Raw genomic sequence first — 46,270 nt, forward strand, 5'->3', positions numbered from 1 at the left:
CCTCGTACTGGACGTACTTGGGCTTTCGGCCGGTGCGGCGAGAGTGCGTGCCGGGCGTCGCGACGGGGCGAACGTTGCCTGCCGCGGCACTAGTCACCTGTGGTGCCCTCATCGACACCGAAGCGCAGGAGCCTAGTGCGCCGGTCCGACCGCGTGCCACGCGATTTCCCGCGCAACACGCCCCGATTGTCGGGAACGGAACGCTTGGTGCGAGAGTCTTCAAGAGGGGGCGCAGAACGCGTACGAGATGTTTGGGAACGAACGACGACGTACGGAAACGTACGGCGCGAAACAGGAGTCCGGGCAACACATGAGTGACGAGCCACAGCCGCAGCAGCCGACCGAGGGCTCAGCACCCGGAAAGCCGGAGGCGGGAGACGGGGGGAGCACCGCAGTGGGGAAGCGACCCAGGCGCACCGGCTGGCGCCGGCTGCTGCCCACCTGGCGGATGATGCTCGGCCTGTTCGTCCTCGGCGCCGCCGTGCTCGTCGGCCTGTTCTTCGTCGGCTACTCGATGGTCAAGATCCCGCCGGCCAACGCGCTCGCCACCAAGCAGTCAAACGTCTACCTCTACGCCGACGGCACCGAGATCGCCCGCGACGGCACCGTCAACCGCGAGAACGTCGACCTCTCGCAGATCTCCAAGGACGCCCAGCACGCCGTCCTGGCCGCCGAGGACCGCGACTTCTACACCGAGTCCGCGATCGACCCCAAGGCCATGCTGCGGGCCGGCTGGAACACCGCCACCGGCAAGGGCAAGCAGTCCGGCTCCACGATCACCCAGCAGTACGTGAAGAACTACTACCTCGCGCAGGAGCAGACCGTCACCCGCAAGGTGAAGGAGTTCTTCATCTCGATCAAGCTGGACCGCGAGACGTCCAAGGACGACATCCTCGAGGGCTACCTCAACACCAGCTACTTCGGCCGCAACGCCTACGGCATGCAGGCCGCCGCGAAGGCCTACTACGGCGTCGACGCCTCGAAGCTCACCGCCGCCCAGGGCGCCTACCTCGCCGCGCTGGTCAACGCGCCCAGCGAATACGACATCATCGCCCACCCCGAGAACAAGTCGGCCGCCGAGGCGCGCTGGAACTACGTCCTCGACGGCATGGTCACCAAGGGCTGGCTCAGCCAGGCCAAGCGCACCGGCATGAAGTTCCCGGCGGTCAAGGAGACCTCTGGCGCCGACACCGGCATGTCCGGGCAGCGCGGCTACCTCGTCACGGCGATCAAGGACTACCTGAAGAACAACAAGATCGTCACCTCGGACGAGCTGGAGGCGGGCGGCTACCGCATCACCACCACCCTGGAGAAGTCCAAGCAGGACGCCTTCGTGGACGCCGTCAACGACCAGCTCATGTCCAAGCTGGACCCGAAGAAGCGCAAGGTCGACGGCTATGTCCGCGCGGGCGGCGCCGCCGTCGACCCCAAGACCGGCAAGATCCTCGCCATGTACGGCGGCGTCGACTACATCAAGCAGTACACGAACAACGCCACCCGCCAGGACTTCCAGGTCGGCTCCACCTTCAAGCCGTTCGTCTTCACCTCGGCCGTCGAGAACGACTCCACCACCCAGGACGACCGCCAGATCACCCCGAACACGATCTACGACGGCACCAACAAGCGCCCCGTCCAGGGCTGGAGCGGCGGCGTCTACGACCCCGAGAACGAGGACTACGTCAACTACGGCGACATCAGCGTGCGCACCGCCACCGACAAGTCCGTGAACTCGGTGTACGCGCAGATGGCCGTCGACGTCGGCCCCGCGAAGGTCAAGCAGACCGCGATCGAGCTCGGCCTGCCGACCGACACCCCCGAGCTCCAGCCCTACCCCTCCATCGCCCTCGGCACGGCCAACGCCAGCGTCCTGGACATGGCGCAGGCGTACGCGACCCTCGCCAACCACGGCAAGCACGGCACGTACACCATGATCGAAAAGGTCACCAAGGACGGCTCCGACGTGCTGGAGCTGCCCGAGCAGAAGGCCTCCCAGGTCGTCAGCCGCGAGGCCGCCGACACCACCACGTCCATCCTGCGCAGCGTCGTCCAGCAGGGCACCGCCACCGAGGCCCTCGACGCCGGCCGCCCCGCCGCCGGCAAGACCGGCACCGCCGAGGAGGACCAGGCCGCCTGGTTCGCCGGCTACACCCCCGACCTCGCCACCGTCGTCGCGGTCATGGGCCAGGACCCGGAGACGGCCCACCACAAGTCCCTCAAGGGCGTCATGGGCCTGCCCCGCATCAACGGCGGCGGCGCACCCACCCAGATCTGGGCCCAGTTCACCAAGAACGCCCTGAAGGGCACCCCCGCCACCGAGTTCAACCTCCAGATCCAGGACGGCGGCGAGGAGTCCGTCTACCCCTCCAGCTCGGCCACCGCCGAGGCCAGCGCCGACCCGGACGACGGCGCCACGACCGGCACCGAGACCGCCCAGGGCCAGACGCAGGGCCAGGGCCAGCCCCCGGGCACGACGACCGGCACCGCCAACGCCGGCGCCACCGCGGGCAACACCAGCGCGGGCACCGCCACCGAGGGCAACACGACCAACGGCAACACCTCGACCGGCGCCTCGACCGGCACCACCGCGGGCAACACCAGCGCAGGCACCGCCACCGAGGGCAACACGACCGAAGGCAACGCCTCGACCGGCACCAGCGTCGGCGCCTCGGGAGGCACCCCGGGCGGCGACAACACGGGAACGACGACGGGCGCGAGCCCATAGCGTCCTCAGAGGGCGTGCCGGGTTGCCGGGTCAGTGCCCGCCGGTCGCCTTGAGCCCCACCACGGCGACCAGCAGCAGACACACGAAGAAGATCCGGGCGGCGGTCGCCGGCTCCCCCAGCACCACCATGCCGAGCACCGCCACCCCGGCCGCCCCGATCCCCACCCACACGCCATAGGCGGTGCCGATGGGGAGGGTCTTGGCGGTCCCGGCAGTTCCTGCCAGCGGCATCCCGGTACGGCGCGTCTCGTCGGGCTCCTTCGAATGCAGCAAAGAAACGACAAAAAAGGGCCGGTGACGACGGTCACCGGCCCTTACGACCACAGATCCACAGATCCGCAGATCCGCAGATCCGACAGATCTACAGATACAACCCGGTGGTGTCCTCGGACCCCTCGAACCGGTCCGCCGCCACCGCGTGCAGATCGCGCTCCCGCATCAGCACATACGCGACACCCCGCACCTCGACCTCCGCACGGTCCTCGGGGTCGTACAACACCCGATCCCCCGGCTCCACCGTCCGCACGTTCTGCCCCACCGCGACGACCGCCGCCCACGCCAGCCGACGACCGACGGCCGCGGTGGCGGGAATCAAAATGCCGCCACCGGAACGCCGCTCGCCCTCACCGGCCTCCTGCCGCACGAGCACACGGTCGTGCAGCATCCGGATGGGCAGCTTGTCGTGCTGGGAACTGGGATCGATTCTGTTGGCGCTCACAGCACTGAACCTACCTGCCCGAAGCGGAAACGTATGCGTGAGGTCAGCCCTTGCGGCGACGGGCGCCGAGCACAAGCAGTCCGACGACGCCGACGGCCACCAGCGCAACGGGCACGACGCGCTCCAGCCGCGGCGCGCCCTCCTCGTCCACGAACTGCGCCCGCACCTGACTCACCGCGCGGTTGACCTGGACATAGGCCTTCCCCAGGGTGTGATCGACGTTGGCGACGACCTTCGCCTTCGCATCCCCCACGATGGTCTTCGGATGCACCCGCACCCCGATCTCGTCCAGCGTCTCCGCCAGCACGTCTCGGCGGGCCCTGATGTCCGCCTCGATCTGCGCCGGGGTTCTGGTGTCCGACGTCTCCGCCACGGTCTCGGCCTCCGAAGGTCAGATACTGCGTTTTCCTGCTGCTCCGGACAGTCTGTCAGTTCTTCCGTGCGCCGCACTGTCAGGACCCCCGGTCAGGGCCTGTCCGGCGGATCAAGTCGGAGGAAAGCAGCGCCGACTCGTCAACGCGCGTGAGCGGGGTCTGGTGCGTTCAACTGCAAGGCGGAGGAGGGCGTCGACGCGATGGGGGTCCCCCCGCTCGAGCGAAGCCGAGAGTGGGGGAGTCGGCAACCGACGACAACGCCGCAGGTGGGCGTGCCAGACCCTGCGTCTCCGGCATGATCCGCCGGACAGGCCCTAGGCTGGAGAGATGAGCGAGCGACTCGAGCCTGGGGACGTGGCCCCCGCCTTCACCCTGTCCGACGCCGACGGCAACCAGGTGTCCCTGTCGGACCACAAGGGCCGCAAGGTCATCGTCTACTTCTACCCGGCCGCCCTGACCCCCGGCTGCACGAAGCAGGCCTGCGACTTCACGGACAACCTGGACCTCCTGGCCGGCGCCGGGTACGACGTCATCGGCATCTCCCCGGACACCCCCGAGAAACTGGGCAAGTTCCGCGAGAAGGAGTCCCTCAAGGTCACCCTCCTGGCCGACCCCGACAAGACCGCGCTGGACGCGTACGGCGCGTTCGGCGAGAAGAAGAACTACGGCAAGACGTACATGGGCGTCATCCGCTCCACGATCGTCGTGGACGAGGAGGGCAAGGTCGAGCGAGCCCTGTACAACGTCCGGGCGACGGGCCACGTAGCAAAGATCATCAAGGACCTCGGCATCTGAGGCCCCCCTTCTTCCCTTCTGCGGCCTGCGCCGGGGTGACCCCCGCCACAGGCCGCTCTCCCGTTCCGGGCGTGACTGTCCGATAAGCGGTTCGTTACTCCGTACGGGCCGCGAACGGGCGGCCGGGAAACGGAGGGGGTTTCGATGGGCGCGAGCACATACACACGGGAGCGGCTGGAGGAAGCGGCTCGGGGGGCTCGGACGTTGTCGGAGGCGCTGGGGAGGCTGGGGGTGGAGCCGGGGAGTTCGACGCGGCAGTACATCTTCAAGCGGATGAAGAAGCTCGGGGTGGATGTCGCACACTTCGAGCGGGAGGGGGTGAGGTGGACGCGGGATGTGCTTCAGGAGGCGGTCTCGGCGTCTACGAACATGTGCGAGGTGCTGCGGCATCTTGGACTTGAGGTGGTCGGCGGTCATCACACGCACATCAGCCGCCGGATCAAGGCGTACGGAATCGACGTCTCACATTTCCGCGTGCCAACGCAGCGGGGCAAGGTCTGGCGCCCCCGAACGCCGGAGGCTCTGCTTGTCGAGCAACCGGTCGACCAGGCGCGACGCATCCCGAGTGATCGGCTCAGGTGGGCACTGACGACCACCGGCATGGCGGAGCGCTGTGCCATGTGCGGCATGAACGCGGTCTGGCGGGGCCACCCGCTCCCCCTGGAGGTCGACCACATCGACGGCAACTGGCGTGACAACCGCATCGAGAACCTGCGGTTCCTGTGCCCCAACTGCCACTCCACGACGGACAGTTACCGGGGGCGCGGCAAGGGCAGGGCGACATGAGCAGCAGCGTGCAGTACACCCGGGAACGGCTGGCCGAGGCCGCCGCGCAGTGTTCCAGCATCGAGGAGGTCATCGTCTTCTTCGGCACCCGGCCGTACGGCCAACTTCGTCGCCATCTGTTCCGGCGCTTCGAGCACTTCGTCGATGTCTCGCACATGCCCCGTCAGAGGCGGGCTACAGCAGCGCCAGCGAGACCGACCGCTGACGAGTTGCGCCGAGCGGTCGAGGGAGCACCCTCCATCGCGGATGCGCTCCGCGCCCTGGGAGAGGAGCCCTACAACAGCAGGCTGCGTGCCGAGTTCCACTGCTGGGTAGCCGAGGACGGTCTCGACACCTCCCACTTCCTGGGGCAGGCGCATCAACGCGGCGGGCCGGGCACAACGCCGCTCCGCCGCGCTGGGGACATCCTGGTCCGACACGACGGCACACGGCGGACCAGGACGCACCTGCTCCGCCGGGCACTCCTGGAAGTGGGCGTGCCCGAGGCGTGCGCCGAGTGCGGCACCGCCCCCGAGTGGCTCGGCAATCCCATGACGCTGGAGGTCGATCACATCAACGGCGACTGGGGCGACGACCGGCGGGAGAACCTGCGGTTGTTGTGTCCTAACTGTCACGCCATCACCAGCACATGGTGCAGAGGGGGCAGACGACAGCGAGCCGTCCACAGCGCCCAGTAGAGTAGGCACGGCTGCGGGCCCGTATCCCAGCTGGCAAGAGGATGCCGGTTTAGATCCGGTATGTCGTGGGTTCGAGTCCCACCGGGCCCACAGGAGAGACAGGCCCCCGCACCTCCGTTTCAAAGGTGCGGGGGCCTGATCCGTGCGGCTCAGCCCAACAGCTCCCGCACCACCGGCACCAACCCCCGGAACGCCTTCCCCCGGTGGCTGATCGCGTTCTTCTCTTCCGCCGTCAGTTCCGCGCAGGTGCGCGTCTCGCCGGCCGGCTGGAGGATCGGGTCGTAGCCGAAGCCGTTGGTGCCGGTCGGGGTGTGGCGGAGGGTGCCGGTCAGGCGGCCCTCGACCACCCGTTCCGTGCCGTCCGGGAGAGCCAGGGCCGCCGCGCAGGCGAAGTGGGCGCCTCGGTGTTCCTCCGGGATGTCGGAGAGTTGGGCCAGGAGCAGGTCGAGGTTGGCCCTGTCGTCGCCGTGGGTGCCGGACCAGCGGGCCGAGAAGATGCCGGGGGCGCCGTTGAGGACGTCGACGCAGAGGCCCGAGTCGTCGGCGACGGCCGGGAGGCCGGTGGCCTGGGCCAGGGCGTGGGCCTTGAGGAGCGCGTTCTCGGCGAACGTCACTCCCGTTTCCTTGACGTCGGGGATCTCGGGGTAGGCGTCCGCGCCGACGAGGTCGTGGGGCAGCCTCTCGTCGGCGAGGATCGACCTGAGTTCGGTGATCTTTCCGGCGTTGCGGGTGGCGAGGATCAGGCGGGTCATGTCCCCCAGTATCCCCAGTCCGGTGTCCCCGGTCCGCCCAAGGGTTTTCTTACGGCGTGCAGACCTTCGTCAGTTCGCCCGCCGCGTCCGTGACCGGGCTGAGGTCGGGGGTGTTGTCGCCGTTCTCGACCGCCGTGCGGACGTTCGTGACGGCTTTCTGGAGGTCGTCGACCGCCTTGTTGACGTCGGTGTTGTCCGTCTTGTCGCCGATCTCGTCGAGGTTGTTCTCGATGGAGGTCAGCGACTCCTCCGTCTGCGTGGGGTCGTTCACGGCGTTCTCCACGGCCTGCTGGAGGTCGGTGACGCTGTCGGCGATGGCGTCGGCGGTCTGGACGCAGTCCAGGGCCTTGTTGACTGCGTCGCAGCCGGTCGTCGTCAGCCCCAGGGTCAGGGCGACGGCCGCCGTGGTGACGGCTATGACGGTACGACGACGCCGGTGTGGGCGTCGGCTCGCGGCCGTGGACATATGTGTGTTCCTCCCCGTCGGTGTACTGACCAAGACGCCCCGGCGGGCGGGCCGGTTGCCCGCGCCGCCGGGACGTCTTGGCGTTCCCTTTACTTTTCCAGGACCGTATCAAGTGCCGCGCGCTGCAGGACAGTCAGTTCCGCGCAGCCGGAAACGGCCAGGTCGAGGAGGGAGTTGAGCTCGTCGCGGGCGAACGGCTCGGCCTCGGCGGTGCCCTGGACCTCGACGAAGCGGCCGTCGCCGGTGCAGACGACGTTCATGTCGGTCTCGGCGCGGACGTCTTCCTCGTAGCAGAGGTCGAGGAGCGGGATGCCGCCGACGATGCCGACCGAGACCGCGCCCACCGTGCCGGTGAGGGGCTGGCGGCCGGCCTTGATCAGCTTCCGGCCCTGGGCCCAGGTGATCGCGTCGGCGAGGGCGACGTAGGCGCCGGTGATGGCGGCGGTGCGGGTGCCGCCGTCGGCCTGGAGGACGTCGCAGTCCAGGACGATGGTGTTCTCGCCGAGCGCCTTGTAGTCGATGACCGCGCGCAGGGAGCGGCCGATGAGGCGGGAGATCTCGTGGGTGCGGCCGCCGATCTTGCCGCGGACGGACTCGCGGTCGCCGCGGGTGTTGGTGGCGCGGGGGAGCATGGAGTACTCGGCGGTGACCCAGCCCTCGCCGCTGCCCTTGCGCCAGCGGGGGACGCCCTCGGTGACGGAGGCGGTGCAGAAGACCTTCGTGTCGCCGAAGGAGACGAGGACGGAGCCCTCGGCGTGCTTGCTCCAGCCGCGTTCGATGGTGACGGGGCGGAGCTGTTCGGGGGTGCGGCCGTCGATGCGTGACATGCGTCGAGCCTAGCCGCAGAGCCGGAGGAGGTGTCCGCACCGCCGGAAAGGGCCCCTTCCGCGGTGGAAAGGGGCCCTCAGGGGGTGAACCGTGGGGTTCACATCATGTCTTCGATCTCCGCTGCGATCGGGTCGGCGTCGGTGCCGATGACGACCTGGATGGCGGTGCCCATCTTGACGACGCCGTGGGCGCCGGCGGCCTTCAGGGCGGCTTCGTCGACCAGCGAGGGGTCGTTGACCTCGGTGCGCAGCCGGGTGATGCAGCCCTCGATCTCTTCGATGTTGTCGAGGCCGCCGAGTCCGGCGACGATCTTCTCAGCCTTGGTGGCCATTTCGGTCTCCTTACACGTGACGCACAGTTGGCCCAACTTCGCGAGCGATTGCGCTGTGTGTACCGAAGGATGACCTCACAGCAACCCAATCGTCCGTAGCTGGTCTACACCACCTGACAGGCGGTCGCCAAACGATGAGTGCCGGGAGCGCGGGGACCGGGGTCGGTCCCGCACGTCAGCGCTGGAACACCGCGTTCCAGGGGCTGCAGAAGATGGGCCGCAGTCTTCAGCTGCCGATCGCCGTGCTGCCGGCCGCGGGCATTCTCAACCGGCTGGGCCAGCCTGATGTGTTCGGGGACGACGGGCTTGGCTGGACGGACGTCGCGAGGGTGATGGCGGGTGCGGGTGCGGCGCTGCTCGACGGCTCCCTCGGGCTGCCGCTGCTGTTCTGCATCGGTGTGGCCATCGGCATGGCGAAGAAGTCGGACGGGTCGACGGCGCTGGCGGCGGTCGCGGGTTTCCTCGTCTACTACAACGTGCTGCGGCAGTTCCCGGAGGACTGTGCGCCGGGTTCGAAGCTGATCCCGAACATCGGGTGCCAGGCGACCGACAACACGGTGGGGGCCTTCGCGTACCAGAATCCGGGGGTCTTCGGCGGGATCGTGATGGGGTTGCTGACGGCCTACTTCTGGCAGCGCTATCACCGTACGAAGCTGGTGGACTGGCTGGGCTTCTTCAACGGGCGGCGGCTGGTCCCGATCATCATGGCGTTCGTGGCGATCGCGTTCGCCGCGCTGTGTCTGTGGGTGTGGCCGCCGATCGGCGACGCCCTGGAGAGTTTCAGCGACTGGCTGGACGGGCTGGACGCGTGGGGTGCGGGGATCTTCGGCCTCGCGAACCGGGCGTTGCTGGTGATCGGTCTGCACCAGTTCCTGAACGTGCCCATCTGGTTCCAGTTCGGCAGTTTCACGAAGCCGGACGGCACGGTGGTGCACGGTGACATCAACATGTTCCTGGCGGGCGATCCGGACGCGGGTCAGTTCACCTCGGGCTTCTTCCCGATCATGATGTTCGCGCTGCCGGCGGCGGCGCTGGCCATCACGCACTGCGCGCGGCCGGCGCGGCGCAAGGAGGTCGGCGGTCTGATGCTGTCGGTCGCGCTGACGTCGTTCGTCACGGGCATCACGGAGCCGATCGAGTACTCGTTCCTGTTCGTCGCGCCCCTGCTGTATGTGGTGCACGCGGTGCTGACGGGTGTGTCGATGGCGGTGACGTGGGGGTTGGGCGTGCATGACGGTTTCAGCTTCTCGGCCGGTCTGATCGACTACGTCATCAACTGGAATCTGGCGACGCGGCCGTGGGCGATGATCCCGATCGGGCTGTGTTTCGCCGTCGTCTACTACGCGGTCTTCCGTTTCGCGATCACGAAGTTCGATCTGAAGACGCCGGGGCGCGAGCCGGAGGAGGAGCGGGAGGACGTCACGAAAGCGTAGCCGAGCGGTAGCTCAACGTAGTTCGACGGTTGCGGGAACAGTGGGTTCCTTATGCCGCCTTCATCGTGCTACAACATGGTCTACACCACTGAGTGGTGTAGACCACCACCCGATGGAGGAAGTCTATGAGCACCGCCACCGCGCCCACGGCGGCCCCCGCGAAGAAGTGGGGATCCGGTCTTTTCCAGGGCCTGCAGAAGGTCGGCCGCAGCCTGCAGCTCCCGATCGCCGTGCTCCCGGCGGCGGGGCTGCTGCTCCGCTTCGGCCAGCAGGACATCCACGACAAGCTGAACCTGCCCGACAAGGTCACGGCGGTCTTCGCCACGGCCGGCGGTGCGATCTTCGACAACCTGCCGATGCTCTTCTGTATAGGCGTCGCCATCGGCTTCGCCAAGAAGTCGGACGGCTCCACCGCCCTGGCCGCACTGGTCGGCTTCCTGGTCTACGCAAACGTCCTCAAGGCGTTCCCGGTCAGCGAGGCGAAGGTCCAGGCGGGTGCGGACATAGCCGCGACCTACAACAACCCCGGGGTGCTCGGCGGCATCGTGATGGGTCTGCTCGGCGCCGTGATCTGGCAGCGGTACCACCGCACGAAGCTGGTCGACTGGCTCGGCTTCTTCAACGGCCGCCGGCTGGTGCCGATCATCATGGCCTTCGTCGGCACGATCATGGGCGTCTTCTTCGGGCTGGTCTGGGAGCCGATCGGTGAGGTCATCTCCGACTTCGGCGAGTGGATGACGGGTCTGGGCGCGTTCGGCGCGGGTCTGTTCGGCCTCATCAACCGCGCGCTGATCCCGGTCGGCATGCACCAGTTCGTGAACACCGTCTCCTGGTTCCAGCTCGGCGACTTCACGAACGCGGCCGGCGACGTCGTCCACGGCGACCTCAACCGCTTCTTCGCCGGTGACCCGACGGCCGGTCAGTTCATGTCCGGCTTCTTCCCGATCATGATGTTCGGCCTGCCGGCCGCCGCCCTGGCCATCGCGCACACCGCCCGTCCCGAGCGCCGCAAGGCCGTGCTGGGCATGATGATCTCGCTCGCGCTGACCTCGTTCGTCACCGGTGTGACCGAGCCCATCGAGTTCTCGTTCATGTTCATCGCCCCGCTGCTCTACGCGATCCACGCGGTGCTGACCGCCCTGTCCATGGCGATCACCTGGGCCCTCGGCGTGCACGCCGGATTCACGTTCTCCGCGGGCTTCATCGACTACGCGCTGAACTGGAACCTGGCGACCAAGCCCTGGCTGATCATCCCGATCGGTCTGGTCTTCGGCGCGGTCTACTACTTCGTCTTCCGCTTCGCCATCACCAGGTTCAACCTCGCAACCCCGGGCCGCGAGCCCGAGGACGAGCTCGAGGACATCACCAAGGCGTAGCCGCGAACAGGCAGACACGCACGCGAAGACCCCCGGAGCCCTGAACTGCTCCGGGGGTCTTCCGCGTGAGGTGCGCGTCAGATCTCGTACGTCTGCCGCGGCGCCGCCAGTGCCACCGGGCCGTCGAACACCGCGCGGGCGTCCGCCAGGTTGACCTGGGGGTCGGTCCACGGCGGGATGTGGGTCAGGACGAGTCTGCGCGCCCCCGCCCGGCTCGCCGTCTCGCCCGCCTCGCGGCCGTTGAGGTGCAGGTCGGGGATGTTCTCCTTGCCGTGCGTGAAGGCGGCCTCGCACAGGAACAGGTCGGTGTCGCGGGCGAGTTCGGCCAGGACCGGGCTCACTCCCGTGTCACCGGAGTACGTCAGGGACTTCCCGCCGTGTTCGACGCGGATGCCGTACGCCTCCACCGGGTGCGCGACGCGTTCGGTGTGCACGGTGAACGGCCCGATGTCGAAGGTGGACGGCTTGACCGTGTGGAAGTCGAAGACCTCGCTCATCGAGGAGGCCGACGGGGTGTCCGCGTAGGCCGTGGTCAGGCGGTGCTCCGTGCCCTCCGGTCCGTAGACCGGAATGGGGTCGCAGCGGCCGCCGTCGTGGCGGTAGTAGCGTGCGACGAAGTACGCGCACATGTCGATGCAGTGGTCGGCGTGCAGATGACTCAGGAAGATCGCGTCGAGGTCGTAGAGACCGCAGTGGCGCTGCAGCTCGCCCAGGGCGCCGTTGCCCATGTCGAGAAGCAGCCGGAAGCCGTCGGCCTCTACGAGGTAGCTCGAGCAGGCCGATTCCGCGGACGGGAACGACCCCGAGCAGCCGACGACGGTGAGCTTCATAAAGCAGAAACCTCCGCTGGCGGGACGAATGATCGTGAATGGGGCGACGGGGGTCGTGCGGTTCGTCGAGCGTAAGGCGCAAAACCCCGGGTCGCTCCTCCGCCAGGGGCTGTTGTGGGGGAACTCACCTGTGGTGTCACCGGTTCGGCTGGACCCGAGGCGCGTGGGCCCTGACAGAGGGCGCGCGGCGGTCGTCGTGCGCCGGTAGCGTCGTCCTATGGACACGTCCTGGTGGCTCGCGCTCGCGGCGGTGGTACTGCTCGCGCTGGTCGCCACGCTCGTCGACGGGTGGGGCCGGGGACGGCAGCGGCGGGGGCGTCGGACCCGGCCGCCGGGCCGGGCGACGGGACGGTCGACCCGGGGGCACGGGCTCGCCGGGAGGCCGCGGCCCGCGGAGATCTGGTGGGCGAACGTGCCGTTCGAGGACGGGCCGGGGAACAAGGACCGGCCGTGTCTGGTGCTGATGGTGCGCGGTGACCGGGTGACCGTCGCGAAGATCACCAGCAAGTACCGCGACGAGCGGGCCGGGGTGATCCCGCTGCCGCCCGGTGCGGTGGGCGACGCGCAGGGGCGGGCCGGTTTTCTGGAGACGGGCGAGCTGCGCGAGGTGCGGGTGTGGGACTTCCGGCGGCGGGTGGGGGTGGTGGACCCGGTCCTGTGGGACCAGGTCCGTCACCTGACCGGCTGAGGGCCCGGCCGTCTCACCGCCCGGCCGCCGCACCGGCCGACGGCTACGCCCAGAGCTGGCCCTGGAGGGTCTCGATCGCTTCCTCTGTCGTCGCCGCCGTGTAGACGCCCGTCGACAGGTACTTCCAGCCGCCGTCCGCGACGACGAACACGATGTCCGCGCTCTCGCCGGCCGCCAGCGCCTTCTTGCCGACGCCGATCGCCGCGTGCAGGGCCGCGCCCGTGGAGACGCCCGCGAAGATGCCCTCCTGCTGGAGGAGTTCCCGGGTGCGGGTCACGGCGTCCGCCGAGCCGACCGAGAAGCGGGTGGTGAGGACGGAGGCGTCGTACAGCTCGGGGACGAAGCCCTCGTCGAGGTTGCGCAGGCCGTAGACCAGGTCGTCGTAGCGCGGCTCGGCGGCGACGATCTTCACGTCCGGCTTGTTCTCGCGGAGGTAGCGGCCGACGCCCATGAGCGTGCCGGTGGTGCCGAGGCCCGCGACGAAGTGGGTGACGGAGGGGAGGTCGGCGAGGATCTCCGGGCCGGTCGTCGCGTAGTGGGCGCCCGCGTTGTCGGGGTTGCCGTACTGGTAGAGCATCACCCAGTCGGGGTGCTCGGCGGCGAGTTCCTTGGCGACGCGCACGGCGGTGTTGGAGCCGCCGGCGGCCGGGGAGGGGATGATCTCGGCGCCCCACATGCGGAGCAGGTCCCGGCGTTCCTGCGAGGTGTTCTCGGGCATCACGCACACCATGCGGTAGCCCTTGAGCTTGGCCGCCATGGCGAGGGAGATGCCGGTGTTGCCGCTGGTCGGCTCCAGGATGGTGCAGCCGGGGGTGAGGCGGCCGTCCTTCTCCGCCTGCTCGACCATGTGCAGGGCGGGGCGGTCCTTGACCGAGCCGGTGGGGTTGCGGTCCTCCAGCTTGGCCCAGATGCGGACGTCGGCGGACGGCGAGAGCCGCGGCAGGCGCACCAGAGGGGTGTTGCCCACCGCGGCCAACGGGGAGTCGTAACGCATGCCGCTGTCAGGCCATGCCGCCGGCGACGGCCGGCAGGATCGTCACGGTGTCGCCGTCGGTCAGCTTGGTGTCGATGCCGTCGACGAAGCGGACGTCCTCGTCGTTCAGGTACACGTTGACGAAGCGGCGCAGCTTGCCGTCGTCCACGATGCGGGCGTGGATTCCCGCATGCCGGGTCTCGAGGTCGGTGAACAGCGCGGCGAGGGTGTCACCGTTTCCCTCCACCGCCTTCTGACCGTCGGTGTACTGGCGGAGGATGGTCGGGATGCGGACCTCGATGGCCATGGCTGAGGACTCCTGTCGGAAGGTGTGGGCAGCGCGATACGTCATGTGAGACTCCCCCAGGCTCGCGGGCCCGGCGGCAGAGCAATGCGGGCGTCAACAGATGGCGCTGGCGAGCCTGCACAGGTCGACGTGCAGCCGCGCCACGAGCAGCGTGCCCGGCGTCTTCTCGCTCACGTCGTTCAGAACCATGGGCTCATCGTATCGATTCCCGGTCCGGCTGCCGGAGTGTGATCCCACATGATGGACGGATTACGGTCGGGGGCTGAGATCCCTAGGCGGAGGCGCGGCGCACCAGGCGGGTCGGGACGACCACCGAGGGCGGCTGCGGCGCCTCGTTCCGGACGAGCAGCCGGGCCAGCAGCCGGCCCATCTCCGGGACGTCCTGGTGGACGGTGGTCAGGGGCGGGTCGGTCGACTCGGCGATGGAGGCGAGATCGTCGAAGCCGACGACGGCGACGTCCTCGGGCACCCGGCGGCCGCGCTCGCGCAGGGTTTGGAGCGCGCCGGCCGCCATGAGGTCGGAGGCGGCGAAGACGGCGTCCAGGTCGGGGCGGCGGTCCAGCAGCGCGGCCATGGCGTCGGCTCCGCCCTGCCGGGTGTAGTCGGCCCGTTCGACGAGTTCGGCCGGGGCGTCCAGCAGGACGTCGTGGTAGCCGGCGAGCCGGTCGGCGGCGGAGTTCTCCTGGTCGTAGGGGCCGGCGACGGTCGCGATCCGCTGCCGTCCGAGCGCGACCAGATGCTGGACGGCCTGGCGGGCGCCGCCGCGGTTGTCGCCGTCGACGTAGGCGTGGCGGTGGACGGTGTCGCCGTCCCGGAGCAGCGGGCGGCCGCCGAAGACGGCGGGCAGGGCGAGCCGGTCGATCATCTCGGGCAGGCGGTCGCCGGGGCGCAGGGAGAACAGGATCGCGCCGTCGACATGGCCGCCGCCGAGGTAGTCGGCCACGCGCGCGTAGTCGTCGGGTTCCTCCACGAAGAGCAGGACGGCCTGCGCGCCGTGCAGCGCGAGTTCGCGGCGGATTCCGCGCAGCAGGAGGTCGAAGAACGGGTCGAGGAAGAGCCGGTTCTCGGGCTGGGCGGCGACCACGGCGACGGCGCCGGTGCGGTGGGTGACGAGTTGCCGGGCGGCCTGGTTGGGGACGTATCCCAGCTCGGAGATGACGTGCCGGACCCGGTCGACGACCTCCGCCCGCACCCGGGCCTCCCCGTTGATCACCCGCGAGACGGTCGACTTCGATACCCCCGACCGCCGGGCGACATCCTCGAGCGTGGGGCGCCGTACGTGCGAGCGTTGCGTCAACACCGTCTCCGTGGGGCCGAGTTGGGCTTGGACCTAGGAAGACGTTATCCGGGGGGAGCGTGTCAGACGACCGGCTTTCCGGTGAGTTCCACGCCTGCCGCGCGCAGTTCCGCCAGGGCGCGGTCGGTGCTCTCCTCGGCGACTCCGGCGGTGAGGTCCAGCAGGACCTGGGTGCGGAAGCCCTCGCGGGCCGCGTCCAGGGCGGTGGCCCGGACGCAGTGGTCGGTGGCGATGCCGACGACGTCCACCTCGTCGATTCTGCGGGAGCGCAGCCAGTCGCCCAGCTTGACGCCGTTCTCGTCGGCGCCCTCGAAGCCGCTGTAGGCGGCGGCGTAGGCGCCCTTGTCGAAGACGGCGTCGACGGCGCCGGAGGCGACGGCCGGGGCGAAGTTGGGGTGGAAGCCGACGCCCTCGGTGCCGGCGACGCAGTGCGCGGGCCAGGAGTGGACGTAGTCGGGGTTGTCGGCGAAGTGGCCGCCGGGCGCGATGTGGTGGTCGCGGGTGGCCACCACATGCCGGTACCCGGCGGGGGCCTGCCCGATCAGCTCGGTGATGGCGGCGGCCACGTCGGCACCGCCGGTCACCGCGAGACTGCCCCCTTCGCAGAAGTCGTTCTGCACGTCTACGACGATCAAGGCGCGGCGCATGGTCGGTGTCCTTCGACTGAGGATGAAGTACTTGAGCCTAGAGACTTTGTCGGCGGTACGGGAGGGGGTCTACTCCGTCGCGTACTCCGTCGGAATGACGGGTTCGCCGCGGGAGAGCTGGGTCGCGGAGAGCGGGAGGTCGGCGCGGGCCGCCGCGTGGCGGTCGCGGACGACGTCCAGGGGCTCGCGGGCGACGACCTCGCCGCCCTTGACCAGCTCGACGAGCAGCTGGTGGTCGGCCAGCTGCGCGGGGACGGGCCCGGTGCCGACGACCTCGGCCGCGGCGACGCCCTGTGCGTCGGGCCGGCGGGCCGCCCACTTGCGGCCGCCGATCGAGGTCTTGCCGCCGGACGACTTCTTCGCCACCGGGACCAGCGGGGCCTTGGGGTCGGCGGACTCGGCGCGGGCGACCAGCTTGTAGACCATCGAGCAGGTCGGGTGCCCGGAGCCGGTGACCAGCTGGGTGCCGACGCCGTACGCGTCCACCGGGGCCGCGGCGAGCGAGGCGATGGCGTACTCGTCGAGGTCGGAGGTGACGATTATCCGGGTGTCCCGCGCGCCCAGCTCGTCGAGCTGCCGGCGGACCCGGTGGGCCACGAGCAGCAGGTCGCCGGAGTCGATGCGGACCGCGCCGAGCTCGGGCCCGGCGACCTCGACGGCCATCCGGACGGCCTCGGCGACGTCGTAGGTGTCCACGAGCAGGGTGGTGCCGCGGCCCAGCGAGTTCACCTGGGCCTGGAAGGCGTCCCGCTCGGTGTCGTGCAGCAGGGTGAAGGCGTGGGCGCTGGTGCCCACGGTGGGGATGCCGTAGCGGAAGCCGGCGGCCAGGTCGGAGGTGGTGGTGAAGCCGCCGACGTACGCGGCGCGGGAGGCGGCGACCGCGGCCAGTTCGTGGGTGCGGCGGGCGCCCATCTCGATCAGGGGCCGCTCGCCGGCCGCGGAGGACATCCGGGAGGCGGCGGCCGCGATCGCGGAGTCGTGGTTGAGGATGGAGAGGATCACGGTCTCCAGGAGCACGCACTCGGCGAAGGAGCCCTCGACGCGCATGATCGGCGAGCCCGGGAAGTAGACCTCGCCCTCCGGGTAGCCCCAGACGTCACCCGAGAAGCGGTATCCGGCGAGCCAGTCCAGGGTCGCCGCGTCGACGATGTTCCGCTCGCGCAGGAAGCCGAGGACGGCCGCGTCGAAGCGGAAGTTCTCGACGGCGTCCAGGACGCGCCCGGTGCCGGCGACGACGCCGTAGCGCCTGCCGTCCGGCAACCGCCGGGTGAAGACCTCGAACACGCTGCGCCGCTCGGCCGTGCCCGCTTTCAGGGCGGCCTGCAGCATGGTCAGCTCGTACTGGTCCGTGAAGAGCGCGGTAGAGGGAACGTCCACCGGCAGCCCAAGGTCCGCCACGTCCACGAAAGCACTCCTAGCCCTGTGTCTCCGGGTGCCCCCGACGTCGGCCGGGGGTCCGGGGGTTGTCCCCCGGTCTGTGCAGCATGGCAAGCATGGTACCCCCATTTCGTCAGTGTGACGATTTCCGGGATGCGTGGCAGCATGGGCCATGTGACGTCACCCGCTCCCCTTGAGATCGAACGCACCGAGTCGGCGGAGGAGGTCTTCGCCGTACCCGAGCCGGACGTCCCGTGGGTCACGATCGTCCACAATGACCCGGTCAACCTGATGAGCTACGTGACCTATGTCTTCCAGACGTACTTCGGCTATCCGAAGGACAAGGCCACCAAGCTCATGCTCGACGTCCACCACAAGGGCCGGGCGGTGGTCTCCAGCGGCTCGCGCGAGGAGATGGAACGCGACGTGCAGGCCATGCACGGCTACGGCCTGTGGGCCACCCTCCAGCAGGACCGGAAGTAGCCTCCCCTCAATGCCTGGACAATTCGAATCGATCCCCGGCGGCGGCGCGGCCGTCGCACTCGACGACGTCGAGATCTCCATCATCCGGTCGCTGGCCGTGCAGCTCCTGGAGCTCATCGGCCCCGGCCCCGCCGGGGACGCCCCCGACGACCCGCTCGCCGAACTCTTCGCCGAGGGGCCGAGCGAGCCGCCGGCCGACCCGGTGCTGCGCCGCCTGTTCCCGGACGCCTACTCCGACCCGGAGGGCGCCTCGGGACCGAAGCAGGCGGACGAGCAGAAGGCGCACTCGGCCGAGTTCCGCCGCTTCACCGAGAACGACCTGCGGGCCGGGAAGCGCGAGAACGCCCTCGCGGTGGTCCGCTCGCTGGACGCGCTGGCCGCCGAGTCGGCCGGCGAGGGCGGGGCGGTGCTGAAGCTGTCGCCGGCCGAGTCCCAGCAGTGGCTGCGCGCGCTGAACGACCTGCGCCTGGCGATCGGCTCCCGGCTGGAGATCACGGACGAGGACGACACCGACCTCCTCTACCGGCTGCCGGACTCGGACCCGCGCAAGCCGATGGTGATGGCGTACCTGTGGCTGGGCGGGCTCCAGGAGACGCTCGTGACGACCCTTTTGCCGTAGTTCGCCTTGTCGTAGTTCGCCATAGTTCGCCTTGTCATAGTTCGCCGTAATTCTCCAGCCGTCCTGTTCGCTCAGCGGACGCTCAAATCCGGATAACGATCACATCACCTCCCCGGCCGGTTATGCCGTCCGGGGATGCGTTTTGTCCGCTTCTTCCTGTGGTGTGCGCCACATGTCCTGCCGGTGATCAGTGTTGCGGGCGTGATAAATCTTCACGACCGCCCGGCGGACGCCACCCATGTCCCGCCGGGTTCGCCGTATGGCCGACGGACCGTCGGCCGGGCAGCTCCAGCACACGGGGGGATTAGGAGAAAGGCGCACCACACATGACCTCTGAGAAGGTCACTGACACCGCTGTCACCGACACCCCCGAAGAGGGGTACGAGCGCGGGCTCGGCAGCCGCCAGGTCCAGATGATCGCGATCGGCGGGGCCATCGGCGTCGGCCTCTTCCTGGGCGCCGGGGCGAACATCGCCAAGGCCGGTCCCAGCCTCATCCTGATGTACGCCCTCGCGGGCGCGATCGTCTTCTTCATCATGCGGGCGCTCGGCGAGCTGCTGCTCTACCGGCCCGTCTCGGGGTCGTTCGCGGAGTACTCCCGTGAGTTCCTCGGCCCGTTCTTCGGCTACTTCACCGGCTGGACGTACTGGCTGATGTGGGTCGTCACCGGCATGGCCGAGCTGACGGCCGCCGCGATCTACGTCAACTACTGGTTCCCGGCCGTCCCCCAGTGGGTGACGGCGCTGGTCTTCCTGGTGATCCTCTTCGGGGTCAACCTGATCTCGGTGAAGGTCTTCGGCGAGCTCGAGTTCTGGTTCTCGATGGTCAAGGTCACCGCGCTGATCGGCATGATCGTGATCGGCCTGGGCGTGCTGACCTTCGGTTTCAGCAGCGCCGGCGACACCGCCGCGGTCTCCAACCTGTGGGAGTTCGACGGGTTCTTCCCCAAGGGCGTCGGCTCGTCCCTGATGACCCTCCAGGGCGTCATGTTCGCCTACCTCGCGGTCGAGCTGGTCGGCGTCACGGCCGGTGAGTCGGAGAACCCGGAGAAGACCCTCCCCAAGGCGATCAACACGCTCCCCTGGCGCATCGCGCTGTTCTACGTCGGCGCGCTCACCGTCATCCTGTGCGTCGTGAAGTGGACCGAGTTCGCGCCGGGCGTCTCGCCGTTCGTCGAGGCGTTCGCGAAGATCGGCATCCCGGCGGGCGCCGGCATCGTCAACTTCGTCGTGCTGACCGCGGCCCTGTCCTCCTGCAACTCGGGCATGTACTCCACGGGCCGCATGCTGCGGAACCTGGCCGACAGCGGCGAGGCCCCCGCGGCGTTCAGGAAGCTGTCGTCGACCAAGACCCCGGCCTTCGGCATCGCGGTCTCCGTCGCCTTCATGGGCATCGGCGTGGTCCTGAACTACATCGTCCCGGAGAAGGCATTCGGCTACGTGACCTCGGTGGCCACCGCGGCCGGCATCTGGACCTGGCTGATGATCCTGATCAGCCACGTCCTGTACCGCCGCGCGGTCGTCGCGGGCCGGCTGCCCGCGTCCAGCTTCCCCGCCCCGGGCGGTTCGGCGTTCAGCTGGGTGGCCATCGTGTTCCTGCTCTTCGTGACCTGCCTGATCGCGTACGACGCCGACTCGCGCGTCTGCCTCTACGTGATGGCGGGCTGGGCCGCCGCCCTCGGCATCGGCTGGGCGATCCTCAAGGGCCGCAACCCCGACGTCACCGCCCGGCGCGAGCCTGAGCTGGAGAAGATCGGCGGCTGAGAGCCCTTCCCCGGGACGTCCGGCCGCAGGGAGCTCTCGTGGCGCCCCCTGCGGCAGCCGCTCAGGACGTCCGCGATGTGGGCCGTTCCGTACCGTTCCCCGGTACGGAGCGGCCCCTTCGTCCGTCCGGTCGGCTGTCGGTCGGCAGTTCGGTCCGCTGTCCGGTCTGCTTATCCTGACGACCATGCTGACCATTACCCAGGACCTCGTCGACAAGATCGTCGCGCACGCGCGCAAGGACCACCCCGACGAGGCGTGCGGCGTCGTCGCGGGCCCCGAGGGCGCGGACCGCCCCGAGCGCTTCATCCCGATGCTGAACGCGGCCATGTCGCCCACGTTCTACGAGTTCGACTCCGGTGACCTGCTGAAGCTCTACCGCGAGCTGGACGACCGCGACGAGGAGCCGGTGGTCGTCTACCACTCCCACACGGCCACCGAGGCCTACCCCTCGCGCACGGACATCACCTACGCGAACGAGCCGGGCGCGCACTACGTGCTGGTGTCGACGGCGGACACGGACGGCGGGGGCGAGTTCCAGTTCCGCTCGTTCCGCATCGTGGACGGAGTGGTCACGGAGGAAGACGTGGAGGTCGTCGAGGCGTACTGAGCGCCGCCTCAGGCCGCCGACTTCCGCAGCAGCGCCCGGATGGGCCGCCACAGCTCCGGTACGACCGTCACGTCGAGCGGGACAGCGTTGTCGGGGGCGGTGCGCCATATCAGGCCGTCCGGGTGGTGGAGGACGGCCGTGATCTCGTCGGGGGTGGGCGGAGCGGCGTTGCCGCGCAGGTAGACGGCGCGCAGGCCCAGGTTGCGGAGCCTGGTCAGGGCTCGGGCCCGGTTCTGGGCGTGGACGAGCACGCGGACGTCCGTGAGGGGCCCCGGGAGGCCCTCTCGGGCGGTGGGGCTGGGCAGGTTGACCGCCACCACCACCATGCCGTCGGGCAGCTTGCAGAAGCCTCCTGCGGCCATGCGGTCACACCCCCGTGCGAGTCGGCGTCAATAAGAGATTCACAGGAGGCACCTAAACACGATCGGCGGCAACCCGCCAGGGGGCTGCCGCCGATGTGGCTGTGACCTGCGGTTATGTCGGCTACTTCACCGACGGACCGACCTTCACCTTGATCGTGGAGCCGTTCAGGGCCTCGTTGACGATCTTGATCGAGGTGTTGGTGTCAGTGACCTTGACGCCCGCGAGCGGGGTCGCCGCGTCGTAGTACGTCGACTTTCCGTCGTCGAAGACGCCGACGCCCGGACGGGACTTGATCTTGACCGCGACGTCCGCGCGGTGGAGCGTGATCGCGTCCGTGCGGTACAGGCTGAAGGGCGAGTCGAAGCTCTGCAGACGGGCGTTCATCGCGGTGCCGTCGGCCCACTTCAGCGGGGTGGGGTGCGAGTCGACCGGGAGGATCAGGCCCTCACCCGGGTGGACGCTGGTGTTGTCGTCCGCCTGGGAGGTGTCCCACTTCCAGATCAGCAGGCCGTTCTGGTACGGGTAGTGCTCGACCCAGTCGGGGCGGGTGGTCGAGAAGCCGAAGTTGTACGGGCCGACCTTGAGGGTCTTGTCGTACGACACGTACTGGCGGTTCTCGGCGATGTAGTACTGCGCGTAGTCGTCCGTGATGGACGCGCCGATGCGGGAGAAGCCGCTCGCCGTCCAGGCCGCGTCGGCGCTCTCCGCGTTGTCGGAGAAGAGCGCGGCGCCGTCCGCCGTCACGGTGATCTCGTCGGCCGTGAAACCCTTCTGGGCCACGCCGCCGTCGGTGGCGTAGCGGAAGCGCAGGCTGATCTGCTTGCCCGCGTAGGCGTCCAGCGGGAACGTCAGCTTCTGGTGGGCGTCGACCGTGCCGGTGAGGGCCGGCTTGCCGCTGCCGTCCCGCGGGATCGCGCTGCCGTCGGCCAGCGTGCCGTCGATCGGCGTGTAGCTCGCGCCGCCGTCGGTGGAGACCTCGGTGTACAGGTAGTCGTAGTCCTGCTCGATGTCCCACCAGCCGTCCAGGGACAGGGCGGCGGAGGTCTTGCCGGTCAGGTCGACCGTGCGGCTCAGGGAGTTGCGCAGGTTGTCGCCGCTGCCGCTCCACCACTGCGTGGCGCCCTCGGCCGGGGCGACCACCTCGGTGGTGACCTCCTTCTCCGGCAGCTGGACCACGAGGGCCTGGGCGTTCTTGGTGTTGTACTCGGCGACGCCGAGCGTGTGGGTGGACTTCACGCCCGCCTTGGCGACGTCGTAGTCCAGCCAGCCCAGCTGGAGCTTGTCCCAGGCGTTCATGTCGCCGGGCAGGTCGCCGATGGCCTGCTTGCCGGTGCCGAGCCAGGAGCCGGACGACATCAGCGTCCAGAAGCCGGTGGAGTTCTCGCCGCCGCCGGAGGTGTCGTACTCGTCCGGCAGACCGAGGTCGTGGCCGTACTCGTGGGCGTAGACGCCGAGTCCGCCGTTCTCCGGCTGGATGGTGTAGTCGCCGACCCAGATGCCGGTGTCGCCGACCTGGGCGCCGCCGAGCTTGTTGGTGTCCGGGCCGGTGGAGCCGGCGTCGGTGCCGAAGGCGTACCAGCGGTGGGCCCAGATGGCGTCCGCGCCCTGGGCGCCGCCGCCCGCGGACTCGTCCTCGCCGGCGTGCACGATCTGGAAGTGGTCGATGTAGCCGTCGGACTCGTTGAAGTCGCCGTCGCCGTCGTAGTCGTAGCGGTCCCACTGGTCGAACTCGGCCAGCTCCGCCTTGATCTCGGCGGCGGTGGCGCCGGCCGCCTCCCGCTCGGCGACCCAGGCGTTGACGCCGTCCTGGACCGCGTACCAGGCGCCGGTGGAGGCGTCGTTGGAGCCGTAACGGGCCTCGTTGTAGGGGACCTTGACCCAGTCGGTCACCTCGCCCTCGACCGAGTAGCGGCCCGAGGACTGCTTCTCGTAGTACTTCTTCAGCGACTCGGTCTTCTTGCCGGTGCCGAAGTACAGGTCCTGGAAGTGCGCCTGGTTGTAGTCCGCCTGCCAGGCCGTGCTGTTGTCCTTGGTGCGGTCCGGCGCGGCTATCTGGTTGTGCAGCGGGCCGACGGTGCCGCCGTAGCGGGGGTCGACCTGGTCGCCGAACTCGACGAGGATCGTGAAGATCTTGTCGGTCTTCTCGCGGCCGAGCTCGACGTACTTGCTGTCGCCCTTGCGGCTGTCGAGCCGGACGACCTTGGAGCCGTCCCGGTCCTTGACCGTGGCCTCGCCGGATATGACCTGCTTGAGGGCCTCCTCGCGCTGGGCTTCCTGGGTCTTGCTGAGCGGCCCGTCGAAGTCGTGCTCGTGGGCCTTCTCGGGCTGCGGGTCCTGCCGGTCCGCCGCCGGGGCCTTCGCCGAGCCGCTCTCGGCGGCCTGCGCAACGGCGAACGTCGTGAACGTCGCCGAGGCCGCCGCAAGGGCGACGACCGTCGCGGCCGTCCGATACGTCCAGGTTCTACTGCTCACTTGATGTCCTCCCACGCACGCGTCCGTGCGCGCGGTAGGGGGGATTCCCTGTCAAGGAAGGTCCGCGCGCTGTTATACGCGTGTAGTCAAGTGACGCCATTTGACTACTGGTTTGGAAGAAAAGACAGACCTTGACTTGAACAAGTCAATTGCATTATCAGGACCGGCTGTTCGCATTGCGGACATATGACTGTTACATGACGGGCGCGCACGACAGTCCACTTGGTGGACGCCATGACTCCGTGCGCCCCCTGTGCACCGGCACCGTGGGTTAGGTCACGCTTACCGTTCGTTCCACTCGGGCATGCAGCCGAATAGAGTCGAGACCGCCCCCGCTTCCGAGGACACGATTGCCATGCCTCGTCCGAACCTCGCACAGCTCACGTACGGTTCCTGCACCGTCATCTTCTCGACGCTCGCCATGCTGCTGCTGTCACAGACGAGTTCGGGCCCCGCGATCTCCGTCATCGTCGTCGCCGCGGTCGCGCTCGGCCTGCTCGTCGCCATGACGGTGCCGGCGCCGAAGCCGTCCCGGAGCATCGTGGCCCGTTCCTCGGCGAAGAAGCCCGCGAGCAGGCCCGAGCCCGTCTCCGTTCCCGTCACCCCGGTCACCGTCGCCGTTCCGGTGCACACGCCCGTGAACGCGCCTGTGCCGGCTTCGGTCGCCTCGGCCCCCGAGCACGTCCGGGAGCGCACGGCTCCCTGACACCCGGCTGTGCGCGCGGCCAGGGGCCGGCACCTCGTGCGAGGTGCCGGCCCCTGGCCGCGCTTGCCGCCGAAGGGTGCGTCAGCCGGTGCTGACCGCCACCGTCTTGGCCGCCTTGTCGTGCAGGCCCTGCTTGTAGGGCTTGTCGAAGAAGCTCCAGCCGCCGCAGACCGCCGTCCACAGACACGCGCAGCAGAACGCGAACGGCACCCACAGCACCAGGGCCCGGATCAGCGACGTCTGCACGGAGGGCGTGGAGCCGTCGTCGAGGTTGGCCACCCGCATGCCCAGCCACTTCTTGCCCAGCGTCTGCCCGGACCGGGCGGTCAGGACCGTGTCGTACGCGACGTACAGGATCGCGGTGATCAGCTCCCGCCCGAAGGTCTTGCCGAACTCGATGTCGTCCGTGTCCACGGTGTACTGGGCGACCCCGAACGCCCATGACAGCAGCGCCACCACGATGAAGACGAGGATCATGTCGATGATCCGGGCCAGCGTGCGCTTGCCGCTGTCGGCGAGCGGCGGCATCCCGGAGAGCGGGTCCGCGGGGTAACCGCCGTAGGGGTCGCCCCCGTACGGGCCGCCACCGCCGCCGTACGGGCCGCCGCCGTACGAACCGCTGCCGCCGAACGGATCCTCCGGTTCCTGCGGGCCGTGCGGAGTGTCGTACGGCGAGCCCTGGCCCTCGTCGTGCGGGGGCTGCGGCGGCCGCTTCCGGAGCGGGTCGTCCTCCGGCGGCTCGCCGCCGCCGGGGGGCGGTTCGGTGGTCATGCCCCCGAGTCGACCGCGAACCCCCCGGCTCCGCATCCGGCGAGCGGCCGTCCGGGGGACGCGTCGTCAGGTCGTCGTCGGGTGGGTGTCAGCCGGCGACGAAGGTGTGCGCCGCCTTGTCGTGCCAGCACTGCCGCCACGGCTTGTCGAACAGACCCCACACGACGCCCACGACACCGACGGCGAGCAGCCCCGGCACGCTGTACACGAGCCAGCGGCGCAGAGCCGCCCCGAACGACGGGGGCGAACCGCCCTCGATGTCCCGCACCTCGAGCCCGAGCAGCTTCTTGCCCAGCGTGCGGCCCCACTTGGCGGTCGGCAGCGCCTCGTACACCACCCCGAAGACCAGCAGGACGGCGAGGACGATCCCCAGGTACACCGACGTCGTGCCGTCGAGCAGCCAGACGGTGACCCTCTCGCCGGTCAGCTTGGCCGCGTCGATCTTGTCGTTGACGTGGTCGAGGGCCTTCAGGCCGAGCGGCACGGCGGCGGCGCCCGTGACGGCCGCGAGGACGACCGTGTCGACGAGCCGGGCCGCGAACCGCTTGCCGAGACCGGCCGGACGGGCCTCGGACTGCCGCCGGGCAGCCGCCTGGAAGATGTCCTCGACCGGCGGCTTCCACGGCGCGACGGGCCCGTCCTCGCCCGCGAGCCGGTGCACCTGCTGCGCCCACGAGGGCTGCCCGCCGCCGGAACCGGGGACCATCGCCGCACCGGGCTGCGGCTGCGGCGGCCCGGGAATCGGGCCGCCGGGGCCGCCCGTCTGCTGCGGGACGCTCGGGGCGGCCTGCTGGGCGGCGGCGGCCGGGAAGCCTGCGGGGCCGCCCTGCGGGGCAGGAAGCGGGGCCGGAGCCACCGCCGACTGGGCGGCCGCCGCGCGCTCGGCGGCCGCCTTGCCCGCGCCGAAGCCGGGCTTGGCGGGGGCGGCGGGCGTCGCCGGGGGCGGCGCCGGAACCGTCGTCGGGCCCTGGGCCCCGGGGGCGAAGGCCCCGCCCGGGCCCGGCGTGCTCCCGGAGGGCGCGTCGGGCGCGCCGTCCTGGTGGCCCGTGCGCGGGCCCGGCGCACGGAAGGTGACGGTGCCCTCGTCGGGGACGAGGCCGGCGGGACCGGCGGGGGCCGCGCCCGCGCCCCCGTCGCTCGCCGTCGGCCGGCGGAAGACGAACGTGCCCCCGGAGACCACGTCCCCGGCACCCGCGCCGCCGCCGTCCGCGGGTTCCGCGGGCGGGATCGTCGTCATGCCGTCCGTGCTGGTCGACAGGCCCTCGGGCTGGGCCGGGGCGGGCACCCTCGGGTCGGCGGCCGGCGGGGAGCCCCAGGAGACCCGGCGGTCCTGGTCGCCGCCGAAGCCGGACTGGCGGGAGCGGTCGGCGCCCCACGCGGAGGAGGGCTCGGGGCCGCCGCCGTACGGGTCGGCCGGGGCGGCCGCCGGGTCCTCGTCGAAGAAGTGCGGGCCGGTCTCCTCCACGGAGGCCGCGGGTCCGCCGCCGGGCGGGGGCGTGAGCGGCCGGCCGTCGGACGGCGCCGGCCGGCTGGTGCCCGGTACCCAGGAGGCACCGTTCCAGTACCGGACGTATCCAGGGATGGACGGGTCCGGGTAATACCCTTCGCGGGGCCGGTCGTCGCCGGGGGCCGGGGTTGGGGCGCTCATGTCCGTCGTCCCGTATCTGCTCGGGGGTGGGATGGGGGGCTCCACATCTATCAGACCGACGCGGGGCCGCACCGCCAGTCCTGCCGTACCCGCTCCTTTCCGGGCAACCCCGTGCAGGCTCTTCACACGTTCGGAACCGGACCATGCCCTCCGTCGGCGCCGGGCAGGGGAACTCTCGGAAAAAAGTTCTCCGAACCCGCGTAATGGTTCCGGCCCCACTCGCTCTCCACTCGTACGGGCCCACCCGCGGGCCCGTGCGAGGCCCGTATCGAGAGGAGAACCGACATGCGTCACACGGTGGTGGAGCGCGAACTGGAGCTCAGGCTCATCCTGTCGCCGGAACGCAGCATCCCGGTCCCGGCCCGGCTCAGCTTCCGCAGCGACGACCCGTTCGCCGTCCTGGTCACCTTCCACATCAACTCCGAGCAGCCCGTCAACTGGACGTTCGCCCGTGAGCTGTTGATCGAGGGCGTGTTCCGGCCGTGCGGGCACGGGGACGTGCGGGTGTGGCCGACGAAGGCGGAGGGGCGCAGCGTCGTGCTGATGGCGCTGAGCTCGCCCGACGGCGACGCCCTCCTCCAGGCGCCCGCCCCCCAGGTCTCGGCCTGGCTGGAGCGGACGCTGCGGGTGGTGCCGCCCGGGACCGAGGCCGAGCAGCTCGGCATCGACGACGGTCTGGCCGAGCTGCTCGCCGCGACGCCCGCGGACGACCTGAGGCTCTCCGACCCGTGGCCGGGGGACGGGGCCCGGGACGGAGAGTGAGGGAGAGTGGGTGATCAGAACAGTTTGCCCGGGTTGAGGATGCCCAGCGGGTCGAAGGCCGCCTTCACGGCCCGCTGCATCTCCACGCCGACGGGCCCGATCTCGCGCGCCAGCCACTCCTTCTTCAGCACGCCCACGCCGTGCTCGCCGGTGATGGTGCCGCCGAGTTCGAGGCCGAGGCCCATGATCTCCTCGAAGGAGTCGCGGGCGCGCCGGCACTCGTCGGGGTCCTGCGCGTCGAAGCAGACCGTCGGGTGGGTGTTGCCGTCGCCCGCGTGGGCGACGACCCCGATGGTCAACTCGTGCTTCTGCGCGATGCGTTCGACGCCTTCGAGCAGCTCGCCGAGTCTCGACCGGGGCACACAGACGTCGTCGATCATCGTCGTGCCCTTGACGGCGTCCAGAGCGACGAGCGCCGATCGGCGTGCCTGGAGCAGGAGTTCGGACTCGGCGAAGTCGTCGGCGGGGACGACCTGCGTCGCGCCGGCCGCCTCGCACAGCGCGCCGACGGCGGCGAGGTCGGCGGCCGGGTCGGGGGTGTCGAAGGCGGCGAGCAGCAGCGCCTCGGTGGTCTCCGGAAGTCCCATGCGGGAGAGGTCGTTGACGGCCCTGACCGTCGTCCGGTCCATGAGTTCGAGGAGGGACGGGACGTGCCCGCCCGCCATGATCCGGCACACCGCGTCGCACGCGGCGGCCCCCGACGCGAACTCGGCCGCCAGCACCAACTGCCGCGGCGGCTGCGGCCGCAGCGCCAGGATCGCCCGGACGACGACGCCCAGCGAGCCCTCGGAGCCCACGAACAGCCGGGTGAGGTCGTACCCGGCGACGCCCTTCGCGGTGCGCCGGCCGGTGGTCATCAGCCGGCCGTCGGCGAGGACGACGTCCAGGCCGAGGACGTACTCGGCCGTCACCCCGTACTTCACGCAGCACAGGCCGCCCGAGGCGGTGCCGATGTTGCCGCCGATCGTGCACATCTCCCAGCTGGAGGGGTCCGGCGGGTAGTAGAGACCGAGTGCGTCGACCGCGCGGGAGAGGGTCGCGTTGACGACGCCCGGTTCGACGACGGCGATGCGGTCGACCGGGTTGATCTCGAGGATGCGGTCCATCTTGACGAGGGAGAGGACGATGCAGCCCTCGGAGGCGTTGGCGCCGCCGGACAGACCGGTGCGGGCGCCCTGTGGAACGACCGGGACGCGCAGTTCGGTCGCCGTGCGCATGACGTGCTGGACCTCTTCGGCCGTGCGCGGCAGCACCACCGCCGCCGGGGTGCCGGCCGGGCAGAACCCGGCCATGTCGTTGGCGTAGGAGACCGTGACGTCCGGGTCGGTGAGGACGGCCTCGGCGGGCAGGCCGGTGAGCAGACGTTCTACGAGGCTACGGCTCATGATCACAGGTTCGCACCCGGGGCCATCGGTGTGAACCCCGTCCGCCGGACACTTCGGCTGACGTCATACGGTCGTCGTACTGGCGCACAGTGAGCGCCATGGAGAACGACGCCATGCAGAAGGAACAGGACACCGCCCCCGAGGATGCCCCCGGGAAGGTGGTCCGGCGGCGGCGGCTGGTCGTCGGCTCGCTCGTGGGGTGTCTGGTGCTGGGCGGCGGGGTGCTGATGTGCCTGCCCGGCGGGGGGTCGGGGCAGCGGGCGCCCGCACCGGCCGCGGGCGCGCAGGCGGCCGCGGCGGTCCGGGCCGGGGTGCCGGCCGCGCTGTCCGACCTGGCGGTGCTGATCGACGAGCGCGAGAGCAGGGTGCGGGAGCATCCGCGGGACGCACGGTCCTGGGCGGTGCTCGCCGCGGCCTACGTCGAGCAGGGCCGCCGCACCGCCGACGTGGCCGTCCAGTACCCCAAGGCCGAGCAGGCGCTGCGGACCTCGCTGAAGGTGCGCCCCGAGCGCAACGCCGACGCGCTCGACGGGCTGGCCGCGCTGGCCAACGCGCGCCGCGACTTCCGGGCCGCGCTGAACTGGGGCGAGGCCGCGCGCAAGCTGGCGCCGACGCGCTGGACGACGTATCCGCAGCTCATCGACGCGTACACCGGGCTCGGCGACTACAAGAAGGCCCGCAAGTCCCTCGACCGGCTGCTGGCGCTGCACTCCGGGCCGGCCGTGCGGGCGCGGGCCGCGGGCGTCTACTGGGACCAGGGCCGGCGCGAGGACGCGCAGGCGGCGCTGGCGGACGCGGCGGCAGGCGCCTCCTCCCCCGCCGAGCAGGCGGCCTGGCTGGAGCGGGCCGGGCAGCTCGCCTGGGAGCGCGGCGAGCGGGAGGACGCGCTGCGGCATTTCCAGGAGGCGGTCCGGCTCGACCCCGACCAGCGGGCCGCGCAGGCCGGGCAGGGGCGGGCGCTGGCGGCGCTGGGGCGGACGTCGGAGGCGTTGAGCGCGTACCGGGCGGCGCTCGCGCGCCAGCCGCTGCCGGGGTACGCGCTGGAGCTGGGCGAGCTGTACGAGTCGCTGGGGCTGACGCAGGCGGCGCAGGTGAGTTACGACCTGCTGCGGACGCGGGTGCGGCAGGAGGCGGCGGGCGGGGTCGACGGGGAGCTGCTGCTCGGCCGGTTCGAGGCGGACCACGGGGACCCGGTCTCGGCGGTCCGGCGGCTGCGGGCCGAGTGGCGGCGCCAGCCGGGGATCGCGGTCGCGGACGCGCTGGGCTGGGCGCTGCACCGGGCCGGCGACGACAAGGCGGCCCTGGGGTTCGCCCTGATCGCCACCGACCGGGTGCACGGCGGCGCGATGCGCAGCGCGCCGTACCTCTACCACCTGGCCATGATCGAGCGGAGGCTCGGCAAGGACGGGCCGGCCCGGCGGCACCTCCGGGAGGCGTTGCAGATCAACCCGTACTTCTCACCGCTGCTGGGCCCGGTGGCCCGGGAGGCCCTGGTCCAGCTGGGCGAGGCGCCCGAACGGCCCCTGCCCGAGTGACGCCTTCCCCGAGTGACGGCTACAGGTTGCCGCGCTTGTCCTGCTCGCGTTCGATCGCCTCGAAGAGGGCCTTGAAGTTGCCCTTGCCGAAGCCCATCGAGCCGTGCCGTTCGATGATCTCGAAGAAGACGGTCGGACGGTCCTGGACCGGCTTGGTGAAGATCTGCAACAGGTAGCCGTCCTCGTCGCGGTCGGCGAGGATCTTCAGCTCGCGCAGGGTCTCGACGGGGACGCGGGTGTCGCCGACCCACTCGCCGAGGGTGTCGTAGTAGGAGTCCGGGGTGTCGAGGAACCGCACGCCGGCCGCCCGCATGGTGCGGACCGTCTGCACGATGTCGCCTGTGTTGAGCGCGATGTGCTGGACGCCGGCGCCGCCGTAGAACTCCAGGTACTCGTCGATCTGGGACTTCTTCTTGGCGACCGCGGGCTCGTTGATCGGGAACTTGACCTTCAGGGTGCCGTCGGCGACGACCTTCGACATCAGCGCGCTGTACTCGGTGGCGATGTCGTCGCCCACGAACTCCTTCATGTTCGTGAAGCCCATGACCTTGTTGTAGAAGCCGACCCACTCGTTCATCCGGCCGAGTTCGACGTTGCCGACGCAGTGGTCGATCGCCTGGAAGGTGCGGTGGGCGGGCGGCTCGACGATCGGGTCGGCGGCCACGAAACCCGGCAGGTACGGGCCGTCGTAGCCGGAGCGGTCGACGAGGGTGTGGCGGGTCTCGCCGTAGGTGGCGATCGCGGCGAGGACGACCGTGCCGTGCTCGTCCTTCAGCTCGTAGGGCTCGGCGATCGAGCGGGCGCCGTGCTCGACGGCGTAGGCGTACGCGGCGCGGGCGTCCGGGACCTCGATGGCGAGGTCGACGACGCCGTCGCCGTGCTCGGCCACGTGCTGCGCGAGGAAGTGGCCCCAGGTGGTGGCGGGCTTGACGACGGAGGTGAGGACGAAGCGGGCCGAGCCGTTCGTGAGCACGTACGCGGCGGTCTCGCGGCTGCCGGTCTCCGGTCCGGAGTAGGCGACCAGCCGCATGCCGAAGGCGGTGGAGTAGTAGTGCGCCGCCTGTTTGGCGTTGCCCACGGCGAAGACGACCGCGTCCATTCCCTTGACCGGGAAGGGGTCGGCCTGCCGGGCGGTGTCGGGAGTGCGGTGCGTGGTCTGCGTCATACCGAAAGCCTCGCTCCGGCCCGCAAGGTGCGCAATAGTTCACGTGTCCGCTGGACAATCTGCCCAGCGGTACGAGGGTTTCGGCGGGCTTTCTGTACAGGGTGACCATCTCGGAGGCGGGCAGGCATGGCGATCGATCAGCTGGACGGCCGGATCATCGTGCTGCTGGCACGGGAGCCGCGGCTGGGGGTGCTGGAGATGTCCCGGCGGCTGGGCGTGGCCCGGGGGACCGTGCAGGCGCGGCTCGACCGCCTTCAGTCGAATGGAGTCATCCGGGGGTTCGGGCCGCAGGTCGATCCGGCGGCCCTCGGCTATCCCGTCACCGCGTTCGCCACCCTCCAGATCCGCCAGGGGCAAGGCCCCGACGTACGGGCGCACTTGGCATCCGTGCCGGAGGTGCTGGAGCTGCACACCACGACCGGCGGCGGAGACATGATGTGCCGGCTGGTGGCCCGGTCCAACGCCGATCTCCAGCGGGTCATCGACCGGGTTGTCGGCTTTGATGGCATTGTCCGGGCCTCCACCGCGATCGTGATGGAGAACCCCGTTCCGCTGCGCATCATCCCGCTGGTGGAACAGGCGGCCGAGGACGCACGGGAGTAGGACCCAGTCGATCCAGTCGATCCAGTCGATGTCGGGCGGTGAGGGCGTGTGAGCTTCTGGGAGTACCTGGACAACCGTCACCAGCAACTGCTCACCGACGCGTATCAACACGCCGGCGTCGTCTTCCAGTGCATGGTCGTGGCGACCCTGGTGGGCGTGCTGATCGGGGCCGTCTCCTACCGCAGCGACTGGGGCGGCGACCTCGCCGCCACCGCCACCTCCACCGTCCTGACCGTCCCGTCGCTCGCCATGATCGGTCTGCTGATCCCGCTGGTGGGCCTGGGCGTGCCGCCCACGGTGATCGCGCTGACCCTGTACGGGCTGCTGCCGATCGTGCGGAACTCCATCGTCGGACTGCGCGGTGTCGACCCCGCCCTGGTGGACGCGGCGACGGGCATCGGGATGTCCCGGCTGACGCGGCTGGCACGGGTCGAGCTGCCGCTGGCCTGGCCGCCGATCCTGACCGGGATCCGGGTCTCCACCCAGATGCTGATGGGCATCGCCGCCATCGCCGCCTACGCCTCCGGGCCCGGCCTCGGCAACGAGATCTTCCGTGGCCTGGCCTCGCCGGGCAGCAAGAACGCGCTCAACCAGGTCCTCGCGGGCACGCTCGGGATCATCGTGCTGGCCCTGCTGTTCGACGCCGCGTACGTCCTGATCGGACGGCTGACGATTCCCAGGGGGATCCGTGTCTGACGCAGAGTCCGCAGCACACGGCGCGTCGATCGAGCTGGAGAACCTCAGCAAGCGGTACCCCGGGAGCCCCAACCCGTCCGTCGACAGCGTCAACATGGAGATCAAGGCCGGTGAGACGGTCGTCTTCGTCGGGCCGTCGGGGTGCGGGAAGTCGACCACCCTGAAGATGATCAACCGGCTGATCGAGCCGACCGGCGGGCGGATCCGGATCGGCGGCGAGGACGTCACCGACATCGACGCGGTGAAGCTGCGCCGCAAGGTCGGCTACGCGATCCAGTCGTCCGGGCTCTTCCCGCACATGACAGTTGCGCAGAACATCGCCCTCGTGCCGAAGATGATCGGCTGGCCGAAGCCCCGGATCCGGGACCGGGTGGAGGAGATGCTCGACCTGGTCGGACTCGACCCCGGCGAGTTCCACGGCCGCTATCCGCGCCAGCTGTCCGGCGGACAGCGGCAACGGGTGGGCGTGGCCCGGGCGTTGGCGGCGGATCCGCCGGTGCTGCTGATGGACGAGCCGTTCGGGGCCGTCGACCCGATCACCCGCGACCATCTCCAGGACGAGCTGATCCGGCTCCAGCACGAGCTGCACAAGACGATCGTGTTCGTCACCCATGACTTCGACGAGGCGATCAAGCTGGGCGACCGCATCGCCGTGCTGCGCGAGCGCTCCCACATCGCCCAGTTCGACACCCCGGAGGCGATCCTCACCAACCCGGCGGACGACTTCGTCTCGGGGTTCGTGGGGGCGGGGGCGGCCCTGAAGCGGCTCAACCTCAGCCGGGTGCGGGACGTGGAGATCACCGACTGTCCGACGGTGACCGTCGACGACCCGCTCCAGACCGTCTTCAACCGGCTCCGCTCCAGCGGCACCGACGAGATCCTGCTCCTCGACAAGCAGTGCCGGCCCTACAAGTGGCTGCGCCGCGGGGACCTGACGCGGGCCAGGGGCTCGCTGGCGCGGGCGGGCACCCTGGTCGGCGACACGGTGACCCGGGACGCCACCCTGCGCGACGCGCTGGAGGCGGTGCTGACGGACACCACCGGGCGGGTCGTGGTCACCGGGCGGCGCGGCGAGTACACCGGGGTCGTCGACATGGAGACGCTGATGAACTCCGTCCACGAACTGCTGGAGGCCGACCGGCTGGAGGCGCTGGAGGCGCAAGCCGAACTGGAGGAGGCCCGGGCCGCGCTGACGCACGCGGAACAGGAGGGCCCGGCCGGGGAGGCGAAGCGTTGAGCGCTGCGGAGCTGGACGAGACCCCCGGACCGGACGGCGCTCTCGGACCGGACGGCGTCCTGGGACCGGACGGCGTTCTCCGGCCGGACGGCGTTCTCCGGCCGGAGGAGCAGGCGCAGACCGCGGTCCCGCCGCCCCCGGCTCCTCCACCGCCGCCCCACCGACGCCTCACCTGGCAGAAGCTGACCGTCCTGCCCGCCTTCGTCGTCGCCCTGCTGCTCGCGACCTGGCTGTGGTTCGAGCAGGCCGACCTCGACGCGATCTCCAAGAACGCACTGTCCGACGGGCAGGTGTCGAAGGCGCTGTGGCAGCAGGTGGAGCTCACGGCGATCTCCACGTTCTTCGTCCTGATCATCGCCGTTCCGCTGGGCGTCCTGCTGACCCGCCGGGCGTTCCGCAAGGCCACCCCGATCGTCATGACCGTCGCCGACATGGGTCAGGCCACCCCGGCGATCGGGCTGCTCGCCCTGCTGGTGATCTGGCTGGGCAGTGGCATGAAGGCCGCCCTCATCGGCATCATCGCCTACGCCGTCCTGCCCGTGCTCTCCAACACCGTCGCGGGGCTGAAGGCCAACGACCCGACGCTGCTGGAGGCGGCCCGCGGGATCGGCATGTCCCCGATGGGCGTGCTCAGCAGGATCGAGATGCCGCTCGCCGTCCCGCTGATCCTGGCCGACGTGCGCACGGCCCTCGTCCTGAACGTCGGCACCGCGACCCTGGCGACCTTCGGCGGGGGCGGCGGCCTGGGCGTGCTGATCACCACCGGCATCACCAACCAGCGCATGCCGGTGCTGGTGCTGGGCTCGATCCTCACCGTCGCCCTGGCCCTGCTGGTCGACTGGCTCGCCTCACTGGCCGAACTGCTGCTGCGGCCGCGGGGGCTGGCCGACGACAAGAAGTTCTTCCCCGACTACGACGCGGCCCCCGCGATCAACTCGAAGACCCTGAAGAAGCGGCCGGCCGTCGCGGAGGTCCTCGACCCCGTCACGAAGAAGCTGACCGACAAGGTGGCGCAGGAGCTGAACGCCAAGGTGGACGTCGACGGGGAGGACCCGCACCAGGTGGCGCTGGACTGGATGAAGAAGGAGGGGTTCGTGAAGTAGGCGCGCTGTCGGCCCGGTCAACAGGCGGGTACCGCGCCGGTCCCCTTCTCCAGTGCGACCAGTGCGCTCACCGCGCCCTTGAGCGTGGTGACCGGGATCAGCCGCAGCCCCTTGGGCAGCTCGGACTTGGCGTCGCCGCACTCGTCCTTCGGCACCAGGAAGACGGTCGCGCCGTCCCGCCGGGCGGCCTGCGTCTTCAGGGCGACGCCGCCGACCGCGCCCACCGTGCCGTCGGCCTCGATCGTCCCCGTGCCGGCGATCGTGCGGCCGCCGGTGAGGTCGCCGCCGCTGCCGTCGCCGTCGAGCTTGTCGACGATGCCCAGCGAGAACAGCAGCCCGGCGCTGGGGCCGCCGACGTCGGACAGTTTCAGCGTGACCTTGATGTCGTCGTCGCCGGTGAGGTCCAGGTACTTCAGCGCGGCCTCGGTCGCGGAGTCCTGGGACTGCTCCATCTGCTCGGTGTTGTGCTGCTCGATCTCCTTGGTGCTCTTCCCGCCGGGGTAGACGGAGTCGCGCGGCATGATCGCCTGGTCGGCGCGGAACCAGCCGTCGATCACATCGCCGAGGCTGACGTCCGCGTCGGGACCGGTCGCCTCGATCGTCGTCATGCGCAGCTGACCGCTGGTCTCCCGGGTGGGCGCTCCGGAGATCGTGATCACCTGCGCGCCCTGGTTCTCGCCGAGGACGTTCGCCGTCATGCCCGGCTGCGCCACCGCGAACGGCAGCGGCGCGAACGCGGCCGTGACGAGCAGCGCCACGGCGGGCAGGGCGCAGACGACGAGGGCCTTGGGGCGTGAGAGGCGTGAGAGCACGGGGTCAATCTAACGCGGCGAGGTGTGCGGTCCCGCGGCCGGATGTCGTCGTCGTCCGGCCGCGAGCCGCTGTGTCTGCGCGACGACGTTCAGCGCAGGGCCTCCGCCACCTCCCGTGCCGCGTCCACGACCCGCGGGCCCACGCGCTCCGGGACCGCGTCGGCGAGCATGACCACGCCCACGCTGCCCTCGACGCCGGTCACGCCCAGCAGCGGGGCGGCCGCGCCGCTCGCGCCGGCCTCCAGCTCGCCGTGCGTCAGCGTGTAGCCGGGCTCGTTCGGCGGCGGCGCCGGCTTCTGCCGGGCGGAGAGGATCGCTCGGCCGGCGGCCCCCCGGTCCAGCGGATGCCGGAACCCGGCCCGGTAGGCCACGTGGTAGTCCGTCCAGGTCGGCTCGACGACGGCGACGGCGAGCGCCTCCGTCCCGTCCACCAGCGTGAGATGCGCGGTCGCGCCTATGTCCTCGGCCAGCGAGCGCAGTGCGGGCAGGGCGGCCTCCCGCACCAGCGGATGCACCTGTCGGCCGAGCCTGAGCACTCCGAGACCGACCCTGGCTCGCCCGCCCAGGTCACGCCGTACGAGTGCGTGCTGCTCCAGGGTGGCGAGCAACCGGTACACAACGGTCCGGTTCACACCCAGCTTGTTGGAAAGTTCGGTGACGGTCAGCCCGTGGTCGGTGTCGGCCAGCAGCTTGAGGACCTTCAGTCCTCGATCGAGCGTCTGGGAGGTCTCCGCGGTCACGACTCCCACTCCTTAAGTGGTGAGGTCGGCGGGCCCCCGTCGCGGCGGATGCGTCACCGAGTCCCGTCAGTGACGCGCTTCAGAGGCCGCCGATCGACAGATGGGCCCGGCGTGTCCGGGCCCAGTCGCTTCACGGCTGCGCTCCGCGGCGGCGCTGCCACGGGGCGTGTGCGTAGCGGGACAGTAGCGAAGCAGGTTCGCTGAGCGGAAGGCTCCGTCCAGAATCCGGTCATTGGCCGGTATGGACTACTTGTATTTATCCCGATACGTACGGAGCGTGACGGCATCCCATGCGCCCCCGGGTCACGGGTTCCGGGGGCTCGGCGGGGACGTCACTTCATCCGGGTCGCCCACTCCTGCACCTTGGCGATGCGCTGGCGCAGCTGGCCCCCCGTCGCCTCCGCGCTCGGCGGGCCGCCGCACACGCGCCGCAGCTCGGTGTGGATCACGCCGTGCGGCTTGCCGCTCTGGTGGACGTACGCGCCGACCATCGTGTTGAGCTGCTTGCGCAGCTCCATCAGCTCCTTGTGCGAGACGACCGGCCGCCGCTCGGCCGGCAGCTCCAGCAGATCGGCCTCGGCGTCCGGGCGCTTCTTGCTGTGCGCGATCTGCTTGGCCTGCCGCTTCTGCAGCAGCAACTGGACCTGGTCGGGTTCCAGCAGCCCCGGGATGCCGAGGTAGTCCTGCTCCTCCTCGCTCCCCGGGTGGGCCTGCATGCCGAACTCGGCGCCGTTGTACATCACCCGGTCGAAGACGGCGTCGGACTCCAGCGCCTCGAAGGCGAACTGCTCCTGCTCGCCGGTGTCCTCGTCCTGCTCCTTGTTCGCCTCGTTCATCTCCTGCTCGGACTCGGCGTACGGGTCCTCCTCGCCCTCTTTCTTCGGCTTGTCGAGGGCGTGGTCGCGCTCGACCTCCATCTCGCCTGCGAAGGTGAGCAGGTCGGGCACGGTCGGCAGGAAGACGGACGCGGTCTCGCCGCGCCGCCGGGACCGCACGAAACGGCCGACGGCCTGGGCGAAGAAGAGAGGGGTGGAGATGGTGGTGGCGTACACCCCGACGGCCAGCCGGGGCACGTCGACGCCCTCGGACACCATCCGCACCGCGACCATCCACCGGTCGGTGCTGCCACTGAACTCGTCGATGCGGTTGGACGCGCCGGTGTCGTCGGACAGGACGACGGTCGCCTTCGACCCGGTGATCTCCCGGATCAGCTTGGCGTAGGCGCGGGCCGAGTCCTGGTCGGAGGCGATGACGAGCGCGCCGGCGTCCGGGATGGCCTTGCGGACCTCGGTGAGCCGCTGGTCGGCGGCGCGCAGCACGCTCGGCATCCACTCGCCGCGCGGGTCGAGGGCCGTCCGCCAGGCCTGACTGATCGCGTCCTTCGTCATCGGCTCGCCGAGCCGGGCCGCGATCTCGTCGCCGGCCTTCGTCCGCCAGCGCATCTGGCCGCTGTAGGAGAGGAAGATGACCGGCCGCACGACGTTGTCGGCGAGCGCGGACCCGTAGCCGTAGGTGTAGTCGGCGGAGGACCGCCGGATCCCGTCGTTGCCCTCCTCGTACGTCACGAAGGGGATGGGGTTGGTGTCGGACCGGAACGGCGTGCCGGTCAGCGCCAGCCGCCGGGTGGCGGGCTCGAACGCCTCCAGGCACGCCTCGCCCCACGACTTGCTGTCACCGGCGTGGTGGATCTCGTCGAGGATGACGAGCGTCTTGCGCTGCTCGCTGCGGTTGCGGTGCAGCATCGGGCGGACGCCGACGCCCGCGTACGTCACGGCGACGCCGTGGTAGTCCTTGCTGAGCGGCCCGGCGCTGTACTCGGGATCGAGCCGGATCCCTATCCTCGCGGCCGCCTCCGCCCACTGCTTCTTCAGATGCTCGGTCGGCGCGACCACGGTCACCTGCTGCACGACATGGTGATGCAGCAGCCAGGAGGCGAGGGTCAGCGCGAACGTCGTCTTGCCGGCGCCTGGGGTGGCGACGGCGAGGAAGTCGCGGGGCTGCTCCTGGAGGTACCTCTCCATCGCCCCCTGCTGCCAGGCACGCAGCTTGCCGGCGGTGCCCCAGGGGGCCCGGCCGGGAAACGCGGGCGAGAGGTGATGGGAGTGGGCGGTGGAGGTGGCAGACATAGGTGTGAGCCCGGAGGGCCCTCCGTTGAGGGTGGCGGCGGGTGACGGGCGGGCGGTAGTCACGGTCTCCGTGGGGTGGTCGAGCGGCTCGGCTACGTATGACAACCGGGCCACCCTACCGGCGGCCGGGGAGGGCCCTCGTGTGAACGCGGTGGGGTCGCCCCGGGTGGGATCGACGTCACATGGGCCGTTCGGCCATGGCCCGCAACACCTCGGCGATGACCTTGACCTCGTCCGCGCTGCCGTCGGCCACAGCGATGACCAGGCGTTCGGCCGTGTCGATGTCCGGGCGCAGTTGCAGACCGTTCAGAGCCAGGAAGACGACGCACGACGTCCAGGCCGTGCGCTTGTTCCCGTCGACGAAGGGGCGATTGATCGCCAGGGACTGCAGGAGCGCCGCGGCCTTGTCGAACAGGTCGGTGTACGCCTCCTGCCCGAACATCGAAGCCGATGGGCGGTGCACAGCCGATTCCAGCAGGCCTACGTCACGCACAAGGACGTCCTGGTCGTCCACCGCAAGCTGGGCGATGGCCAGGACGTCCTCGGCCGACAGATAGACGTACGTCACTTGAGCCGCTCCAGCAGCTCGGCCCACTTGGCGGTCTGCTCCTTCGCGGCCTCGCGGACCAATACCTCGTGAGCCGTCCTTGCCAGGTAATCGTCCACCGCCCTGAGCAGTATGGCGTGCATGCTGGTGCCCTCCTGCTCCGCGCGCAGCTTCAGAGCTTCCGTCTGGTCGTCGCGAAGACGCAGGTTCATAGCCATACCAGAATGGTACCAACGCGTGGGGAGCAGACCGGCACCAGCAGCTCAACCGGCCCGTAGCCGTGTGGTCACCCACGCCCCCACCAGCGCCACGCCCGCCATCGGCAGGAAGACGGCGACGAACGCGGCCGGATGCGAGGACCCGGCGGCCGTCGTGGCCGTATGCGAGACGGCGCCCCCGCCGAGGGCCGCGAAGGCGGCTCCCCCGACGGCCAGCAGCAGCACATTGGACAGCCCGTCCGAGATCTGCAGCGCGGCGGAGTTGGCCCCGGCCTTCTCGGGAGCGGAGAGCTGCAGCAACAGCACGCTGGTGGAGGAGATGACGAGCCCCATCCCGAAGCACCCGACCCCCCAGGCGACGGCCACGATCCAGGCGGGCACGGAGTGGATCAGCACACTGGGCGCGGCGGCGATGGCGGCGGCGGCCAGCACCATCCCGAGCGCCATCAGCCGCTCCCGGTACGGCTCCACGCGCGGCCGGGACTGCAGCCACGACCCCAGGGCCCAGGTCCCGCCACCGGCGGCGAGCGAGAACCCGGCGAGGGTCGGGCTCAGCCCCCGCTCGGTCACGAGCATCAGCGGCACGAAGGACTCGGCGGCGATGAAGGACCCGGCGGCCACCCCGCGCAACAGCACGACGGACGGCAGCCCGCGCGCCGCCCGCCAGGTACCGGGCGGCAGCAGCCCCAGCACGGCGGGCACGAGCAGCGCGACGCCGACGGCGCCCGGCACCACCGAAACGAGCTTCAGATCCTGGGCGGCGTACTGAAGAAGCCCGGCCCCGAGGGAGATACCGAGGGCGAGCCGAATCCGCCGCCGATCGAAGCCCGCCCCGGTCGTCCCTTCCGCGGGCCCGCCGGCCCGCCGCCGTATCTGAGGCAGCGCCAGCGCAAGCGGCAGCACGACGAGGACGGGTATCCCGAGAAACACCCACCGCCACCCGAGCCGCTCGGTCACCGTCCCCGCGGCCAGCGGCCCGACGACGGACGGCACGACCCAGCACGCGGCGAACGCGGCCATGATCGCGGGCCGCAGCCGCTCCGGATAGGCGCGCCCGACGACGACGTACAGAGCGACGATCACCAGCCCGCCCCCGAGCCCCTGCACGGCCCGCCCGAGAATGAACGCCCACATGCCCTGGGCGCTCCCGGACACCAGCAGCCCGGCCGCGAACGCGCCGATCCCGCACCCCAACGCCCCGAGCGGGCCCCGCCGATCCGACCACTGCCCGGCGAACACCATCCCGAACAGACTGGTCGTGAAGTACCCGGAGAACGCGAACGCGTACAACGACACCCCGTCGAGCTCCCGCGCGGCGACGGGCATGGCCGTTCCCACGGCGGTCGCCTCGAAGGCGACGAGCAGCACGACGGACACGATCCCGACCGTGAGGGCCCGACAGGACCTCCCGAGGACGGTCTCGGTCTCGGTCTCGGTCTCGGTCTCGGTCTCAGGGTGACTCTCCACTGCGGAGGAAACGGGGTCGTCTGCGACACCGGCGTCGCGGGGTTCGAGGGCAGCCATGGCCGCCAGCGTAAGGTCCACAACCGCCGTTGACCCCTGTCGGAAGGCGGGCTCCCCCAGGGACCTTGGTCGTAGGCCGTCAGCCGCATCCGCCTCGCCCCCCGTTTCATGAACGGCGTATGGCAGTCCCATTGCGACGCACGCGCACCTCTTGAGCCACGTCTCGACCGCCCCGTACGGTCAGGACACCGAGTTCGGAACGGGACCTCAACCCCCGCCTCCCGACCTGGCCGTGTGCCCGAGTGGTTTAGGGGCTCGCCTGCAAAGCGAGTTACGCGGGTTCGATTCCCGCCACGGCCTCAACTTGCCTGACCAGGCAAAAAAGAGGGCGGCGCCCCATCCGGGGTGCCGCCCTTTCGGCCGTCCGGCCCAGTGCTTGAACGTGATCGTGTGAGGCGTCTGCTGACCGGTTTTTGCGATGTCCCTTTGTTCTCCCCGCAGTTGGAGTTGCGCGGTGGGACTCTGTGGGCGCTTCTTCGGAATGGGCGGTGGGAGGGGTCGATGGGGATCGTGGGGCCGAGCCGGGGTGCCGTGTGGACCGCCGTGGGGGTGGCGGGGGTGGGGTCGGCAGGGCTGGTGTCGCTCGCCGTCCTGGGGGATCTGAATGCCGCGGGGCAGGTGGCGAGCGTCGTCGGTGCGGTGGTCGGGCTGGCCGGGGTGGTGATCTCCGTGCTCGCTCTGAACGGTGCTTCAGACGACGCAGACGGCTCCCAGCGTCTCGTGCGGGCCGAGCGCGGTGGGGTCGCGGCCGGCGGGGACCTCATCGGGAACGCGATCGGGCACGGCGCCGTGGTCTCGGGGCCGCGCACGCCCCGGCGGCGGCCCGCCGGTCAGCCGGGCAGGGGTGACGTTCAGGCCGGGCGGGACTCGGCAGCCGCCGTCGGGGACATCGTCGACAACGCCTTCGGGGACGACAGCCGCCGATGATGGCGCAGCCCTGGCCCCGCAGAAAACGCCCCGCCGAGACCGACCCCGTCCCCGCCTCCCCTGCCGACGGCCCCCGCCGTCTGCACGTGGGCCCCGACGCCATCGGGGTCGGCGGCAGCGTCGAGAACTCCGCGTGCGCCCCGGACAGTCGGGTCACGAACATCGGTGAGCTGCACATCCACCACACGGCTGCCGGCGCCGAGCCGCGAGGGGGTTCGCTGCCGGAGCTCGAGTCGGCCCTCGCCGACCTCCAGGGGCACGCCGACCGACTCGCCACCCACGCCGAGCGACTCGCCGCACTCGAACGCAGGCCCGCCCCACACGCGAACGCCGACCTCGCCGACCTCGCCGACCTCCGGCACTACGCGACCCAAGTCGACGCCTACGCCGACCGGCTCATCGCCGTCGAGCGCCAACTCGCCGACCTCCAGTCGCACGGGGTCCGACTCGCCGCCTACGCCGACCGGCTCGCCGCACTCGAAGGCCGACTCGCCGACTTCCAGCAGCGCCACGTCGACACGCTGGCCGCCAACGCGCGGCTGCAGGAACAGCGCGACGCCGCCTATGCCTCCGCCGCCGCCTCCGAGGCCGACCACCGTGCCGAACGCCGACGCCGTGAGGCCGCCGAAGCCGCCGGACAGCGCGCCGACCAGCAGGCGGCGGCCGAACGCGCCCGCGCCGACCAGTACGCCGCCGAACGCGACGACGCGCGCCGGCGGCCGCACCAGGAGGAGCGCGAGCCCGTCGCCGTGCTCAGCAGTCCGAGTCCGGCAACCACCGTCAGCACCGCTGCCGCTGCCGCCCCGGCAGGCACGGCACGCCCGAAACATATGCACCGACAGGTGGTGCGGGCCGCCGGGGGCGAGATCGTCTTCGGCAGCTCTCCTTGTGACAAACGCTGGTGCCTGCGCCGCCGCCGACGCCTCGTGCATTTCTCGCGCTTCGGGCTGGAGCGCCCGCACGTCAAGTACCAGAGGGTCGGCGGGATGAAGCTGCCGCGCCTCGTGGGCAGTTGCTCGTCGCGCTGGTGCTCACACTGTTTCCGGCAAGACCACGGTGCAGGGCTCGGCACCGCCGTCGCCGTCCTCGGGACGGTCGCCTGTGTCGTGGCCGGAATCGGGCTCTACCGGGTCGACGCTCCCTGGTGGATCGGGTTCCCGGCCGTGCTCGGTCTGTTCTTCGCCATCCCGTTCGCGGTGGACCGGGTCGACCTGAGCCACCCTCAGCCGAGCCGGTTGGACCCAACCGGCAACGACGACACCCCGATCGTTCCCAGCTGACTCCGGCTCGGCTCCGGCTCGGCTCCGCTCCGGCCGCGACTCCGACACGCCCGGCTCAACTCACCTTCCCGTTCCCCGGATTTAACCTACGACCTCTTGGCGACCGCCTCTCTACGCGCGTAACTTGAGCCGACTCCCCACACCACCATCGGCCGTACACGACGACGTACGAGGAGATCGCCAGCGTGTCCAGATCTGTCGGCAACAGACCCCGCCGTGCCGCCTACGCGGTCATATCCGTGGGTGTGGCGAGCGCGTTCGCCATCACCTCGCTGCCCGCGGCCTACGCGACGCCGTCCGCCTCCGCGGTGATCTCCGAGGTGTACGGCGGCGGCGGGAACTCGGGGGCCACCCTGACCAGGGACTTCGTCGAGCTCGGGAACGCGGGCGCGGCGGCCTACGACCTGGCCGGATACAGCGTGCAGTACCTGCCCGGCTCGCCGTCCGCCTCCTCGACCTGGCAGGTCACCGCGCTCAGCGGCAGCGTCGCGCCCGGCGGACGGTTCCTCGTCGGCGAAGGGGCCGGTTCCGGGGGGACCGTCGCCCTGCCCGCCACCGACGCCACCGGGTCCATCGCGATGAGCGCCACCACCGGCACCGTCGCGCTCGTCTCCGGCACCGCCGCGCTGACCTGCAAGACCGCCGCCGACTGCGCCGCCGACAGCCGGATCGTCGACCTGGTCGGGTACGGCAGCGCCGTCGTGCGGGAGGGGAGCGGGCCGGTCACCGGGGCCTCCAACACCGCCTCCGTCTCGCGTGCGGCCGCCCTCGCCGACACCGACGACAACGCCGTCGATCTCGCGTCCGGCTCGCCGTCCCCCGTCAACTCCGCCGGGCAGACCCCGGATTCGGGCGGCGGCGACGGCGACGGCGACGGCGACGGCGATTCGACGACCCCCGGTACCGTCCGCGTCCACGACATCCAGGGCGCCACCCGGCTCTCCCCGCTCGCCGGACAGACCGTCACCCGGGTGCCGGGGATCGTCACCGGCGTGCGGACCACCGGGTCCAAGGGGTACTGGATCCAGGATCCGGCGGCCGACGCCGACCCCAGGACCAGCGAAGGCGTCTTCGTCTACACCGGGTCCGCCGCGCCGACCGTGGCCGTCGGGGACTCCGTGCTGGTCAGCGGCAAGGTCACCGAGTACTACCCGAGCAGCACCAGCCAGTCCCTCACCGAGCTCACCGCGCCGACGGCGACCGTGCTGTCCGGCGGGAACGCCCTGCCCGCCGCCGTCACCGCGGACGCGAGCAGCGTTCCGGACGCCTACATTCCCACCACCGGCGGCGGCAGCATCGAGTCGCTCCCGCTCGAACCCGCCGTCTACGCACAGGACTTCTTCGAGTCGACGGAGGGCATGCGCGTCTCGTTCTCCGACGCCCGTGTCGTCGGCGCGAGCAACGAGTACGGCGAGCTGTGGGTGACTGTCAAGCCGGAGGAGAGCGCCACGCCCCGCGGCGGCACGCTCTACTCGTCCTACGACCAGCCGGGCACCGGTCGGCTGAAGGTGATGTCGCTCGACACCGCCGCCGCCTTCCCCGTCGCCGACGTCGGCGACGAGCTGTCCGGCGCCACCACCGGGCCGCTCGACTACTCCGCCTACGGCGGCTACAACGTCCAGGCCACCCAGCTGGGCGCCCTGGTCGACAACGGGCTCAAGCCGGAGGTGACCCGCCGCCAGAAGGGCGACGAGCTCGCGGTCGCCACCTACAACGTGGAGAACCTGGACGCGCTGGACGCCCAGGAGAAGATCGACCGGCTCGCCCAGGGCGTCGCCGTCAACCTCAACTCCCCCGATGTCGTCGCCTTGGAGGAGATCCAGGACGACAACGGCGCGACGAACGACGGCACCGTCACCTCCGAGGCCACGCTGAAGCGGTTCACGGACGCCATCCGCGCGGCCGGCGGCCCCCGCTACCAGTGGCGCTATGTCGCCCCGACGAACAACCAGGACGGCGGCGAGCCCGGCGGCAACATCCGTCAGGTGTTCCTGTTCAACCCCAAGCGGGTCTCGTTCACCGACCGGGCCGGCGGCGACGCCACCACGGCCACCGACGTGGTGAAGACCCGCAAGGGCGCCCGTCTCACCTACTCCCCCGGGCGCATCGACCCGACCGGCGACGCCTGGGACAACAGCCGCAAGCCGCTGGTGGGCGAGTTCGTCTTCCACGGCGAGACCGTGTTCGTCATCGCCAACCACTTCACCTCCAAGGGCGGCGACCAGCCCCTGCACTCCCGCTACCAGCCGCCGGCCCGCAGCTCCGAGACACAGCGTCAGGCGCAGGCCGCCGAGGTGAACGCGTTCGTCAAGTCCCTGCTCGCGGCGGACAAGAACGCCAAGACCGTGGTGCTGGGCGACCTCAACGACTACGAGTTCTCGCAGACCGTCAACACCCTGACGGCCGGCAAGGTCCTCAAGCCGCTGATCACCACCCTGCCGGCCGACCAGCGCTACACCTACGTCTACGACGGCAACTCGCAGACCCTGGACCACATCCTGACCAGCCCGGCGATCACGCACTTCGACTACGACGTGGTGCACATCAACGCCGAGTTCGCCGACCAGGCCAGCGACCACGACCCGCAGGTCGTACGCATCGACGTCAGCCGGTGCCGCCACTAGCGCCCCGGGTACGGCCGGGCGCCTCCGGCCATCGCCAGTGCCGTGACCGGAAAGGCTCACCGGCTCGCGACGCCCGGTACGGCACTAGGGGGCTTCTGATGGATCTCCGTGGGAGAAGGAGCGGCGTTCGGTGCGTGCTCTCGGTGTGCCGGGCGAGAGTCCTCGTAGCGGAGCTAC

General features: G+C 70.5%; 46 protein-coding genes, 2 tRNA genes and 1 pseudogene. 23 read left to right on the forward strand and 26 right to left on the reverse strand.

What is annotated here, in order from left to right:
• Positions 1-310: 310 nt before the first annotated feature.
• Positions 311-2,722: a transglycosylase domain-containing protein gene (locus tag AB0J04_RS28465; protein ID WP_363171419.1), complete on the forward strand. Its 2,412-nt coding sequence runs from the start codon at positions 311-313 to the stop codon at positions 2,720-2,722.
• A gap of 30 nt (positions 2,723-2,752) precedes the next feature.
• On the opposite strand, the pseudogene AB0J04_RS28470 reads toward AB0J04_RS28465, so the two are convergent.
• From AB0J04_RS28470 to AB0J04_RS28480, 3 genes and pseudogenes are all read right to left on the reverse strand, one after another.
• A pseudogene (locus tag AB0J04_RS28470) lies at positions 2,753-2,926 on the reverse strand (SMR family transporter); the annotation flags it as partial.
• A gap of 157 nt (positions 2,927-3,083) precedes the next feature.
• A complete protein-coding gene (locus AB0J04_RS28475) occupies positions 3,084-3,440 on the reverse strand; it encodes a co-chaperone GroES (RefSeq protein ID WP_351911742.1) in 357 nt (118 codons plus the stop codon).
• Positions 3,441-3,483: 43 nt separating this feature from the next.
• On the reverse strand, positions 3,484-3,813 hold the full coding sequence (locus AB0J04_RS28480) for a DUF3618 domain-containing protein (protein ID WP_363171420.1): 330 nt from the start codon (positions 3,811-3,813) through the stop codon (positions 3,484-3,486).
• A gap of 328 nt (positions 3,814-4,141) precedes the next feature.
• Here AB0J04_RS28480 and bcp point away from each other — a divergent pair, with 328 nt between their 5' ends.
• The 4 genes from bcp to AB0J04_RS28500 all read left to right on the forward strand — a co-directional run bounded on the left by bcp (position 4,142) and on the right by AB0J04_RS28500 (position 6,162).
• Complete coding sequence (gene bcp / locus AB0J04_RS28485) at positions 4,142-4,609, forward strand: thioredoxin-dependent thiol peroxidase (RefSeq protein ID WP_363171421.1); 468 nt, start codon at positions 4,142-4,144, stop codon at positions 4,607-4,609.
• 144 nt (positions 4,610-4,753) lie between these two features.
• Positions 4,754-5,395, forward strand: a complete 642-nt coding sequence (locus AB0J04_RS28490; protein WP_363171422.1) for an HNH endonuclease signature motif containing protein — start codon at positions 4,754-4,756, stop codon at positions 5,393-5,395.
• Complete coding sequence (locus AB0J04_RS28495) at positions 5,392-6,072, forward strand: HNH endonuclease signature motif containing protein (RefSeq protein ID WP_363171423.1); 681 nt, start codon at positions 5,392-5,394, stop codon at positions 6,070-6,072. The genes AB0J04_RS28490 and AB0J04_RS28495 overlap by 4 nt, the downstream gene beginning before the upstream one ends.
• Positions 6,073-6,087: 15 nt before the next feature.
• Positions 6,088-6,162: transfer RNA gene (locus tag AB0J04_RS28500), tRNA-Leu, on the forward strand.
• 59 nt (positions 6,163-6,221) lie between these two features.
• Here AB0J04_RS28500 and rdgB read toward each other — a convergent pair.
• From rdgB to AB0J04_RS28520, 4 genes are all read right to left on the reverse strand, one after another.
• On the reverse strand, positions 6,222-6,824 hold the full coding sequence (rdgB, locus tag AB0J04_RS28505; RefSeq protein WP_363171424.1) for an RdgB/HAM1 family non-canonical purine NTP pyrophosphatase: 603 nt from the start codon (positions 6,822-6,824) through the stop codon (positions 6,222-6,224).
• A gap of 49 nt (positions 6,825-6,873) precedes the next feature.
• A complete protein-coding gene (locus AB0J04_RS28510; protein ID WP_363171425.1) occupies positions 6,874-7,290 on the reverse strand; it encodes a hypothetical protein in 417 nt (138 codons plus the stop codon).
• A gap of 89 nt (positions 7,291-7,379) precedes the next feature.
• Complete coding sequence (rph, locus tag AB0J04_RS28515) at positions 7,380-8,117, reverse strand: ribonuclease PH (RefSeq protein WP_363171426.1); 738 nt, start codon at positions 8,115-8,117, stop codon at positions 7,380-7,382.
• A 98-nt stretch (positions 8,118-8,215) separates the two neighbouring features.
• A complete protein-coding gene (locus tag AB0J04_RS28520) occupies positions 8,216-8,476 on the reverse strand; it encodes a PTS glucose/sucrose transporter subunit IIB (protein ID WP_363171456.1) in 261 nt (86 codons plus the stop codon).
• A gap of 107 nt (positions 8,477-8,583) precedes the next feature.
• Between AB0J04_RS28520 and AB0J04_RS28525 the strand changes: the two genes are divergently transcribed.
• Both AB0J04_RS28525 and AB0J04_RS28530 read left to right on the forward strand, forming a co-directional pair.
• A complete protein-coding gene (locus AB0J04_RS28525) occupies positions 8,584-9,882 on the forward strand; it encodes a PTS transporter subunit EIIC (RefSeq protein ID WP_363171427.1) in 1,299 nt (432 codons plus the stop codon).
• A 125-nt stretch (positions 9,883-10,007) separates the two neighbouring features.
• Positions 10,008-11,258: a PTS transporter subunit EIIC gene (locus tag AB0J04_RS28530; protein WP_363171428.1), complete on the forward strand. Its 1,251-nt coding sequence runs from the start codon at positions 10,008-10,010 to the stop codon at positions 11,256-11,258.
• Positions 11,259-11,335: 77 nt separating this feature from the next.
• Here the strand turns inward: AB0J04_RS28530 and AB0J04_RS28535 are convergent, their stop codons facing one another.
• The gene (locus AB0J04_RS28535; protein WP_363171429.1) at positions 11,336-12,088 is read right to left on the reverse strand and encodes an MBL fold metallo-hydrolase; all 753 of its coding nucleotides are present in this window, start codon (positions 12,086-12,088) and stop codon (positions 11,336-11,338) included.
• 217 nt (positions 12,089-12,305) lie between these two features.
• Here AB0J04_RS28535 and AB0J04_RS28540 point away from each other — a divergent pair, with 217 nt between their 5' ends.
• Positions 12,306-12,776, forward strand: coding sequence for a type II toxin-antitoxin system PemK/MazF family toxin (locus AB0J04_RS28540; protein WP_363171430.1), 471 nt, complete (start codon positions 12,306-12,308; stop codon positions 12,774-12,776).
• A gap of 43 nt (positions 12,777-12,819) precedes the next feature.
• Here the strand turns inward: AB0J04_RS28540 and AB0J04_RS28545 are convergent, their stop codons facing one another.
• From AB0J04_RS28545 to AB0J04_RS28570, 6 genes are all read right to left on the reverse strand, one after another.
• Positions 12,820-13,770 carry a cysteine synthase gene (locus AB0J04_RS28545; protein ID WP_351911753.1) on the reverse strand — a complete coding sequence of 317 codons (951 nt, stop codon included), beginning with the start codon at positions 13,768-13,770 and terminating at the stop codon, positions 12,820-12,822.
• Between the two features lie 7 nt (positions 13,771-13,777).
• Positions 13,778-14,056, reverse strand: a complete 279-nt coding sequence (locus tag AB0J04_RS28550) for a MoaD/ThiS family protein (RefSeq protein ID WP_351911825.1) — start codon at positions 14,054-14,056, stop codon at positions 13,778-13,780.
• Positions 14,057-14,149: 93 nt separating this feature from the next.
• Entirely contained in the window at positions 14,150-14,245 is a 96-nt protein-coding gene (locus AB0J04_RS28555) for a putative leader peptide (RefSeq protein ID WP_351911754.1), read from the reverse strand.
• Between the two features lie 82 nt (positions 14,246-14,327).
• Complete coding sequence (locus AB0J04_RS28560; protein WP_363171431.1) at positions 14,328-15,353, reverse strand: LacI family DNA-binding transcriptional regulator; 1,026 nt, start codon at positions 15,351-15,353, stop codon at positions 14,328-14,330.
• 62 nt (positions 15,354-15,415) lie between these two features.
• Entirely contained in the window at positions 15,416-16,000 is a 585-nt protein-coding gene (locus AB0J04_RS28565) for a nicotinamidase (protein ID WP_363171432.1), read from the reverse strand.
• A 69-nt stretch (positions 16,001-16,069) separates the two neighbouring features.
• The gene (locus tag AB0J04_RS28570; RefSeq protein ID WP_363171433.1) at positions 16,070-17,404 is read right to left on the reverse strand and encodes a nicotinate phosphoribosyltransferase; all 1,335 of its coding nucleotides are present in this window, start codon (positions 17,402-17,404) and stop codon (positions 16,070-16,072) included.
• Positions 17,405-17,542: 138 nt separating this feature from the next.
• On the opposite strand from AB0J04_RS28570, the gene clpS reads away from it, so the two are divergent.
• From clpS to AB0J04_RS28590, 4 genes are all read left to right on the forward strand, one after another.
• A complete protein-coding gene (gene clpS, locus AB0J04_RS28575; protein WP_266409291.1) occupies positions 17,543-17,860 on the forward strand; it encodes an ATP-dependent Clp protease adapter ClpS in 318 nt (105 codons plus the stop codon).
• A gap of 10 nt (positions 17,861-17,870) precedes the next feature.
• On the forward strand, positions 17,871-18,479 hold the full coding sequence (locus tag AB0J04_RS28580; RefSeq protein WP_363171434.1) for a DUF2017 domain-containing protein: 609 nt from the start codon (positions 17,871-17,873) through the stop codon (positions 18,477-18,479).
• A gap of 326 nt (positions 18,480-18,805) precedes the next feature.
• A complete protein-coding gene (locus AB0J04_RS28585; protein WP_363171435.1) occupies positions 18,806-20,242 on the forward strand; it encodes an amino acid permease in 1,437 nt (478 codons plus the stop codon).
• Between the two features lie 184 nt (positions 20,243-20,426).
• Positions 20,427-20,849 (forward strand): M67 family metallopeptidase, encoded by a 423-nt coding sequence (locus tag AB0J04_RS28590; RefSeq protein WP_363171436.1) that lies wholly within the window; start codon positions 20,427-20,429, stop codon positions 20,847-20,849.
• 8 nt (positions 20,850-20,857) lie between these two features.
• Here the strand turns inward: AB0J04_RS28590 and AB0J04_RS28595 are convergent, their stop codons facing one another.
• Positions 20,858-21,211: a hypothetical protein gene (locus AB0J04_RS28595; RefSeq protein ID WP_363171437.1), complete on the reverse strand. Its 354-nt coding sequence runs from the start codon at positions 21,209-21,211 to the stop codon at positions 20,858-20,860.
• A gap of 121 nt (positions 21,212-21,332) precedes the next feature.
• Positions 21,333-23,684, reverse strand: a complete 2,352-nt coding sequence (locus AB0J04_RS28600) for an immune inhibitor A domain-containing protein (protein ID WP_363171438.1) — start codon at positions 23,682-23,684, stop codon at positions 21,333-21,335.
• 355 nt (positions 23,685-24,039) lie between these two features.
• Here AB0J04_RS28600 and AB0J04_RS28605 point away from each other — a divergent pair, with 355 nt between their 5' ends.
• Positions 24,040-24,390 (forward strand): hypothetical protein, encoded by a 351-nt coding sequence (locus AB0J04_RS28605; RefSeq protein ID WP_363171439.1) that lies wholly within the window; start codon positions 24,040-24,042, stop codon positions 24,388-24,390.
• 81 nt (positions 24,391-24,471) lie between these two features.
• On the opposite strand, the gene AB0J04_RS28610 is transcribed toward AB0J04_RS28605, so the two are convergent.
• Together AB0J04_RS28610 and AB0J04_RS28615 are read right to left on the reverse strand one after the other, a co-directional pair.
• Positions 24,472-25,161 carry an RDD family protein gene (locus AB0J04_RS28610; RefSeq protein WP_363171440.1) on the reverse strand — a complete coding sequence of 230 codons (690 nt, stop codon included), beginning with the start codon at positions 25,159-25,161 and terminating at the stop codon, positions 24,472-24,474.
• Between the two features lie 88 nt (positions 25,162-25,249).
• Positions 25,250-26,809 carry an RDD family protein gene (locus tag AB0J04_RS28615; RefSeq protein ID WP_363171441.1) on the reverse strand — a complete coding sequence of 520 codons (1,560 nt, stop codon included), beginning with the start codon at positions 26,807-26,809 and terminating at the stop codon, positions 25,250-25,252.
• 285 nt (positions 26,810-27,094) lie between these two features.
• Between AB0J04_RS28615 and AB0J04_RS28620 the strand changes: the two genes are divergently transcribed.
• Positions 27,095-27,571, forward strand: a complete 477-nt coding sequence (locus tag AB0J04_RS28620; protein WP_363171442.1) for an SsgA family sporulation/cell division regulator — start codon at positions 27,095-27,097, stop codon at positions 27,569-27,571.
• 14 nt (positions 27,572-27,585) lie between these two features.
• Here AB0J04_RS28620 and AB0J04_RS28625 read toward each other — a convergent pair whose 3' ends face one another.
• Positions 27,586-28,956 (reverse strand): FAD-linked oxidase C-terminal domain-containing protein, encoded by a 1,371-nt coding sequence (locus AB0J04_RS28625; protein ID WP_363171443.1) that lies wholly within the window; start codon positions 28,954-28,956, stop codon positions 27,586-27,588.
• Between the two features lie 113 nt (positions 28,957-29,069).
• Here AB0J04_RS28625 and AB0J04_RS28630 point away from each other — a divergent pair, with 113 nt between their 5' ends.
• The gene (locus AB0J04_RS28630) at positions 29,070-30,491 is read left to right on the forward strand and encodes a tetratricopeptide repeat protein (protein ID WP_363171457.1); all 1,422 of its coding nucleotides are present in this window, start codon (positions 29,070-29,072) and stop codon (positions 30,489-30,491) included.
• A 19-nt stretch (positions 30,492-30,510) separates the two neighbouring features.
• Here the strand turns inward: AB0J04_RS28630 and hppD are convergent, their stop codons facing one another.
• A complete protein-coding gene (gene hppD / locus AB0J04_RS28635) occupies positions 30,511-31,656 on the reverse strand; it encodes a 4-hydroxyphenylpyruvate dioxygenase (RefSeq protein ID WP_363171444.1) in 1,146 nt (381 codons plus the stop codon).
• Between the two features lie 126 nt (positions 31,657-31,782).
• Between hppD and AB0J04_RS28640 the strand changes: the two genes are divergently transcribed.
• The 4 genes from AB0J04_RS28640 (at position 31,783) to AB0J04_RS28655 (ending at position 35,295) form a co-directional block, all read left to right on the forward strand.
• Complete coding sequence (locus AB0J04_RS28640; RefSeq protein ID WP_363171445.1) at positions 31,783-32,259, forward strand: Lrp/AsnC family transcriptional regulator; 477 nt, start codon at positions 31,783-31,785, stop codon at positions 32,257-32,259.
• Positions 32,260-32,307: 48 nt separating this feature from the next.
• On the forward strand, positions 32,308-32,955 hold the full coding sequence (locus AB0J04_RS28645; RefSeq protein WP_363171446.1) for an ABC transporter permease: 648 nt from the start codon (positions 32,308-32,310) through the stop codon (positions 32,953-32,955).
• Positions 32,948-34,192 carry a betaine/proline/choline family ABC transporter ATP-binding protein gene (locus AB0J04_RS28650; protein WP_363171447.1) on the forward strand — a complete coding sequence of 415 codons (1,245 nt, stop codon included), beginning with the start codon at positions 32,948-32,950 and terminating at the stop codon, positions 34,190-34,192. The genes AB0J04_RS28645 and AB0J04_RS28650 overlap by 8 nt, the downstream gene beginning before the upstream one ends.
• A gap of 182 nt (positions 34,193-34,374) precedes the next feature.
• On the forward strand, positions 34,375-35,295 hold the full coding sequence (locus AB0J04_RS28655) for an ABC transporter permease/substrate-binding protein (protein WP_363171458.1): 921 nt from the start codon (positions 34,375-34,377) through the stop codon (positions 35,293-35,295).
• Between the two features lie 17 nt (positions 35,296-35,312).
• On the opposite strand, the gene AB0J04_RS28660 is transcribed toward AB0J04_RS28655, so the two are convergent.
• From AB0J04_RS28660 to AB0J04_RS28685, 6 genes are all read right to left on the reverse strand, one after another.
• Positions 35,313-36,107 (reverse strand): S16 family serine protease, encoded by a 795-nt coding sequence (locus AB0J04_RS28660; RefSeq protein WP_363171448.1) that lies wholly within the window; start codon positions 36,105-36,107, stop codon positions 35,313-35,315.
• Positions 36,108-36,196: 89 nt separating this feature from the next.
• The gene (locus tag AB0J04_RS28665) at positions 36,197-36,847 is read right to left on the reverse strand and encodes a helix-turn-helix domain-containing protein (protein WP_351911782.1); all 651 of its coding nucleotides are present in this window, start codon (positions 36,845-36,847) and stop codon (positions 36,197-36,199) included.
• Positions 36,848-37,179: 332 nt separating this feature from the next.
• Positions 37,180-38,973 (reverse strand): DEAD/DEAH box helicase, encoded by a 1,794-nt coding sequence (locus tag AB0J04_RS28670; protein WP_363171449.1) that lies wholly within the window; start codon positions 38,971-38,973, stop codon positions 37,180-37,182.
• Positions 38,974-39,151: 178 nt separating this feature from the next.
• Positions 39,152-39,541: a type II toxin-antitoxin system death-on-curing family toxin gene (locus AB0J04_RS28675; RefSeq protein ID WP_363171450.1), complete on the reverse strand. Its 390-nt coding sequence runs from the start codon at positions 39,539-39,541 to the stop codon at positions 39,152-39,154.
• Positions 39,538-39,738: a CopG family transcriptional regulator gene (locus AB0J04_RS28680; protein ID WP_363171451.1), complete on the reverse strand. Its 201-nt coding sequence runs from the start codon at positions 39,736-39,738 to the stop codon at positions 39,538-39,540. The genes AB0J04_RS28675 and AB0J04_RS28680 overlap by 4 nt, the downstream gene beginning before the upstream one ends.
• A 45-nt stretch (positions 39,739-39,783) precedes the next feature.
• Positions 39,784-41,262, reverse strand: coding sequence for an MFS transporter (locus AB0J04_RS28685; protein ID WP_363171452.1), 1,479 nt, complete (start codon positions 41,260-41,262; stop codon positions 39,784-39,786).
• A 228-nt stretch (positions 41,263-41,490) separates the two neighbouring features.
• On the opposite strand from AB0J04_RS28685, the gene AB0J04_RS28690 reads away from it, so the two are divergent.
• From AB0J04_RS28690 to AB0J04_RS28705, 4 genes are all read left to right on the forward strand, one after another.
• Positions 41,491-41,562, forward strand: a tRNA-Cys gene (locus AB0J04_RS28690).
• A gap of 201 nt (positions 41,563-41,763) precedes the next feature.
• The gene (locus AB0J04_RS28695) at positions 41,764-42,189 is read left to right on the forward strand and encodes a hypothetical protein (RefSeq protein WP_363171453.1); all 426 of its coding nucleotides are present in this window, start codon (positions 41,764-41,766) and stop codon (positions 42,187-42,189) included.
• Positions 42,186-43,469: a hypothetical protein gene (locus tag AB0J04_RS28700; protein WP_363171454.1), complete on the forward strand. Its 1,284-nt coding sequence runs from the start codon at positions 42,186-42,188 to the stop codon at positions 43,467-43,469. Before AB0J04_RS28695 ends, AB0J04_RS28700 begins: the two co-directional genes overlap by 4 nt.
• A gap of 185 nt (positions 43,470-43,654) precedes the next feature.
• Positions 43,655-46,093 (forward strand): endonuclease/exonuclease/phosphatase family protein, encoded by a 2,439-nt coding sequence (locus AB0J04_RS28705; RefSeq protein WP_363171455.1) that lies wholly within the window; start codon positions 43,655-43,657, stop codon positions 46,091-46,093.
• Positions 46,094-46,270: the final 177 nt, after the last annotated feature.

This window comes from Streptomyces sp. NPDC050263 (assembly GCF_040655955.1).
In the GTDB taxonomy this organism is placed as follows: domain Bacteria; phylum Actinomycetota; class Actinomycetes; order Streptomycetales; family Streptomycetaceae; genus Streptomyces.

Bases quoted from the DNA above. Each gene is read 5' to 3' on its own strand.
- AB0J04_RS28465 (WP_363171419.1), top strand. From the start codon at position 311: ATGAGTGACGAGCCACAGCCGCAGCAGCCGACCGAGGGCTCAGCACCC.
- bcp (WP_363171421.1), top strand. From the start codon at position 4,142: ATGAGCGAGCGACTCGAGCCTGGGGACGTGGCCCCCGCCTTCACCCTG.
- AB0J04_RS28490 (WP_363171422.1), top strand. From the start codon at position 4,754: ATGGGCGCGAGCACATACACACGGGAGCGGCTGGAGGAAGCGGCTCGG.
- AB0J04_RS28495 (WP_363171423.1), top strand. From the start codon at position 5,392: ATGAGCAGCAGCGTGCAGTACACCCGGGAACGGCTGGCCGAGGCCGCC.
- rdgB (WP_363171424.1), bottom strand. From the start codon at position 6,824: ATGACCCGCCTGATCCTCGCCACCCGCAACGCCGGAAAGATCACCGAA.
- AB0J04_RS28510 (WP_363171425.1), bottom strand. From the start codon at position 7,290: ATGTCCACGGCCGCGAGCCGACGCCCACACCGGCGTCGTCGTACCGTC.
- rph (WP_363171426.1), bottom strand. From the start codon at position 8,117: ATGTCACGCATCGACGGCCGCACCCCCGAACAGCTCCGCCCCGTCACC.
- AB0J04_RS28525 (WP_363171427.1), top strand. From the start codon at position 8,584: ATGAGTGCCGGGAGCGCGGGGACCGGGGTCGGTCCCGCACGTCAGCGC.
- AB0J04_RS28530 (WP_363171428.1), top strand. From the start codon at position 10,008: ATGAGCACCGCCACCGCGCCCACGGCGGCCCCCGCGAAGAAGTGGGGA.
- AB0J04_RS28535 (WP_363171429.1), bottom strand. From the start codon at position 12,088: ATGAAGCTCACCGTCGTCGGCTGCTCGGGGTCGTTCCCGTCCGCGGAA.
- AB0J04_RS28540 (WP_363171430.1), top strand. From the start codon at position 12,306: ATGGACACGTCCTGGTGGCTCGCGCTCGCGGCGGTGGTACTGCTCGCG.
- AB0J04_RS28545 (WP_351911753.1), bottom strand. From the start codon at position 13,770: ATGCGTTACGACTCCCCGTTGGCCGCGGTGGGCAACACCCCTCTGGTG.
- AB0J04_RS28550 (WP_351911825.1), bottom strand. From the start codon at position 14,056: ATGGCCATCGAGGTCCGCATCCCGACCATCCTCCGCCAGTACACCGAC.
- AB0J04_RS28555 (WP_351911754.1), bottom strand. From the start codon at position 14,245: ATGGTTCTGAACGACGTGAGCGAGAAGACGCCGGGCACGCTGCTCGTG.
- AB0J04_RS28565 (WP_363171432.1), bottom strand. From the start codon at position 16,000: ATGCGCCGCGCCTTGATCGTCGTAGACGTGCAGAACGACTTCTGCGAA.
- clpS (WP_266409291.1), top strand. From the start codon at position 17,543: ATGGGCCATGTGACGTCACCCGCTCCCCTTGAGATCGAACGCACCGAG.
- AB0J04_RS28580 (WP_363171434.1), top strand. From the start codon at position 17,871: ATGCCTGGACAATTCGAATCGATCCCCGGCGGCGGCGCGGCCGTCGCA.
- AB0J04_RS28585 (WP_363171435.1), top strand. From the start codon at position 18,806: ATGACCTCTGAGAAGGTCACTGACACCGCTGTCACCGACACCCCCGAA.
- AB0J04_RS28590 (WP_363171436.1), top strand. From the start codon at position 20,427: ATGCTGACCATTACCCAGGACCTCGTCGACAAGATCGTCGCGCACGCG.
- AB0J04_RS28595 (WP_363171437.1), bottom strand. From the start codon at position 21,211: ATGGCCGCAGGAGGCTTCTGCAAGCTGCCCGACGGCATGGTGGTGGTG.
- AB0J04_RS28605 (WP_363171439.1), top strand. From the start codon at position 24,040: ATGCCTCGTCCGAACCTCGCACAGCTCACGTACGGTTCCTGCACCGTC.
- AB0J04_RS28610 (WP_363171440.1), bottom strand. From the start codon at position 25,161: ATGACCACCGAACCGCCCCCCGGCGGCGGCGAGCCGCCGGAGGACGAC.
- AB0J04_RS28615 (WP_363171441.1), bottom strand. From the start codon at position 26,809: ATGAGCGCCCCAACCCCGGCCCCCGGCGACGACCGGCCCCGCGAAGGG.
- AB0J04_RS28620 (WP_363171442.1), top strand. From the start codon at position 27,095: ATGCGTCACACGGTGGTGGAGCGCGAACTGGAGCTCAGGCTCATCCTG.
- AB0J04_RS28625 (WP_363171443.1), bottom strand. From the start codon at position 28,956: ATGAGCCGTAGCCTCGTAGAACGTCTGCTCACCGGCCTGCCCGCCGAG.
- AB0J04_RS28630 (WP_363171457.1), top strand. From the start codon at position 29,070: ATGCAGAAGGAACAGGACACCGCCCCCGAGGATGCCCCCGGGAAGGTG.
- hppD (WP_363171444.1), bottom strand. From the start codon at position 31,656: ATGACGCAGACCACGCACCGCACTCCCGACACCGCCCGGCAGGCCGAC.
- AB0J04_RS28640 (WP_363171445.1), top strand. From the start codon at position 31,783: ATGGCGATCGATCAGCTGGACGGCCGGATCATCGTGCTGCTGGCACGG.
- AB0J04_RS28670 (WP_363171449.1), bottom strand. From the start codon at position 38,973: ATGTCTGCCACCTCCACCGCCCACTCCCATCACCTCTCGCCCGCGTTT.
- AB0J04_RS28680 (WP_363171451.1), bottom strand. From the start codon at position 39,738: ATGGCTATGAACCTGCGTCTTCGCGACGACCAGACGGAAGCTCTGAAG.
- AB0J04_RS28685 (WP_363171452.1), bottom strand. From the start codon at position 41,262: ATGGCTGCCCTCGAACCCCGCGACGCCGGTGTCGCAGACGACCCCGTT.
- AB0J04_RS28695 (WP_363171453.1), top strand. From the start codon at position 41,764: ATGGGGATCGTGGGGCCGAGCCGGGGTGCCGTGTGGACCGCCGTGGGG.
- AB0J04_RS28700 (WP_363171454.1), top strand. From the start codon at position 42,186: ATGATGGCGCAGCCCTGGCCCCGCAGAAAACGCCCCGCCGAGACCGAC.